This window comes from Halomonas shengliensis (assembly GCF_900104135.1).
Classification (GTDB): domain Bacteria; phylum Pseudomonadota; class Gammaproteobacteria; order Pseudomonadales; family Halomonadaceae; genus Halomonas; species Halomonas shengliensis.
This window is the reverse complement of sequence record NZ_FNIV01000005.1, coordinates 154,630-209,612: the sequence shown is the minus strand read 5'-3', so window position 1 is coordinate 209,612 and position 54,983 is coordinate 154,630. Positions and strand designations below refer to the sequence as shown.

At 70.9% G+C, this 54,983-nt stretch carries 51 protein-coding genes and 1 tRNA gene (2 of these 52 only partly in view); 23 read left to right on the top strand and 29 right to left on the bottom strand.

The window, feature by feature from the left end; genetic code table 11:
- From BLP95_RS09625 to BLP95_RS09595, 7 genes are all read right to left on the bottom strand, one after another.
- Positions 1 to 84, bottom strand: the 5' portion of a protein-coding gene (locus tag BLP95_RS09625; RefSeq protein WP_089678621.1) for a L,D-transpeptidase family protein. The gene continues 531 nt to the left of window position 1, outside the view; 84 of the gene's 615 nt are visible here — the first part of the coding sequence; it begins with the start codon at positions 82 to 84; its stop codon lies beyond the left edge, outside the window.
- A 101-nt stretch (positions 85 to 185) separates the two neighbouring features.
- Entirely contained in the window at positions 186 to 1,430 is a 1,245-nt protein-coding gene (locus tag BLP95_RS09620; protein WP_089678619.1) for a GspE/PulE family protein, read from the bottom strand.
- 127 nt (positions 1,431 to 1,557) lie between these two features.
- A complete protein-coding gene (locus BLP95_RS09615; protein WP_089678617.1) occupies positions 1,558 to 1,989 on the bottom strand; it encodes a hypothetical protein in 432 nt (143 codons plus the stop codon).
- A 9-nt stretch (positions 1,990 to 1,998) separates the two neighbouring features.
- Positions 1,999 to 2,463, bottom strand: coding sequence for a hypothetical protein (locus tag BLP95_RS09610; RefSeq protein ID WP_089678615.1), 465 nt, complete (start codon positions 2,461 to 2,463; stop codon positions 1,999 to 2,001).
- 141 nt (positions 2,464 to 2,604) lie between these two features.
- Positions 2,605 to 3,069 (bottom strand): DUF6586 family protein, encoded by a 465-nt coding sequence (locus BLP95_RS09605; RefSeq protein WP_089678613.1) that lies wholly within the window; start codon positions 3,067 to 3,069, stop codon positions 2,605 to 2,607.
- Positions 3,066 to 5,696, bottom strand: coding sequence for a type I DNA topoisomerase (topA, locus tag BLP95_RS09600; RefSeq protein ID WP_089678612.1), 2,631 nt, complete (start codon positions 5,694 to 5,696; stop codon positions 3,066 to 3,068). The genes BLP95_RS09605 and topA overlap by 4 nt, the downstream gene beginning before the upstream one ends.
- 240 nt (positions 5,697 to 5,936) lie before the next feature.
- Positions 5,937 to 8,522 carry a DUF3141 domain-containing protein gene (locus BLP95_RS09595; RefSeq protein ID WP_089678794.1) on the bottom strand — a complete coding sequence of 862 codons (2,586 nt, stop codon included), beginning with the start codon at positions 8,520 to 8,522 and terminating at the stop codon, positions 5,937 to 5,939.
- Positions 8,523 to 8,799: 277 nt separating this feature from the next.
- Between BLP95_RS09595 and lipA the strand changes: the two genes are divergently transcribed.
- Positions 8,800 to 9,858 (top strand): lipoyl synthase, encoded by a 1,059-nt coding sequence (gene lipA, locus BLP95_RS09590; RefSeq protein WP_089678610.1) that lies wholly within the window; start codon positions 8,800 to 8,802, stop codon positions 9,856 to 9,858.
- Between the two features lie 45 nt (positions 9,859 to 9,903).
- On the opposite strand, the gene lipB is transcribed toward lipA, so the two are convergent.
- The 11 genes from lipB to BLP95_RS09535 form a co-directional block, all read right to left on the bottom strand.
- The gene (lipB, locus tag BLP95_RS09585; protein WP_089678608.1) at positions 9,904 to 10,605 is read right to left on the bottom strand and encodes a lipoyl(octanoyl) transferase LipB; all 702 of its coding nucleotides are present in this window, start codon (positions 10,603 to 10,605) and stop codon (positions 9,904 to 9,906) included.
- On the bottom strand, positions 10,605 to 10,916 hold the full coding sequence (locus tag BLP95_RS09580; RefSeq protein WP_089678605.1) for an HP0495 family protein: 312 nt from the start codon (positions 10,914 to 10,916) through the stop codon (positions 10,605 to 10,607). The genes lipB and BLP95_RS09580 overlap by 1 nt, the downstream gene beginning before the upstream one ends.
- A 156-nt stretch (positions 10,917 to 11,072) precedes the next feature.
- Positions 11,073 to 12,296, bottom strand: a complete 1,224-nt coding sequence (locus BLP95_RS09575; RefSeq protein WP_089678603.1) for a D-alanyl-D-alanine carboxypeptidase family protein — start codon at positions 12,294 to 12,296, stop codon at positions 11,073 to 11,075.
- A 53-nt stretch (positions 12,297 to 12,349) separates the two neighbouring features.
- Complete coding sequence (locus BLP95_RS09570) at positions 12,350 to 13,291, bottom strand: septal ring lytic transglycosylase RlpA family protein (protein ID WP_089678602.1); 942 nt, start codon at positions 13,289 to 13,291, stop codon at positions 12,350 to 12,352.
- Positions 13,288 to 14,382: a lytic murein transglycosylase B gene (gene mltB, locus BLP95_RS09565; RefSeq protein ID WP_089678600.1), complete on the bottom strand. Its 1,095-nt coding sequence runs from the start codon at positions 14,380 to 14,382 to the stop codon at positions 13,288 to 13,290. The genes BLP95_RS09570 and mltB overlap by 4 nt, the downstream gene beginning before the upstream one ends.
- A gap of 36 nt (positions 14,383 to 14,418) precedes the next feature.
- Positions 14,419 to 15,579: a rod shape-determining protein RodA gene (gene rodA / locus BLP95_RS09560; protein WP_089678598.1), complete on the bottom strand. Its 1,161-nt coding sequence runs from the start codon at positions 15,577 to 15,579 to the stop codon at positions 14,419 to 14,421.
- Between the two features lie 3 nt (positions 15,580 to 15,582).
- Complete coding sequence (gene mrdA / locus BLP95_RS09555; RefSeq protein ID WP_089678596.1) at positions 15,583 to 17,490, bottom strand: penicillin-binding protein 2; 1,908 nt, start codon at positions 17,488 to 17,490, stop codon at positions 15,583 to 15,585.
- A 27-nt stretch (positions 17,491 to 17,517) separates the two neighbouring features.
- Positions 17,518 to 17,985: a 23S rRNA (pseudouridine(1915)-N(3))-methyltransferase RlmH gene (gene rlmH, locus BLP95_RS09550; protein ID WP_023007147.1), complete on the bottom strand. Its 468-nt coding sequence runs from the start codon at positions 17,983 to 17,985 to the stop codon at positions 17,518 to 17,520.
- The gene (gene rsfS, locus BLP95_RS09545; RefSeq protein WP_023007148.1) at positions 17,982 to 18,344 is read right to left on the bottom strand and encodes a ribosome silencing factor; all 363 of its coding nucleotides are present in this window, start codon (positions 18,342 to 18,344) and stop codon (positions 17,982 to 17,984) included. The genes rlmH and rsfS overlap by 4 nt, the downstream gene beginning before the upstream one ends.
- A gap of 68 nt (positions 18,345 to 18,412) precedes the next feature.
- Complete coding sequence (gene nadD / locus BLP95_RS09540) at positions 18,413 to 19,087, bottom strand: nicotinate-nucleotide adenylyltransferase (protein ID WP_425402552.1); 675 nt, start codon at positions 19,085 to 19,087, stop codon at positions 18,413 to 18,415.
- The gene (locus BLP95_RS09535; protein ID WP_089678592.1) at positions 19,084 to 20,388 is read right to left on the bottom strand and encodes a glutamate-5-semialdehyde dehydrogenase; all 1,305 of its coding nucleotides are present in this window, start codon (positions 20,386 to 20,388) and stop codon (positions 19,084 to 19,086) included. The genes nadD and BLP95_RS09535 overlap by 4 nt, the downstream gene beginning before the upstream one ends.
- A 100-nt stretch (positions 20,389 to 20,488) precedes the next feature.
- Here BLP95_RS09535 and BLP95_RS16885 point away from each other — a divergent pair, with 100 nt between their 5' ends.
- The 3 genes from BLP95_RS16885 to BLP95_RS09525 are packed head-to-tail and all read left to right on the top strand — an operon-like array spanning position 20,489 to position 23,702.
- Complete coding sequence (locus BLP95_RS16885; protein WP_176760268.1) at positions 20,489 to 21,358, top strand: hypothetical protein; 870 nt, start codon at positions 20,489 to 20,491, stop codon at positions 21,356 to 21,358.
- Entirely contained in the window at positions 21,351 to 22,271 is a 921-nt protein-coding gene (locus tag BLP95_RS09530) for a diguanylate cyclase domain-containing protein (RefSeq protein WP_176760267.1), read from the top strand. Before BLP95_RS16885 ends, BLP95_RS09530 begins: the two co-directional genes overlap by 8 nt.
- A 27-nt stretch (positions 22,272 to 22,298) precedes the next feature.
- Positions 22,299 to 23,702, top strand: coding sequence for a bifunctional DedA family/phosphatase PAP2 family protein (locus tag BLP95_RS09525; RefSeq protein WP_089678587.1), 1,404 nt, complete (start codon positions 22,299 to 22,301; stop codon positions 23,700 to 23,702).
- Positions 23,703 to 23,821: 119 nt separating this feature from the next.
- On the opposite strand, the gene BLP95_RS09520 is transcribed toward BLP95_RS09525, so the two are convergent.
- From BLP95_RS09520 to mpl, 3 genes are all read right to left on the bottom strand, one after another.
- Positions 23,822 to 24,445, bottom strand: a complete 624-nt coding sequence (locus BLP95_RS09520) for a LysE family translocator (RefSeq protein ID WP_089678586.1) — start codon at positions 24,443 to 24,445, stop codon at positions 23,822 to 23,824.
- A 61-nt stretch (positions 24,446 to 24,506) separates the two neighbouring features.
- Complete coding sequence (locus tag BLP95_RS09515; protein WP_089678584.1) at positions 24,507 to 25,127, bottom strand: flavin prenyltransferase UbiX; 621 nt, start codon at positions 25,125 to 25,127, stop codon at positions 24,507 to 24,509.
- A complete protein-coding gene (mpl, locus tag BLP95_RS09510; protein WP_089678582.1) occupies positions 25,120 to 26,511 on the bottom strand; it encodes a UDP-N-acetylmuramate:L-alanyl-gamma-D-glutamyl-meso-diaminopimelate ligase in 1,392 nt (463 codons plus the stop codon). The genes BLP95_RS09515 and mpl overlap by 8 nt, the downstream gene beginning before the upstream one ends.
- 464 nt (positions 26,512 to 26,975) lie before the next feature.
- On the opposite strand from mpl, the gene BLP95_RS09505 reads away from it, so the two are divergent.
- Positions 26,976 to 28,232 carry a 6-phosphofructokinase gene (locus BLP95_RS09505; RefSeq protein ID WP_089678580.1) on the top strand — a complete coding sequence of 419 codons (1,257 nt, stop codon included), beginning with the start codon at positions 26,976 to 26,978 and terminating at the stop codon, positions 28,230 to 28,232.
- Positions 28,233 to 28,301: 69 nt separating this feature from the next.
- Here BLP95_RS09505 and BLP95_RS09500 read toward each other — a convergent pair whose 3' ends face one another.
- Positions 28,302 to 30,032 (bottom strand): bifunctional protein-serine/threonine kinase/phosphatase, encoded by a 1,731-nt coding sequence (locus BLP95_RS09500; protein ID WP_089678576.1) that lies wholly within the window; start codon positions 30,030 to 30,032, stop codon positions 28,302 to 28,304.
- 251 nt (positions 30,033 to 30,283) lie between these two features.
- Here BLP95_RS09500 and ppa point away from each other — a divergent pair, with 251 nt between their 5' ends.
- A complete protein-coding gene (ppa, locus tag BLP95_RS09495) occupies positions 30,284 to 30,814 on the top strand; it encodes an inorganic diphosphatase (RefSeq protein ID WP_023007159.1) in 531 nt (176 codons plus the stop codon).
- A 106-nt stretch (positions 30,815 to 30,920) separates the two neighbouring features.
- On the opposite strand, the gene BLP95_RS09490 is transcribed toward ppa, so the two are convergent.
- Entirely contained in the window at positions 30,921 to 32,174 is a 1,254-nt protein-coding gene (locus tag BLP95_RS09490) for a DUF2333 family protein (protein ID WP_089678574.1), read from the bottom strand.
- Between the two features lie 222 nt (positions 32,175 to 32,396).
- Here BLP95_RS09490 and dsbD point away from each other — a divergent pair, with 222 nt between their 5' ends.
- The 7 genes from dsbD (at position 32,397) to purH (ending at position 40,720) form a co-directional block, all read left to right on the top strand.
- Positions 32,397 to 34,274, top strand: coding sequence for a protein-disulfide reductase DsbD (gene dsbD / locus BLP95_RS09485; RefSeq protein ID WP_089678572.1), 1,878 nt, complete (start codon positions 32,397 to 32,399; stop codon positions 34,272 to 34,274).
- Between the two features lie 244 nt (positions 34,275 to 34,518).
- Entirely contained in the window at positions 34,519 to 34,983 is a 465-nt protein-coding gene (gene accB / locus BLP95_RS09480; protein WP_089678571.1) for an acetyl-CoA carboxylase biotin carboxyl carrier protein, read from the top strand.
- Positions 34,984 to 35,026: 43 nt separating this feature from the next.
- Complete coding sequence (gene accC / locus BLP95_RS09475) at positions 35,027 to 36,370, top strand: acetyl-CoA carboxylase biotin carboxylase subunit (RefSeq protein ID WP_089678569.1); 1,344 nt, start codon at positions 35,027 to 35,029, stop codon at positions 36,368 to 36,370.
- Positions 36,371 to 36,662: 292 nt separating this feature from the next.
- Positions 36,663 to 37,577 (top strand): 50S ribosomal protein L11 methyltransferase, encoded by a 915-nt coding sequence (prmA, locus tag BLP95_RS09470; protein WP_089678567.1) that lies wholly within the window; start codon positions 36,663 to 36,665, stop codon positions 37,575 to 37,577.
- Positions 37,578 to 37,654: 77 nt separating this feature from the next.
- Complete coding sequence (dusB, locus tag BLP95_RS09465) at positions 37,655 to 38,716, top strand: tRNA dihydrouridine synthase DusB (protein ID WP_089678565.1); 1,062 nt, start codon at positions 37,655 to 37,657, stop codon at positions 38,714 to 38,716.
- Entirely contained in the window at positions 38,713 to 39,033 is a 321-nt protein-coding gene (gene fis, locus BLP95_RS09460) for a DNA-binding transcriptional regulator Fis (RefSeq protein WP_089678563.1), read from the top strand. Before dusB ends, fis begins: the two co-directional genes overlap by 4 nt.
- 106 nt (positions 39,034 to 39,139) lie before the next feature.
- Positions 39,140 to 40,720 (top strand): bifunctional phosphoribosylaminoimidazolecarboxamide formyltransferase/IMP cyclohydrolase, encoded by a 1,581-nt coding sequence (gene purH / locus BLP95_RS09455; protein WP_089678560.1) that lies wholly within the window; start codon positions 39,140 to 39,142, stop codon positions 40,718 to 40,720.
- A gap of 198 nt (positions 40,721 to 40,918) precedes the next feature.
- On the opposite strand, the gene BLP95_RS09450 is transcribed toward purH, so the two are convergent.
- The 3 genes from BLP95_RS09450 to folE all read right to left on the bottom strand — a co-directional run bounded on the left by BLP95_RS09450 (position 40,919) and on the right by folE (position 43,508).
- Entirely contained in the window at positions 40,919 to 42,376 is a 1,458-nt protein-coding gene (locus tag BLP95_RS09450) for an NAD-dependent succinate-semialdehyde dehydrogenase (RefSeq protein ID WP_089678558.1), read from the bottom strand.
- A gap of 150 nt (positions 42,377 to 42,526) precedes the next feature.
- A complete protein-coding gene (gene folX / locus BLP95_RS09445) occupies positions 42,527 to 42,928 on the bottom strand; it encodes a dihydroneopterin triphosphate 2'-epimerase (RefSeq protein WP_023007263.1) in 402 nt (133 codons plus the stop codon).
- Positions 42,929 to 42,950: 22 nt separating this feature from the next.
- Positions 42,951 to 43,508, bottom strand: a complete 558-nt coding sequence (gene folE / locus BLP95_RS09440; RefSeq protein ID WP_023007262.1) for a GTP cyclohydrolase I FolE — start codon at positions 43,506 to 43,508, stop codon at positions 42,951 to 42,953.
- A 276-nt stretch (positions 43,509 to 43,784) separates the two neighbouring features.
- Here folE and BLP95_RS09435 point away from each other — a divergent pair, with 276 nt between their 5' ends.
- Entirely contained in the window at positions 43,785 to 44,324 is a 540-nt protein-coding gene (locus tag BLP95_RS09435) for a hypothetical protein (RefSeq protein ID WP_089678557.1), read from the top strand.
- 67 nt (positions 44,325 to 44,391) lie between these two features.
- On the opposite strand, the gene BLP95_RS09430 is transcribed toward BLP95_RS09435, so the two are convergent.
- Both BLP95_RS09430 and BLP95_RS09425 read right to left on the bottom strand, forming a co-directional pair.
- The gene (locus tag BLP95_RS09430; RefSeq protein ID WP_089678555.1) at positions 44,392 to 45,408 is read right to left on the bottom strand and encodes a serine/threonine protein kinase; all 1,017 of its coding nucleotides are present in this window, start codon (positions 45,406 to 45,408) and stop codon (positions 44,392 to 44,394) included.
- Between the two features lie 28 nt (positions 45,409 to 45,436).
- Entirely contained in the window at positions 45,437 to 46,153 is a 717-nt protein-coding gene (locus tag BLP95_RS09425) for a ComFC family protein (protein WP_245678725.1), read from the bottom strand.
- A gap of 82 nt (positions 46,154 to 46,235) precedes the next feature.
- Between BLP95_RS09425 and bioB the strand changes: the two genes are divergently transcribed.
- The 9 genes from bioB (at position 46,236) to dkgB (ending at position 54,255) form a co-directional block, all read left to right on the top strand.
- Positions 46,236 to 47,360: a biotin synthase BioB gene (gene bioB, locus BLP95_RS09420; RefSeq protein WP_089678551.1), complete on the top strand. Its 1,125-nt coding sequence runs from the start codon at positions 46,236 to 46,238 to the stop codon at positions 47,358 to 47,360.
- Positions 47,361 to 47,362: 2 nt separating this feature from the next.
- Positions 47,363 to 48,532 carry an 8-amino-7-oxononanoate synthase gene (bioF, locus tag BLP95_RS09415; RefSeq protein ID WP_089678549.1) on the top strand — a complete coding sequence of 390 codons (1,170 nt, stop codon included), beginning with the start codon at positions 47,363 to 47,365 and terminating at the stop codon, positions 48,530 to 48,532.
- Complete coding sequence (locus tag BLP95_RS09410; RefSeq protein ID WP_089678546.1) at positions 48,529 to 49,263, top strand: alpha/beta fold hydrolase; 735 nt, start codon at positions 48,529 to 48,531, stop codon at positions 49,261 to 49,263. The genes bioF and BLP95_RS09410 overlap by 4 nt, the downstream gene beginning before the upstream one ends.
- On the top strand, positions 49,260 to 50,078 hold the full coding sequence (locus BLP95_RS09405) for a malonyl-ACP O-methyltransferase (protein WP_089678544.1): 819 nt from the start codon (positions 49,260 to 49,262) through the stop codon (positions 50,076 to 50,078). The genes BLP95_RS09410 and BLP95_RS09405 overlap by 4 nt, the downstream gene beginning before the upstream one ends.
- Before the next feature lies 1 nt (position 50,079).
- Positions 50,080 to 50,781, top strand: a complete 702-nt coding sequence (gene bioD / locus BLP95_RS09400; RefSeq protein WP_089678542.1) for a dethiobiotin synthase — start codon at positions 50,080 to 50,082, stop codon at positions 50,779 to 50,781.
- A gap of 43 nt (positions 50,782 to 50,824) precedes the next feature.
- Positions 50,825 to 50,909: transfer RNA gene (locus BLP95_RS09395), tRNA-Leu, on the top strand.
- Positions 50,910 to 51,026: 117 nt separating this feature from the next.
- Positions 51,027 to 52,316, top strand: a complete 1,290-nt coding sequence (gene bioA / locus BLP95_RS09390; protein WP_089678541.1) for an adenosylmethionine--8-amino-7-oxononanoate transaminase — start codon at positions 51,027 to 51,029, stop codon at positions 52,314 to 52,316.
- A 35-nt stretch (positions 52,317 to 52,351) separates the two neighbouring features.
- Positions 52,352 to 53,338, top strand: a complete 987-nt coding sequence (locus BLP95_RS09385; RefSeq protein ID WP_218118532.1) for a hypothetical protein — start codon at positions 52,352 to 52,354, stop codon at positions 53,336 to 53,338.
- A 113-nt stretch (positions 53,339 to 53,451) separates the two neighbouring features.
- Complete coding sequence (gene dkgB, locus BLP95_RS09380) at positions 53,452 to 54,255, top strand: 2,5-didehydrogluconate reductase DkgB (protein ID WP_089678539.1); 804 nt, start codon at positions 53,452 to 53,454, stop codon at positions 54,253 to 54,255.
- A gap of 34 nt (positions 54,256 to 54,289) precedes the next feature.
- Here the strand turns inward: dkgB and BLP95_RS09375 are convergent, their stop codons facing one another.
- Positions 54,290 to 54,983: the 3' portion of a cobyric acid synthase gene (locus BLP95_RS09375; RefSeq protein WP_089678537.1), read on the bottom strand. The gene runs 770 nt beyond the window's last position; only the last 694 of its 1,464 coding nucleotides appear in the window; the start codon falls outside the window, past its right edge; it ends in the stop codon at positions 54,290 to 54,292.

The window sequence follows — 54,983 nt, the reverse complement described above, 5'->3', positions numbered from 1 at the left end:
GGCCCGGGCCGGCCCGACACCCAGCAGTGCCAGCGGCGCGGCCAGGGCCAGGCAGGAGAAGCGGCGGCGGGAGAGGTGTGGCATGGACAGAGGGACTCCTGGCGACGAAGGCGTGGGCGTCGCGGGATCGGCGGCGACGCGACTGATGGCTTTATAGCCTATCCGGCGGGTCCCTGTCAGGCCCCTCAGGCGGGCAGCAGCGCCCCCATGCGAAGCACCTCGCCCAGCGAGGTCACCCCCGCCTCGGCCTTGTCGAGGCCATCCTGCAGCATCAGCGTCTCGCCCCGCGCCACCAGGGCACGCCGCAGTCGGGTCTCGTCGGCTTGGCGCAGGATCAGGCCGTGATCCTCGGCGGTGGGTTGCCACACCTCGAAGACGCCGGTGCGCCCGCGAAAGCCCAGGCCGTCGCAACGCTCGCAGCCAGTGGGCTGCCAGGAGACCTCGGGCAGGGTCACGCCCATGGCATCGAGCCACTCCGCCTCGCGCCTGGGCAGGGGCCGCTGCTCGCGACAGTGGGGGCAGAGCCGCCGCACCAGCCGCTGGGCCACCACCAGCCCCAGGTTGGCGCTGATCTCGGTATCCCCGAGGCCCAGGTGGCGCAGCGAGGAGACCACCCCCACGGCGTCACGGCTGTGCAGGGTGCCCATCAGCGAGCGCCCGCTGCTGGCCACGTTGAGCGCGGCCTGGGCCGAGCCGGCGTCACGGATCTCGCCGATCAGCACGTAGTCCGGGTCGAGGCGCAGCAGCGAGCGGGTGCCCGAAACGAAGTCCAGGCCGGCGTCGGCATCCACCTGGATCTGGTTGATGCCGGGCACCTCGTACTCCACCGGGTCCTCCAGGGTCACCACATGGCTCTCCTCGAGGCGCAGCTGGTTGAGCAGGGTATAGAGGGTGGTGGTCTTGCCGGCGCCGGTGGGACCGGCCACCAGCAGCATGCCGCCGGTCGCATCCATCCAGTGGCGAATGCCACGGGCACCCTGCTCGCCGACCCCCAGCGACAGGGGGTCTCGGAAGGTCTCCGGCGGCGCCAGGAAGCGCACCGCCAGCTTCTCCCCCGCCACCGTGCCCACCGCGGTGACCCTCAGGAAGGTCTCCTCGCGCGCCTCCTCCGGGGGCCAGCTGAAGCTGCCTTCCATGGCCACCTGGGAGGGCACCGGGTTGAGGCGCGCCAGCACCTTGAACTGGTTGACCAGGCGGGCGCCGACCCCGGCATCCACGCGCAGCGCCTCGAGCACCCGACCATCGACGCGCAGCCGGATGCGCAGCCCCTCCTGCAGGGGATCGAGGTGGATATCGGTGGCCCGCGCTCGCAGGGCGTCCTCCAGCAGCGCATGGGCCTCGAGGGTCTCGTCATCGCTCTCCTCGGGGACCTCGAGCAGGCGGGTCAGGCGGCGCAGCAGCTGGCGGTGGGGCGAGGGGGCGTCGGCCATGGGGGATCTCCTGGCGTGGGGGGGGGAGCGCTCCGTGTCAGCATAGGCCCTGGGGGCCCGGACGACGAACCCCCTGGGCCGGGGTTGGCCACAGGGGGTTCGCGGGTTGAGCGGGAAGGCGCTCGAGTCAGTCCTGACGCTCCACGGTGAAGATCGCCTGGAGCTTCTCCTTGCGGCCGTAGAGGTGGACGGTGGTGCGATCGAAGGGGAAGCGCTCCAGGTAGGGGCTGTCGGCGTCCAGGCGCGGCTTGTGGGCGTTGATCAGCGCCGCCTTGAGCCGCTCGCGATTGGCCTTGCCGCAGGGACCGATGGCGTACCACAGGGCCTCGTCCGGCTGCAGGCTGGCCTCCCAGCGGGGGCGGGACTCGTCATGCTGGATGCCATAGCGGGCGCTGCCGCTCTCTCCCACATGCAGCAGCTCCTGCACCTCCATCTCGCCGCTCTCGGGATCCTTGGCGGCGCGGTAGACGCAGTAGATCCCCGGCTCGTCGGTGGCCTCCTTGAGGCCGTCGTCATCCCAGTAGCCCAGCATCTTGGGCGAGAGTATCTGATCGTTCATGGGGGCTCCTCAGTAGTCCTCGAGTCGCTGCATGTCGCGGGCGATGCGCCGCACCTCCGCCTCGTGGCCGCGGGAGAGAGCCTCGAAGAAGGCGCGCTCCTCGCCGCCGGCGGCCCGCTCGGCACGATGGTCATAGAGATCCTGCAGGGTGCGATGGGCCGTCAACGCGGTGGAGAGTACACCCTGCACGCTGGCACAGTCGATGCACTCGGGCAGGCGCTCCAGCACCGGGGGATGGGGGAAGTCGGCGGGATCGTCGAACCAGCTCGACAGCACCTGGCGATGGTCGCTGCCGTCCGCCAGGTAGCCGGTCAGGTCGCTCTCCATCTTGCGCTCGTGCTCGGCCAGGTACTCCAGTGCCATGCGCACCCGCTCGCCGACCTCACCCCTGGCCAGGGACGCATACTGCTCGGCCAGGCGCCTGTGGTAATCGGCCGCCCAGTCGACCAGCTCCTTCACCTGATGAAACCGCATGGTGGCACCTCCTCGTCATGATCCCGGCGACCCGCTGCCGCCTCGGCTCCTTGTCTTCATCCTAGCCAAGGGGCAGCGAGAGCGCTTGACGCATATCAACGAGAGGCGATGCAGGTTAACGCGAGGCGATTCCGGTGGGCCCTACCACTCCTGGCTGGTCTCGCGCAGGGCGGCGATCTCCGCCTTGGCCTCGGCCAGACAGTCGGCCAGCTCGTCGCCGAGCCCGGCCGGGCCGCCCACGGCGATCAGGCCGGCGGCCGCCCCGCTGCGGCGCCGGGCAGCGCCGTCGTCGGAGTGCAGGGCCTCCAGGCGCGCGACCAGCCGCGCCAGCCAGCTGCCCGGCTGGGCGGCCAGCTCGCGCAGGCGGTGCAGCTCGGCGATCTCGGCCCCCTCGGGACCGAGCAGCTCGCGCCAGGCGTGGCCGGGCAGGCGGGCATGCTCGGTCACCTCGCGCAGCAGCGACTCGAGCGCCAGCTCGGTGAGCGCCAGAGCGCCCTCCTCGGCGGCCATGCGCCGCGCCTCGGCGTGCTCGTCATCGCCGGCCGGGGTGGCCAGCAGTAGCTGCGCCTGGTAGAGCAGCTGGTTGGTGCGGGATCTCGGGCTCACTTGCGCTTGTCCTCCACCTGCCAGCGGTTGCCGTCGAAGGTGGCCTTCCAGCCGGTGGCCTTGCCGTCCTCGTCGGTCATCACGAACTGCTCCTTGGCCTTGCGCGAGAAGCGAATCTGGGCCGGGCGGCCATCCGGGTCCTCGCTGGGGGCGTCGAGCAGGTAGCGGTACTTCTCCGGCAGCTCCTCGGCGTGGGCCTTGAGCTCACGGACCAGCGGCGGGCGGGTCTCGCGGTTGCGGGGGAACTTGCTGGCCGCCAGGAACAGGCCGCTGGCGCCGTCGCGCAGCACGTAGTGGTCATCGACCTTCTGGCAGGCCAGCTCGGGCATGTCGATGGGGTCCATCTTGGGCGGCGCCACCTCGCCGTTGCGCAGCAGCTTGCGGGTGTTCTTGCACTCGCTGTTGGTGCAGCCGAAGTACTTGCCGAAGCGTCCGCTCTTGAGCTGCATCTCGCTGCCGCACTTGTCGCACTCGATGGTGGGGCCGTCGTAGCCCTTGATGCGGAAGCGCCCCTGTTCGATCTCGTAGCCGTCGCAGTCGGGGCTGTTGCCGCAGATGTGCAGCTTGCGCGTCTCGTCGATCAGGTAGCTGTCCATGGCGGTGCCGCACTTCGGGCAGCGGTGCTTGGCGCGCAGGGCATCGGTCTCGGCCTCCTCGTCGGCATCGGCGGCCACCGCCTCCTCGCCCGGCAGCAGGTCGATGGTGGTCTTGCAGCGCTCCTTGGGCGGCAGGTTGTAGCCGGAGCAGCCCAGGAAGACCCCGGTGGAGGCGGTGCGGATCTGCATCTTGCGCCCGCAGGAGGGGCAGTCGATGTCGGTGGGCACCGGCTGGTTGGGGCGCATGCCCGCCTCGCTCTCGGCCTCCCGGAGCTCCTTCTCGAACTCGGCGTAGAAGGCGTCGAGCAGCCCGCGCCAGTTGCGCTCGCCCTCGGCCACCTCGTCGAGGCTGTCCTCCATGCGCGCAGTGAAGGAGTAGTCCATCAGGTCGGGGAAGGACTCCTTGAGCCGCTCGGTGACGATGTCGCCGAGCTTCTCGGCGTAGAAGCGCCGGTTCTCCAGCCTGACGTAGCCGCGGTCCTGGATGGTGGAGATGATCGAGGCGTAGGTGGAGGGACGGCCGATGCCGCGCTTCTCCAGCTCCTTGACCAGGCTCGCCTCGGTGTAGCGCGCCGGCGGCTTGGTGAAGTGCTGGCGCGGGTCAAGCGCCTCCAGGGTCATGGGAGTGCCCTCGGCGAGGTCTGGCAGCGACTGGTCCTCCTCCTTGCGTCCCATGGGCTTCATCACCCGAGTGTAGCCGTCGAACTTGAGCACCCGTCCCTTGGCGCGCAGCTCGTAGCCGTCGGCGGCCACCGTCAGGGTGGTGGAGAGGTACTCGGCAGGGGTCATCTGGCAGGCCACGAACTGGCGCCAGATCAGCTCGTAGAGGCGCTCGGCGTCGCGCTCCATGCCGGCCAGGTCGGTGGCCCGCCGGGCGACGTCGGAGGGACGGATCGCCTCGTGGGCCTCCTGGGCGCCCTCCTTGCTGGAGTAGCGGTTGGGCGACTCGGGCAGGTAGCGCGCACCGTACTCATTGCCGATGAAGTCGCGCACGCTCTCCACCGCGTCCTTCGAGAGGTTGGTGGAGTCGGTACGCATATAGGTGATATAGCCCGCCTCGTAGAGGCGCTGGGCCAGGGTCATGGTCTTCTTCACCGAGAAGCCCAGCCGGCCACTGGCGGCCTGCTGCAGGGTCGAGGTGATGAAGGGCGCATTGGGCTTGGAGCGCGTCGGCTTGTCCTCGCGACCGGTGATGGCAAGGCTTGCCTTGCGCAGGCCGGCGATGCGTTCCAGGGTCTCGGCCTCGGAGGTGGGCCGGAAGGCCTGGCCATCCTGGCGCGCCAGTTCGAAGCGCACCGGCTCGCCGGCCTCGGACACCAGGTCGGCGTGGACGTCCCAGAACTCCTCGGGGACGAAGGCGCGGATCTCGCGCTCGCGCTCGACGATCAGGCGCATGGCCACCGACTGCACGCGCCCCGCTGAGAGGCCCCGGGCGATCTTGGCCCACAGCAGCGGCGAGAGCATGAAGCCCACCACCCGGTCGAGGAAGCGCCGCGCCTGCTGGGCCTCCACCCGCGGCATGTTGAGGTTGCCGGGGTCCTTGAAGGCCTCCTGGATGGCGCCCTTGGTGATCTCGTTGAAGACCACGCGTCGATAGCGCCCCTCGTCGCCGCCGATGGTCTCGCGCAGGTGCCAGGCGATTGCCTCCCCCTCGCGGTCAAGGTCGGTGGCGAGATAGACGGCGTCGGCCTTGGCGGCTAGCTTCTTGAGCTCGGCGACCACCTTCTCCTTGCCGGGCAGGATCTCGTAGTTGGCCTGCCAGCCGTGGTCGGGGTCGATGCCCATGCGGCGGATCAGCTGATCGTGGGCCTTGCGCTTCCTGTACTCGGCCTTCTCCTCCGGCGACATCTTGCGGGTCGCCGCGGCCTGGCGGGCACGCTCCTTGGGGTCGGAGGCCGCCTTGCCGGAGCCGCTGGTCGGCAGGTCGCGGATATGGCCCACGCTCGACTTCACGATGAAGTCGTTGCCGAGGTACTTGTTGATCGTCTTCGCCTTGGCCGGCGACTCGACGATGACCAGTGACTTGCCCATAGTGCTCCACTAAGTGTCAGTGACACGGGCCGCGTGGCCGTGCCTGGCGAAATCCTGCCGCCCAGCCCGGGCGCGCGAAAAATGCGCCTACCCTACCCCAGCGTCAGACGTCACGCCAGTGGCACTCGGGTGCCGGCCCTCTGACCGTAGACCGCGCGTACCGAGCCGGCAAGCGCCACCCAAACAGGCGCGCCCCCGTCGCGGGTGGCGACGGGGGCGCGAAAGGCGTCGGGCGTGGGGTCAGCTCTTGCCGCCACCGCCGCCGGGCTTGCGACGCGTGCTGGTGCCTCGGCGCCGGGTGGTGGTGCGCCGGTTCGCCGGCTGGCGCTTGCCTGCGGGGGCGGGCTTGGCGTCGGCCTCGACGGAGGGCGCTGCCGGGTCTTCCTTGCGCGCCTCGGGCGCAGCCGACTCGGCCGCGGCGGGCGCCTCGGGCATGGCGGGCGCCACATCCGCCGGCTCTTCCTGGCGGGTGTCGGCCGCGGCCGGCATCTCTGCGCTCTTTTCGGCCCTGGCGGCAGGCTCGGCCTGGCTGCGAGTCTCCATCAGCCCTTCCAGCTCGCTGTAGGCCTGGCGCTGGGCCTGGGCCTGCTCGCCGATCCACGCCTCCGCCTCGGCGCGGGACTCCGCCTCGATCTGGGGCGCCCGGTCGATGGCGCGCTCGAAGAGGGCGCGCACCCGCGCCAGGCGCTCGGCGGAGTTGTCGGAGAGCTCGCCGCTGGCCGCCAGCACATGCTCGATGTGCTCGAGATGGGCAGCGATCTGCTCGGCGCTCTGCCCCTGGAGCAGCGCCGGCAGCGCCTCGACGGCCGCCTCGCGATCCAGCTTCAGGATGAAGAACTGTTCACGCATCAGGCACTTGAAGTCGGCCAGCGACAGCTGGGGCTCGAGCTCGGCATGGGAGGCGCGCAGGCGCTTGAAGTTGCGCTCGTCGGTGGAGGGAGCACCGCCCAGAACATAGATGAGGGCACGGACCACCGCCTCGTGGCTGCCGCCCTCGGCGAGGCGCGCATGCAGCTCGGCCTGGCGGCGCTCGATGAAGCGGCGATGCTCCGGCTCCGCGCCGGGGCGGCGACGATGCACATGGGCATCGCCCCCCAGGCCGACCAGGGACTGCAGCAGCGGCTGGCCGTAGACATCGAGGAACATCCGCTCGATGGCGCCGTCACGCAGGTCGCGCCAGGCGTTGAGGCTGCGGGTGATCTGGTCCGAGGCGATGGACTCCAGCACCCGGAAGAGGTTGTCCTCGTTCAGCGGGTGACGGTCGGCGCGGACCCGCTCGGCCAGCACCGGAATCGAGGCCATCAGCGGGTTGCGGTCGGAGAGCAGCCGGTAGCCCAGGCGGTTGGGGTGCATGCGGCGCATCCAGTGGGCCGACTCCGGGGTCGCCAGGGCGCGGACCCAGGGCTGCACGAAGAGCCGGTAGAGCCCCAGGTTGATCTCGGAGAGGCGCGCCACGGTGGCGAAGCGGGTGTCGTCCTCGACGCTGTGCTGCACCACCTCGTCGAGCTCGTCGACGCCGCGCGGGGTGAACTCCAGCAGGTAGTCGCGCTCCACCGGCTCGCCATCATGCTCGTCGGCCCGCGACACCGTGGTCTCGTAGAGGCCCGGCGGCAGGACGTCGATGTAGTCCATGTTGGCGGTGAACTCGGTGTGCTCCTTGCGGGAGACGCTGCCCGAGACGAAGATCCCCAGATGGCCGGTGGAGTCATGCACGCAGTAGACGATGGTCTGCTCGTTGGCGACGATGTCGTCGCTGCCCTCGTAGAGGTCGCGCACCCAGCCCAGCGCCTGGGGCGGCGGGGTGATGTCGTCCCCCCAGGAGCAGAACACCACCACCGGCGAGCGCACGTTGCGCAGGTCGATGCGCCGCCCGTCGGAAGTCACCATCTGGGCGGTGGAGAGGCGGTTGCCCACGAAGAGGTTGTCGACGATGTACTGGATCTCGTCGCCGCCGAGCACCACATGGCCGCCCCACCAGCGCTCGAACTCCAGATAGCGCTCCGCCTCGGTATCGACCTGGGAGTAGAGCCGGTACTGCTTGGTCCAGTAGGTGTTGGCCGGGTTAAGGTTCTCGAAGTTCTGCACCAGCCAGGCGCCGTCGAAGGTACCGTCGCCCAGGTCGCTGAACAGCGAGGTCATCCAGCTGCCGCCGGTCAGGCCGCCGGTATAGCGCATCGGCGCCTCGCCGCGCACCCCGGCCCAGTAGGAGAGCGGCGCCCCGGCAATCAGGATCGGGCCGAACAGGTCGGGCTCCAGCGAGGCAGCCATCATCACCTGCCAGCCGGCCTGGCAGTTGCCCACCACCATGGGCTTCTCGGAGAGCTCGGCGTGGCGCTCGTTGACGTGGCGCAGGAAGGCGATCTCGGCCTCCACCACGTCCTCGACCTGCTGGCCGGGCACCGGGTAGGGCAGGAAACCGATGAAGTAGCAGGGGTGGCCGGCGCGCAGGGCGACGCCGATCTCGCTGTCGGGCTTGAAGCCGCCGATGCCGGGGCCGTGACCGGCCCGCGGATCGACCACCACGAAGGGGCGCATCTGCAGGTCGGTCTCCATGCCCTCGGGGGGCAGGATGCGCAGCAGCTCGTAGTTGACCGGGCGCGGCAGGTCACGACCATCCATCAGCACCTCGGCGTCGAAGCCGAGAACGCTGGGCTTGGTCTGCTCGATATGCTCCAGGTACTGGTTGCCGCGGCGGCGCATCACGTCCAGGTAGAGTACGCTGCGCTCCATGGCGTCGAGCCAGTAGCGGCCCGCGGCACGCCCGAAGCCGAAGGGGTCGACCAGGGCGAGCGCGTCGGCCGACGGGGTCGGCATCGGAAGGGTCATCATGGTGACCTCCTGCATTGGCGGTCAGGGGAAAGGGACGCCGGTCGTCTCGCCGGCATTTGCTGCAATGCAATATAGCGCAATTCGGCGACGACGACGAGCCCCGCGAACGCTGACCCGGCCCCCTTGACTCGCACCGCGCCCCCGTCCCGGGCGATGCCTCGTCGCCGCGCCTGTGGTAGATTGTGGGGCGTTCCCAGACATCCACAGCGCCAAGGCGCCGCGGCCCGGGCCGTTACCGGGGCCCGCCGACGCCGAGCGGAGGGGCTCACACCCAATGAGCGACAGTACCCCGAAAACCACCATCGCCAGCGGCAAGAAGTTTCGCACCGAGCACGGCTTCGCCGCCATCAAGGATGGCATCAAGCAGCGGCCCCAGCAGGACGAGGGCGGCGGCGTCTCCGGCCGCAAGCCCAAGTGGCTGCGCGCCCAGATCCCCGGCGGCGAGCGCTTCGAGGCCGTCAAGCGCAACGTCAGCGAGCATCGCCTGAGCACCGTCTGCGCCGAGTCGCACTGCCCCAACATGGGCGAGTGCTGGAGCAACGGCACCGCCACCATCATGCTGATGGGCTCGGTCTGCACCCGCGCCTGCCGCTTCTGCGCCGTGGACACCGGCAACCCCGGCGGCTGGCTGGATGCCGAGGAGCCCGCCAACACCGCCAAGTCGGTGGAGCTGATGGGGCTGCGCTACGTGGTGCTGACCTCGGTGGACCGCGACGACCTCGACGACGGCGGCGCCGCCCACTACGCCGACTGCATCCGCGCCATCAAGGCCAACACCCCGGAGGTCGTGGTCGAGGCGCTGACGCCGGACTTCGACGGCGTGCACACCGCCATCGAGCGGGTGGTCGACTCTGGCCTCGAGGTGTTCGCGCAGAACGTCGAGACCGTGGAGCGACTCACCCGCCGGGTGCGCGACCCCCGCGCCGGCTACCGCAAGACCCTCGACGTGCTGGCCCATGCCAAGACCCACAACCCCAAGGTGCTGACCAAGACCAGCCTGATGCTGGGCCTGGGCGAGAGCGACGAGGAGATCCTGGCCACCTTCGACGACCTGCGCGCCATCGGCGTCGATATCGTCACCCTGGGCCAGTACCTGCGCCCCACCCGCAATCACCTGCCGGTGGAGCGCTGGGTGAGCCCCGAGGAGTTCGACCGCTATCGCCGCCTGGGGCTGGAGAAGGGCTTCATGGAGGTGGCCGCCGGGCCGCTGGTGCGCTCGAGCTATCGCGCCGACCGGGTCTTCGAGAAGAACAACCTTGGGCTGGCCGCCCCCGCCGAGGTGCCGGGCCAGGCCCCCGACCCCAACCGCATCGATGCCATTAACGTGGGATAAGGCGGCAAGCGGCAAGCGGCAGAATCATCTCACCGAGACACTGAGCTACAAGGGGTTTCCTTGTAGCTTGTGGCTGGAAGCTAGAGTCCTGCCCAACTCCCGCGCCAGGCATTCGGCCAGGCGCTCTCCCACGCGCTCCACGCCGGGACAGTCGTCGACCAGGTCGGCGAGGCGCGTCATCGCCATGCCCGCGTAGCCACAGGGATTGATGCGCTGGAAGGGCGAGAGGTCGCCGTCGACATTGAGCGCCACGCCGTGGAAGCTGCCGCCGCGGCGTATCCTGAGACCCAGCGAGGCGATCTTGGCCTCTCCTCCCTCGGCCAGTGCCACATAGACCCCTGGCGCATCGGGGCGTGCCCGCGCCGTCACCCCGTGCTCGGCGAGCAGGGCGATCACCGCATTCTCCAGCGCACTGACCAGCTGGCGCACGCCGAGGCCGGCGCGGCGCACGTCGATCAGCGGATAGAGCACCACCTGCCCGGGGCCGTGGTAGGTCACCTGGCCACCGCGGTCGGTCTGCACCACCGGGATATCGCCGGGCATCAGCAGGTGCTCCGGCTTGCCTGCCTGCCCCTGGGTGAAGACCGGGTCGTGCTCGACCAGCCAGAACTGGTCGGGGGTATCGGCATCACGGCGGTCGGTGAGCTCGCGCATCGCCTGCCAGACGGGCTGGTAGGGGCGCCGCCCGAGGCGATGCAGCTCGATGGCACGCTGCTCGGTCTCACGCCGGGGAGTGGCCTGGTCCATCACACCACCATATGCACGCGGCCGGTGGCCTTGAGCTCGACGAACAACGCCTGCAGCTGCGCCTCGCCGGTGGCATGGATGGAGATGCGCACCGACTGGAAGCGGCCGTTGCGGCTATCCACCACCTGCATGCGCGAGGCGTCGAACTCGGGGTCGTGGCGGGTGACGATCTGGCACACCACCGCGGCGAAGTCCTCGGCGGCGTCACCCACCACCTTGAGCGGGTAGCGGCAGGGGAAGGTGATCTTGGGCGGCTTGCCCGAGGCCGGGCGACTGGGGCGACGCAGGTCGCGAAGCGACTTGTCGTTCATGCGGATTCCGGGTCGTCGTGAATAGGCCAACTATTTTACTCGACCGCCGGAGGAGTGACCAATGCAGGACGGCGCGGCCAGGGCTCTAACACCGCCCCAGACGCGAGGAGCAGGTCCTCGGGCCTGCTCCTTGCGCGTCGACTGGCGATGCGGTGGCTAGCCCAGCCAGTCGCCGATCAGGTTGCTGAAGAAGCGTTGCACCTGATCGATCAGCTTCTTGAAAAAGCCGCCCTCCTCGATCGCCTCCAGGGCGACCAGCGGCTGCTCGCCGACCACCTCCTCGCCCAGGCGCACCTCCAGGGTGCCGACCCGCTGGCCCTGGCTGACCGGCGCCTCGATGTCCTGCTGGACCTCAAGGGCGGCGGTGAGCTCCTGGTTGCGGGACCGCGGCACCGTCATCACCACGTCGCGATCGACGCCGACGCGCAGCTGGTTGCTTTGCCCGCCCCAGATCCGGGGGGTATCCAGCACCGAGCCGCGGTCGTAGAGCTTGAGGGTCTCGAAGTAGCGGAAGCCGTAGCTGAGCAGCTTCTGGGTCTCCTGGGCGCGGGCCTCCTCGGAGCTGGTGCCCATCACCACCGAGATCAGGCGCATCTCGTCGCGCTTGGCCGAGGCCACCAGGCAGTAACCCGCCGCCTCGGTGTGGCCGGTCTTGAGGCCATCCACGCTGGGGTCGCGCCACAGCAGGCGGTTGCGGTTGGGCTGACGGATATCGGCGTAGGTGAAGTACTTCTCGGCGTAGATCCGGTAGTGCTCGGGGTAATCCTGGATGATATGGCGCGAGAGCAGCGCCAGGTCACGGGCCGAGGAGTAGTGATCCTCGGCCGGCAGCCCGGTGGCGTTGCGGAAGCTGGTGTTGGTCAGCCCCAGGCGGTCGGCGTGCTGGTTCATCAGGTCGGCGAAGGGCGCCTCGCCGCCGGCCAGGTGCTCGGCCACGGCGACGCTGGCGTCGTTGCCCGACTGGATGATGATGCCGTAGAGCAGGTCACGGATGGAGACGCGCTCCCCCACCTCGATGAACATCTTGGAGCCGCCGGTGCGCCAGGCGTTCTCGCTCACCGGGATGGTGTCATCCATGGCGATGTTGCCGCGATCGAGCTCGCGCTCCACCAGGTAGGCGGTCATCAGCTTGGTCAGGCTGGCCGGCGGCAGCCGCTCGTCGGCGTTATGCTCGGCCAGCACCCGTCCGCTGTCGGCATCCATCAGGATCCACGAGCTCGCCGCCAGCTGCGGCGGCGAGGGGATCAGGACCTGCGGCTGGGGCGCCGGGTCCGGGGTCGGGCCCTCCTGGGCCAGGGCGGGAAGCGTCAGCAGCAGCGCCAGGCAGGCCAGCAGCACCGGCAGCAGGCGGCGACAGGACGGGAAACACAGTGCTTTCATGGGGCGACTCTCGACAGGACGTTCTGGAAACGGAGAAGAAGGAACGAGGCCGGTCACTCGGCCTCCTTGACGATGAAGCTCTCGCGGAAGCCGGCACGGCGCAGGGCCTCCTGCACCGGGGCGACAGCGTCCCCCGACGCCAGGGGGCCCACCTGGACCCGGTGGGTACCGGCCGCCTGGGTGACACGCACCGGCCGGGAAAGCTCGTTCTCCAGGCGGACGCGCAGGGCCCGGGCGCTCTCGGCGGAGCCCAGCGCCGCCACCTGCAGGTAGCGCGGGGCCTGCTGCGGGGCAGAGGGCGAGGCGGCCGCGCGAGAGGGTGTGGCGGGCTGCGCGTCGACCGGTGCGGCCGCCGGCGCCGACGGGCGGGGCGCGGCGGCGCCCTGCCCGCCGCCGTTCTCGGCCAGCCAGCGGTCGACGTCGATCGCCTCGACCCGCACCCGGCCGGTGCCGGCGTCGAGGAAACCCAGGCGGGCCGCGGCGGCATAGGAGAGGTCGATCTCGCGCTCGCTGTGGAAGGGGCCACGGTCGTTTACCCGCACGATCACCGAGCGGCCGTTGTCGAGGCTGGTGACCCGGGCGAAGGTCGGCAGCGGCAGCGAGCGGTGGGCCGCCGACATCTTGTACATGTCGTAGATCTCGCCGTTGGAGGTGGCGTAGCCGTGGAACTTCTCGCCGTACCAGGAGGCCGTGCCCTGCCTGACGTAGCCGCTGGCGTCGGGCAGCACGTGATAGGTCTTGCCCCATACCTCGTAGCTGGCGCGGTTGCCGCCGCGGGAGCGCGGCTCGTGGCGGGGCACCGCGTCGGGCACCCGGCTGACATCGGGCGGCTCCTCGGGGTAGGCGTCGCCGGACATGGCGTAGCGCCCGCCGGACGTGGCGATAACCGCCTGGCCGGGGTCGGAGGGCGCGGCCCCCCCACCGCCGGCGCAGCCGGCCAGGGTCGCCAGCAGCAGGATCGCGGACCAGCGCAGGCTCATGGGCGCGACTCTCATGGGCGCGTCTCCTCGTCGCCGTCGGCATCTACCGCCTCGAGCCAGTGGGCCTCGAGCTCGCGCGCCGCGGCGATCGCCTCGGCCAGCTCGATCACCGCCATGGCATAGAGGTGGCTGTGGTTGTAGCGGGTGATCACGTAGAAGTTGTGCTCGCCGAGCCGATAGCGCCAGTTGCCCTCGCCCTCCTCCACCGCCACCGGCAGCAGGCGATGGGCGTCGTCGATCGCCTCGGGCACCGCGATCCCGGCATCGCGCAGCGCGCCGGCCGGGGTCGCCGGCGGCCGGGCCGCGCGGTTGAAGTCGATGCCCGCCGGCGGGGTGGACGGCCCCTCGGCCGCGCGGACGATGGGCTCCCCCGCGCGCCAGCCATGCTCGGCGAAGTAGTTGGCCACGCTGCCGATGGCGTCCACCGGGTTGCTCCACAGATCGCGCAGGCCGTCGTCGTCGAAGTCCACGGCGTAGGCGCGATAGCTGGTGGGGATGAACTGCGGGTAGCCCATGGCCCCGGCGTAGGAGCCGAGCGGCTCGTCGGCGGGCACCTCCTGCTCGTGGGCGATCTCCAGGAAGGCGCCCAGCTCGCGGCGGAAGAAGTCACCACGGCGCGGATGGTGGAAGGCCAGGGTCGCCAGGGAGTCGAGCACCCGGTGACGGCCGGTGATCTGCCCGTAGCGGGTCTCCACCCCGAGGATGGCGGCGATGATCGCCTCCGGCACGCCGTGCTCGGCCTCGGCGCGGGCGAAGGCGTCGGCATGGGTGGCGAGGAAGGCGACCCCGGCATGGATGCGCTCGGCATCGAGGAAGATGGCGCGGTACTCGTCCCAGCGCAGGCGACGTTCGGCGGCGCCGGACATGGCGTCGAGCACCTCCTGGCGGTAGCGTGCCTGGCCCAGCGCCTCATCGAGCCAGGCGCGGTCGAGGCCCTGCGACGCGAGCTCCCCGGCCAGCGCCCGGGCGCCGGCGTGGCGCTCGGGGGCGAACTCCTGGGCGGCCAGCGGCGACGCGGCCAGCAGCCCGACACACGCCACTGCGGCCAGGCGCCCCTTCGTTCCCTGCGGGCGCCCTTTCCTTCCCTGAATGCATGACGGCGTCATGTGAGGCCTCCTCCTGTCGGCACCCGCCCCGCGGCACTACCTCGGCAGCAGGCGGCGGTGGGCGTGAATGGCCATGAGAATACCGAAACCGGCCATCAAGGTCACGCTGGAGGTACCGCCGTAGCTGACCAGCGGCAGCGGCACGCCGACCACCGGCAGGATGCCGCTGACCATGCCGACGTTGACGAAGACGTAGATGAAGAAGGTCAGGATCAGGCTGCCCGCCAGCAGCCGGCCGAAGGTCTCCTGGGCCTCGGCGGCGAGCCACAGACCGCGGCAGACGATCAGCAGGTAGAGCACCAGGAAGGCGAGCATCCCCACCAGGCCGAACTCCTCGCCGAGCACCGCCACGATGAAGTCGGTATGGCGCTCGGGGAGGAACTCCAGCTGCGACTGGGTGCCCTCGAGCCAGCCCTTGCCCAGCACACCGCCGCTGCCGATGGCGGTGGTGGACTGGATGATGTTCCAGCCGGCGCCGAGGGGGTCGCTGTCGGGGTCGAGGAAGGTCAGCACGCGACGCCGCTGGTAGTCGTGCATGTTCATCCACAACAGCGGCAGCGCCGACGCCGCCAGGGCGGCCAATACGGCGATGATGCGCCAGGCGATCCCCGCCAGCAGCACCACGAACACCGCCGAGGCCGCCACCAGCAGCGAGGTACCGAGGTCCGGCTGCCGGGCGATCAGCACCACCGGCACCCCGATGATCAGCGCGCAGACCGCCAGGTCCCGCAGCCGCGGCGGCAGCTCCCGACGGCTCAGGTAGGCCGCCACCATCAGCGGCATGGCGAGCTTCATCAGCTCCGAGGGCTGGAAGCGGATGACCCCGGGGATCACCAGCCAGCGCTGGGCGCCCATACCCATGTCGCCCACCAGCTCCACCGCCACCAGCATGATCACCCCCAGCAGGTAGGCGGGCAGCGCCCAGCGCATCATCGTCGCCGGGGAGAAGCGGGCGATCACCGCCATCACCGCCAGGGCCACGCCGAAGCGGATCCCCTGGGCGGTCACCACTTCGAGGCGCTGGCCGCTGGCGCTGTACATCACCACCAGTCCGGCCCCCATCAGCAGCAGCAGCATCCCCAGCAGCCAGGGGTCCAGGTGCAGCCGCTCCCACAGGCCACGGCGGCGGCGCATGCCGCTGACCGGGGCCTTGACCGGTCGCGGCCGCCAGGGGCGGGTGAGATCGCTCAGCGCCATGGGTCAGTTCCCCGCCACGCGGCCATCGTCTTCCTCCAGTTCCTCACGCAGGGACTCCACGTCGGGTTCCTCCTCGTCCAGCAGCCAGGCATCGGTCATCGCCCGGGCCAGGTGGGCGGCGTGGGTGCTGCCTCCGCCGGCATTCTCGACGATCACCGCCACGGCGATCTGCGGCGCCTCGATGGGCGCGAAGGCCATGAACAGCGCATGGTCGCGCAGGCGCTCGGCGAGCTCCTCGGCGTTGTACTTCTCATCCTGCCCCAGGGAGAAGACCTGGGCAGTGCCCGACTTGCCTCCCATGCGGTACTCGAGCCCCACGCCGGTGCGCCGTGCGGTCCCCTCATGGCCGGAGATCACCTTCTCCATGCCGGAGAAGACCCGATCCCACCACCCCTCGTTGGCCAGGGTGATGTCCTCCGGGGTCTCCGGCAGCGCCGTGGGCACGGGGTCGTCGCCCAGCCCCTTGGCCAGGCGCGGCTTGACCCAGTCGCCGCGGTTGGCCAGCACCGCGGTGGCGGTGGCCAGCTGCAGCGGGGTGATCTGCCAGTAGCCCTGGCCGATCCCCACCGAGAGGGTCTCGCCGGGGTACCAGGGCTGGTTGAAGCGACCGCGCTTCCAGTCCCGGGAGGGCATCAGGGCGTCGCTCTCGCCGAAGACGTCGTGGGCCACCCGGGTGCCGAAGCCGAAGTCGGTCATGTTCGCATGGATGCGATCGATGCCCAGGTCGTGGGCCAGGGTGTAGTAGTAGGTGTTGTTGGACACCGCGATGGAGCGCTCCATGTCGACCCGCCCATGGCCCCAGCGCAGCCAGTTGCGATAGCGCCGGCTGTCGTTGGGCAGCTGGTAGTAGCCGGGGTCGTAGATGGTAGTGTCGGGGGTGATCACCCCCTCCTTGAGGCCGGCCAGCGCCAGGAACGGCTTGATGGTGGAGCCGGGAGGATAGTGGCCGCGGATCGCCCGGTTGTAGAGCGGCAGGTCGAGGTCCTCCTGCAGCCCGCGGTAGGAGGCCACGTCGATGCCGGTGACGAACTGGTTGCTGTCGAAGCCCGGCGCCGAGACCAGCGCCAGGATCTCGCCGCTGGCAGGCTCGATGGCGACGATGGCGCCGCGACGCCCGTCGAGGAGCTCGAAGGCGAGGCGCTGCAGCTCCTTGTCCAGGGTCAGGGTCAGGTCCTTGCCGGGCACCGGGTCGGTGCGCCCCAGCTCGCGGAGCACCCGGCCCCGGGCGTTGGTCTCCACCTTGCGCAGCCCCGCCTCGCCGTGCAGCTCGCTTTCGTAGAAGCGCTCCACCCCGGTCTTGCCGATGAAGTGGGTACCGGCATAGCGGCCGGGGTCCAGGCGCTCGAGCTCCTCGGCGTTGATGCGCCCCACGTAGCCCAGGGCATGGGCCATCATCTCGGCGTCGGGGTAGTAGCGCAGCAGCTGGGCCTCCACCTCGACCCCGGGCAGCAGGTGGCGATTGACCGCCAGCCGGGCGATCTGGCGCTCGTCCAGGTCGCTCATCAGCAGTGCCGGCTGGAAGGGGCGCTGGCGCTGGCGCGAGCGCACCCGAAAGGCCTCCGCCTCCTCCGGGGAGAGGGCGAGGATCTCCACCAGCCGGTCGAGGGTGGCGTCGAGATCCTCGACCCGCTCGCGCACCAGGGTGAGGTTGTAGGTGGGGCGGTTCTCGGCCAGCAGCACGCCGTTGCGGTCGTAGATCAGCCCGCGGGTGGGGGGCAGCGGCTCGACCCGCACCCGGTTCTTCTCGGAGCGGGTGATGAAGACCTCGTGCTTCACCACCTGCAGGTAGGCCAGGCGGCCCATCAGCAGGCCGGTGAGGCCGACCACCAGCACCGCCGCCAGCAGGGCCCGTGCGCGGAAGATGCGCAGCTCCTGCTCGGGGCTCTTGAGGGTGTGACGAGACTTGCGCATCGGGCTCCCGCTCCGGCGTGAGACGACTCAGCGGTGGTAGGGGTGGCCGACCATCAGGGTCCAGGCACGATAGAGCTGCTCGGCCAGCAGGATGCGCACCAGCGGATGCGGCAGGGTCAGCGGCGACAGCGACCAGCGCTGGTCGGCGGCGGCGGAGAGCTCGGGGGCCAGGCCATCGGGCCCGCCCACCAGCAGAGCGACATCGCGCCCTCCCATGCGCCACGCCTCGGCCTGCTCGGCCAGCTGCTCGGTGCTCCAGGCCTTGCCGCCCACCTCCAGCGCCACCAGGTGCTCATCGCCGCGCAGGCGGGCCCGCAGGCGCTCCGCCTCGGTGGCGATGGCGCGTGCGGTGTCGGCGTTCTTGCCGCGCTGCCCCGGGGCGATCTCCTCCACCGTCAGGGCAAAGTCCCGGGGCAGCCGCTTGCGGTAGGTCTCGACGCCCTCCTCGACCCAGGCCGGCATGCGGGTGCCCACCGCCAGCAGGCGGACCCTCATGCCCCGGAGAGCTCGCCGTCGCGCTCCAGGTCGCTGGGCAGGTCCGCCCACAGCCGCTCCAGGTCATAGAGCTGGCGCGTCTCGGGCAGCATGACGTGGACCACCACGTCGCCCAGGTCCACCAGCACCCAGTCGGCACCGGCCTCGCCCTCCACGCCGCGTGGCTGCAGGCCCTGTTCCTTGGCCCGCTCCACCACGCGCTGCGCCAGCGCCGCCACGTGACGGCTGGAGGTACCGCTGGCGATGATCATCAGGTCGGTCACGCTGGTCAGCCGCGAGACGTCGAGCTGGACGATGTCCTTGGCCTTGAGTTCTTCCAGCGCGTCCACCGCCAGAGTCTTGAGTGCGTCGATGTGCATAGGGTCTTCTGTCAGGCTGTCGTTGAACGGACATTGTAACGCCTTGACCGCCGGCTGGCAGGCGGCGTTCAGTGCGCGCGGGGCGTCCGATAGAGGTCATGGCTCAGGATATGGCGCTCCACCGCCTCGGGCAGCAGGTAGCGCACGCTGCGGCCCTCGCCCAGGCGCCGGCGCAGCGCGGTGGCCGAGATCGCCATGCGAGTCGGCAGCGCCAGGCGCAGCAGGCCCCCGGCGGGGCGCGCCATCAGCGCCTCGGCATCCACGCACTCGCGCCCGGCGATCAGCTCGCCAAGCGCCGCGGGCAGCGGCGCCTCGAAGTCGGGGCGGTCGACCACCACCAGATTGGCCAGCGCGAAGAGCCGCTCGGGGGCGTGCCACTCGGCCAGGCGCAGGAAGGCGTCGTGGCCCAGCGCCATCACCAGGCGCGCCGACTCGCCCAGCTCTTCGCGCAGCGAGGCCAGGGTATCGGCGCTGAACGAGGGGCCCTCGCGGGCGAGCTCGCGGTCGTCGGCCACCAGCCCCGGGGTATCGCCGATCCCCAGGCGCAGTAGTTCGAGGCGGGTTTCCGGCGCCACCCGGGGCTCCCCGCGCAGCGGCGGGGCCTTGGCGGGGATCAGGTGGACGCGGTCGAGGGCCAGCGCCTCGCGCAGCTCCACGGCGCTGCGCAGGTGGCCCAGGTGGATCGGGTCGAAGGTGCCGCCGAGCATGGCGACCCGCGCGGGGGCAGCCTCCCGCCGGGTCACCGACGCACCTGACCGTCGCCGAACACCACGTACTTGCGGGTGGTCAGGCCCTCCAGGCCCACCGGCCCGCGGGCATGCAGCTTGTCGGTGGAGATGCCGATCTCCGCCCCCAGGCCATACTCGAAACCATCGGCGAAGCGGGTGGAGGCGTTGACCATCACCGAGCTGGAATCCACCTCGGCCAGGAAGCGCCGCGCCAGGCTCCAGGACTCGGTGACGATGGCATCGGTATGCTGGGAGCCGTAGCGCTCGATATGGGCCATGGCTGCCTCGATGCCATCCACCACACGGATCGCCAGCACCGGCGCCAGGTACTCGGCGTGCCAGTCGGCCTCCTCGGCGGCCAGCGCCTCGGGCACCAGCGCCCGGGTACGCTCGCAGCCGCGCAGCTCGACCCCCTTGTCGGCGTAGGCGGCAGCCAGCCTCGGCAGCAGCGACGCGGCCAGGGGGGCATCCACCAGCAGCGTCTCCATGGTGTTGCAGGTGCCGTAGCGATGGGTCTTGGCGTTGACCGCGATCGCCAGCGCCTTTTCCGGGTCGGCGGTGGCGTCCAGGTAGACGTGGCATACGCCGTCGAGATGCTTGATCACCGGCACCCTCGCCTCACGGGTGATGCGCTCGATCAGCGACTTGCCCCCGCGCGGGATGATCACGTCGACGAACTCGGGCATGGCGATCAGCCGGCCCACGGCGGCGCGGTCGGTGGTGGCCACCACCTGCACGCTCCCCGCCGGCAGGCCGGCGGCGGCCAGCCCCCGGGCGATGCAGGCGGCGATGGCGGCGTTGGAGTCGCGGGCCTCGCTGCCGCCGCGCAGGATGGCGGCGTTGCCCGACTTCAGGCACAGGCTGGCCGCCTCCAGGGTGACGTTGGGGCGCGACTCGTAGATGATGCCGATCACCCCAAGGGGGACGCGCATCTGCCCCACCTGGATGCCGCTGGGGCGGGCGCGCAGGCCGTCGATCTCGCCCACAGGATCGGGCAGGGCCGCCACCTGGGAGAGCCCCTCGAGCATGGCGTCGATACGGGCGTCGTCCAGCGCCAGGCGGTCGAGCAGGGCGGCGTCGAGGCCGCCGGCCCGCCCGCGCTCGAGGTCACGGGCATTGGCGGCCAGCACCTCGCCCCGCGCCGCCTCGAGGGCCTCGGCCATGGCCAGCAGGGCAGCGTTCTTGGCGCCGGTGGGGGTGCGGCGCAGGGTCGTGGCGGCCTCGCGGGCCGCCTGGCCCAGCCGGGTCATGTAGGCATCGATATCGTGGATCGCCGCGGCGCCGGTGGCGCCATCGCTCGGGACTTGAGCTGTCATGCCGGAAGGTGTCTCCTGTGGGCGTGGCCAGGACGCCCCGGAACGGCGCTATACTCACGCCGCCGGGCACGCTACGCAAAGGGAGTCATAGTAAGCCACCATGCAGAGCAAGTACAAAGTCGGCCTGCTGCGCGCCAACCTGCTGCTGGCGGGGGTGTTTCCGGCGCTGATGGTGCCCGGAGCGAGGGACCTCTCCGAGGCGCTGCTGCTGGGCCTGGCCGCGGCCTGGCTCGGCATCACCGCCCTGCTGGTGGAGTTCAGCCACCGCCGCCCGCCCCTGGTGCCCTGGCAGCTGCTGCCCAGCCTGTTGCTGGCCGCCCTGCTATGGAGCGCCGGCGACCGCTACCCGTTCTGGCTGTGGGCCTGGGCGGCCCTGGTGATGCTGCCCCAGCCCGCCTGGATGGCGGCCCTCAACGTGCTGCTCGCCGCCGGCTCCTGGGCCTGGCTGGCACGCCTGCTGCCCCCCGAGCAGGCGCTCGCCGCGGGGCTGACCCTCGCCCTGCTGCTGGCGCTGGGGCTCAACCGTGCCCGCTGGCGGCCGGCGCCCCACGGCCAGGCCCGGGCCCGGGTCAGCCTGGTGCCGGGGCTTCGCCTCTGGCCCCGGGCCCGCCTGGCCGACGACCTGGCCCGCGAGCGCGGCCGCGCCCAGCGGGATGGCACCCATGCCGAGCTGCTGCTGCTGCGCACCCGCCGACGCCACCTGTGGGCCGTGGCCCGCCGGCTGTGCGAGATGACGCGGCGCTTCGAGCACTGCTATCGCCTCGATGGTCGCACCCTGGCGGCCCTGCTGGTGTGTCGCGACGCCGAGCAGGCAGACCAACGACGCGCGGCCCTGCTGGCGGAGCTGGCGCCCTTCGAACGCGCCCGGGCCACGCCCCTGGCACGCTTCGGCAGCCTGGCCGAGGCGACTCGCGAGCTGGAACGGCAGCCACCCCTCGCCCGGGCCACGGAGGCGCGCGACGATGCCTGACACACCGCGACGGCTGGCCGTGCTCTACGCGCTGGGCGCCCTGCTGCTGCTGGGCCAGGCGCTGTGGTACTACCTGGTGGCCGACTACGGCCGCATCCTGCTGCCGGCGCTGCTCGCCCCGCTGCTGCTGATCGCCGCCCTGATGCGCCTCGGCCAGCAGGAGACCGCCCGGCTCTCCGCCTACCTGGCGCTGGTGTGCGGCTACCTGCTGATCGCCACCTCGCTGCCCGGAGAGGGGGCGCTGCCGACGCTGTGGCTGGGGCTGCCGGCGCTGCTGACCCTGCTGCTGCTGCCGCTGGGCCCGGCCACCCTGCTCAACCTCAGCCTGGCGCCGGTGTGGCTGCTGCTGGCCGACGGCGCCCTCTCCCCGGGGCTCGTGGTGGCCTACCTGGCGCTGGTGGGTGCCGGCGGCCTCGCCCCCTGGGGCATGCGCCACCACCAGGCCCTGCTCGCCGCCACGGATCCACGCGATGACGAGTGCCCCGCGCTCAAGCCGCTGCCGCTGCTCGAGCGACTGGAGAGTGAGGTGGAGCGCGCCGAGCTGCTCGACCAGCGCCTCGCCGTGGTGGTACTGCACCTGCCCCAGCTGGAGATGGCCGGCGAGCAGTTCGGCACCGCCGCGCGGCGCGCCCTGCTGGAGACCCTGTGCGCCACGGTGGCCGAGCAGAGCCGTGACCAGGACCGCCTCGGCCGGCCCGAACCCGCCACCTTCTGGCTGGTGCTGCCCGGCACCGGCGAGAGCGGCGCGCTGCTGGTGCGCCAGCGCATCGAGGCGGCCGCCACCACACGGCGGCTGCCCGAGATCGGCCACCTGGAGGTGCGCGGCGCCACCTGCCTGCACACCCCCGGGCACACCTTCTCGGCGCTGCGCCAGCGCCTGGAAACCACCGGCCGGCGCCTCGCCGATGGCTGATCCTCGACCCACCGGCGGAGCCCCGGCATGACCCTGGTCCAGCTGCTGCAGCAGCTCACCCCCACCCCCGCGCTCCTGCTGCTGATCATCGCCGGCATCGCTATGCTCGAGTCGCTGGCGCTGGTCGGCGTGCTGGTCCCGGGGGTGCTGCTGATCACCGCCGCCGCCTCCATGGCCGGGCATCAGGAGCTCGCCCTGCCGGCGACCCTGGCCGCCGCCTTCCTCGGCGCCGTGGCGGGCGACGGGGCGAGCTTCCTGCTGGGCTATACCCAGCACGAACGGGTCACCCGGCGCTGGCCGCTGTCGCAACACCCGGAGTTCCTCGCCCGGGGCGCACGCTTCTTCCGTCGCTACGGGGTGCTGTCGGTGTTCCTGGGCCGCTTCGTGGGGCCGGTACGCCCCATCGTGCCCTTGATCGCCGGCATGCTGCGCATGTCGCCGCGCACCTTCACCTGGGCCAACCTCGCCTCGGCGGCGCTGTGGGCGCCCGCCTACGTGCTGCCGGGCTACCTGCTGGGGCGCACCTGGGAGCGGCTGATCGACGCACCGCCGGCGCTGCAGCAGCTGGTGGCACTGCTGGCGGTGATGCTGCTGGGGCTGGCGGTGACCTTCTCCTGGCTGCGCCACCACGCCGGGCGGGGCGGACGGGGCTACCGTTTGATCGCCGGCCTGGCCCGGCGCCATCCGCTGCTGCGCAACCTCTGGCTGCGCCAGAGCGCCGACGGCGAGGTGCCCCTGGCCAGCCTGCTGCTGCTGGTGCTCGCCCTGGGCGGCGTGTCGGGCTGGACCCTGCTGGTGATGCACCAGGAAGGGCACGGCCCGCTGGCGGTCGACCTGCGCGTCCAGGCGCTGTTCGCCTGGCTGACTAGCCCGGGCCTCGCCCTGCTCGGCGAGGGGCTGGCGCGGGCCGGCGACCTCGCCGGGGTCATCGCCCTGTGCCTGCCCTGGGGCGCCTGGCTACTGTGGCGACGCCGCCTGGATGCCTTCGCCCATGTGGCCGGGGGCCTGGTGGGCATCGCGCTGCTCAACACCCTGGGCAAGGCCCTCTTCGTGCGTCCCCGCCCCGAGGCGCCCGCCCACCTGGCGGACTCCTTCTCCTATCCCAGCGCCCACGCCTCCAGCGCGGTGGTGCTGTTCGGCCTGGCCGCCGCCTTCGCCGCCCGCGAGCTGGCCCCGGCCTGGCGCCACTGGGTCTACTGGGGTGCCATCCTGGCCGCCACCCTGATGGCGCTATCGCGCCTGGTGCTGGGGGTACACTGGTTCAGCGACCTGGTCGGCGGGGCCCAGCTGGGGCTGGTGGTCTGCGCCCTGGTGCGGCTGACCTGGCAGGCACGCCCCCGGGCGCCCCTGGCGCCCTGCCCCTGGCCCTGGCTCACCGCCGCCTCGCTGGCGCTGGCGGCGGCGCGGATCGCCTGGCTGCCGCCGGTATAAGGGGCAAGGGGCAAGGGGCAAGGGGCAAGGGGCAAGGGGCAAGGGGCAAGGGGCAAGGCAGGATCCGGCTTCTTACGCCGAATCATACGTGTACCTTGCGCCGCGAGGCGTGCCGCTGCCTACCCCAACGCCAGCCAGAGGCCGACGCCGACCATCAGGGTCCCGGCGATGCGGTTGAGCAGGCGCACGCTACCGCCACGCGCCAGCAGGCGGCGCAGCCGGCTGCCGCCGGTGGCGTAGAGCATCAGGCAGCAGAACTCGATGGTGAGGATCAGCGCCACCAGCACCGCCAGCTGGCCGGCCAGCGGACGTCCGGCGTCGAGGAAAGGCGGCAGCAGCGCGACGAAGAAGGCCCACCCCTTGGGGTTGGCCACCGCGGTCACCAGGCCCTGCACGGCGAGCTGCAGGCGCCCTGCGGGGGCCACGGCGAGTCCCTCCTCGGGGATCGCCATGCGCCCCCGCGAGCGCCACATCATGACGCCCAGGTAGGCCAGGTAGGCCCCGCCCAGCCACTTGAACAGGGCGAACAGCTCCGGCTGGCGCAGCATCAGCGCCGCCACCCCCGCCCCGGCCGCGGCGGCCACCAGCCCCACGCCGACCAGCTCGCCGGCCATCATCCACAGGCTGCGCCTCACCCCCTGGGTCATGCCCAGCACCATGGCCAGGGTCATGCACATGCCGGGGGTCAGGGAGACCAGGAAGAAGGTCGGCACGAAGACCGAGAGCAGCGACAGGCTGGGCATACCGGATCCTTGGTGGGCGATCTATGGGCGTCCAGGGTGGCAGCGGGAGATGACGACTCGCCTACGGCGCCTCTCCCCAGCGCGGCATCAGGCGGTGCTCGATGCCGAGCTGGTTGAGGATGCGCGCGACGATGAAGTCGACCAGGTCGTCGATCGACGCGGGCTGGTGATAGAAGCCCGGGGCGGCGGGAAGGATCACCGCGCCCAGGCGACTCAGGGTCAGCATGTGCTCGAGGTGAATCGCCGAGAGCGGCGTCTCCCGGGGCACCAGGATCAGCCGGCGGCGCTCCTTCAGGGCCACATCGGCGGCGCGCTCGATCAGGTTATTGCTGGCGCCCGTGGCCACCGCCGAGAGGGTGCCGGTGGAACAGGGGCAGATCACCATGGCCGAGGGGGCACCGGAGCCCGAGGCCACCGGCGCCATCCAGTCCTCCCTGGCGAAGCAGCGGATCTGGCCGGGTGCCGCCCCGCTGCGTTCGGCGAGCGCCTCGGCCAGGCGGGCGGGCCGCGCGGGCAGCTCGGCGCCGGTCTCGGTGGCAATCACCAGGTGGGCGGCCTTGGAGACCATCACCCACACCTCGTGGCCGGCGGCCACCAGCGCCTCGATCAGGCGCAGGCCGTACTGGGCGCCGGAGGCGCCGGTGAGCGCCACCGTCACCGGCGGGGAAAAGGCCTCAGCCATGGGCCACCTCCAGGGCGGCCAGCAGCCGGTCGTGGATGCCGCCGAAGCCGCCGTTGGACATCACCACGATGCGGTCATAGGGCCGCGCTTCTGCCACCAGCGCCGCCACCAGGGCGTCGAGGTCGCGCTCCTCGCGGGCGGGTACCGGGCTCGCCGCCACCACCGCCTCGAGCGGCCAGTCGAGGCCCTCGGGGCGGTACCAGAAGGCGGCATCGGCATCGGCCACGCTCTGCGCCAGGCGCTCGCGCAGGGCCCCCAGGCGCATGGTGTTGGAGCGCGGCTCGATCACCGCCAGCAGGCGGCCACGGGCGGTGGCGGCACGCAGCCCAGCCAGGGTGGCGGCGATGGCGGTGGGATGGTGGGCGAAGTCATCGATCACCTGGATGCCGGCCACCTCGCCGCGCAGCTCCTGGCGGCGCCGCGGCGTCTCGAAGCGGGCCAGTGCCGCCGCGGCGCGGGACAGGTCCACCCCGCAGGCATGGGCCGCGGCCAGGGCCGCCAGGGCGTTGCGGGCGTTGTAGGCCCCGGTCAGCGGCCAGTCCACCACGGCGTCCTCGTCGACGGCCCCGGCGCCCTCCCCCTGCTGGTGGATCACCCGGAAGCGCGAGGCATCCTCGCGCTCGAGCTCGACCCGCCAGGGGCTCTCGGCCGCCTCACCGAAGCGCACCACCGGCGTCCAGGCGCCCATCGCCAGCACCCGGTCCAGGGCCGGCTCGTGGTCGGCCACCAGCAGCCGCCCCTTGCCCGGCACGGTGCGCACCAGGTGGTGGAACTGCCGCTCGATGGCCGCCAGGTCGGTGAAGATGTCCGCGTGGTCGAACTCCAGGTTGCCCAGCACGGCGATCTCGGGGCGGTAGTGGACGAACTTGGAGCGCTTGTCGAAGAAGGCGGTGTCGTACTCGTCGGCCTCCACCACGAAGGGGGCGTCATGGGCGCCGAGGCGTGCCGAGATGCCGAAGTTGCGCGGCACCCCGCCGATCAGGAAGCCCGGCGAAAGGCCGGCGGACTCCAGCAGCCAGGCGACGAGGCTTGCCGTGGAGGTCTTGCCGTGGGTGCCGGCCACGGCGATCACCCGGCGCCCGGGCAACACGTGCTCGGCCAGCCACTGGGGGCCGGAGACGTAGGGCAGGCCGGCATCGAGCACCGTCTCCACCTCGGCGTTGCCGCGCGACAGCGCATTGCCGATCACCACCAGGTCGGGGCGCGGCGCCAGGTTGGCGGGCGAGTAGCCCTCCATCAGGGCGATGCCGGCCTCCTCCAGCTGGGTACTCATGGGCGGGTAGACTCCCGCATCCGACCCGCTGACGGTGTGGCCCAGCTCCCGGGCCAGCAGCGCCAGGCTGCCCATGAAGGTGCCGCAGATACCGAGGATATGAAGGTGCATGGGGACTCGCTCCAGCATGGGTCCGATGGCCGCATGGCGCGGCTCGAGGAGTGGCGAGCCTAGCATGGCGCCACCGCGGCGCTCCAGCCGATGACCGCGCTCCCGCGGGCCATCGCAGTTAGTCGTGGGGCGATAGCGAAAGGCGCCGGGGGCAGGTCGTAGAGGGGGTCCTATGCCAGGGGTGAGGAGCATGCCTCCGAACGGGTTGGCCATGGATGGCCAGCACCGGACCTTCAAGCGGAGCGGGACGCGAGAGCGCAGAAGGGCATCGGTAGCACCCAGGGAGGGGTTTACAGCGCCCCCTCGAAGGCCTGTCGCCGGGAAAGCCTTGAGCGGTGCATCCATCACAATAGCCGTGGTCCCAGGGCCGCGCAGATGCAGCCCATGGCGCTTTCGTCTAGAATCCCACGACTTTCGTCCACCACCTCCCCCCCGACAGCAGCGACCAGGAGCAGGATAGCCCCATGGCCCATAACGCCTTCTATGCCCAGTCCGGCGGCGTCACCGCCGTGATCAACGCCAGCGCCTGCGGCGTGATCGAGGCCTGCCGCCGCCACCCCGATCGCATCGGCAAGGTCTACGCCGGCCACAACGGCATCATCGGCGCCCTGACCGAGGAGCTGATCGACGTCAGCCAGGAGTCCGACGAGACCATCGCCGCCCTGCGCCACACCCCGGGCGGCGCCTTCGGCTCCTGCCGCTACAAGCTCAAGGACATCGAGACCCACCGCGCCCAGTACGAGCGGCTGATCGAGGTCTTCAAGGCCCACGACATTCGCTACTTCTTCTACAACGGCGGCGGCGACAGCGCCGATACCTGCCTCAAGGTCTCCCAGCTCTCCGAGAAGCTCGGCTACCCGCTGACCGCCATCCACGTGCCCAAGACCGTGGACAACGACCTGCCGATCACCGACAACTCGCCGGGCTTCGGCAGCGTGGCCAAGTACATCGCCACCTCCACTTTGGAGGCCTCGCTGGACATCGCCTCCATGTGCGCCACCTCCACCAAGGTGTTCGTGCTCGAGGTGATGGGCCGCCATGCCGGCTGGATCGCCGCCGCCGGGGCGCTGGCCGGCCAGGGCGAGGGCGAGCCGCCCCACCTGGTGATCTTCCCCGAGGTCGCCTTCGACCGCGAGGCGGTCATGGCACGGGTCGACGAGGCGGTCCGGAAGCACGGCTACTGCGTGATCGTGGTCTCCGAGGGGGCGCGCTACGAGGACGGCACCTTCCTCGCCGACTCCGGCAACACCGACGCCTTCGGCCACCGCCAGCTGGGTGGCGTGGCGCCGACCCTGGCCGGCATGGTCAAGCAGGACCTGGGCTACAAGTACCACTGGGCGGTGGCCGACTACCTGCAGCGTGCCGCCCGCCACCTGGCCTCCAAGACCGACGTGGAGCAGGCCTACGCGGTGGGCGAGAAGGCGGTGGAGCTGGCCATCGAGGGACGCAACGCCATGATGCCGGCGATCAAGCGGGTCTCCGACGCCCCCTACGCCTGGCGCATCGAGGCCGCCCCGCTGGCCGAGATCGCCAATCGCGAGAAGTTCATGCCCCGCGATTACATCCGCGAGGACGGCTTCGGCATCACCGAGGCGTGCCGCCAGTACCTCTCGCCGCTGATCCAGGGCGAGGACTTCCCGCCCTTCGACAACGGCCTGCCCCGCGTGGCGAAGCTCGTCAAGCACCGAGTCGAGCGCAAGCTGCCGGAGTTCAAGCTCTAAGCCCCATAGGGACAAGGTTCAAGGAACAAGGGGCAACCTCTCCTTGCTCCTTGAACCTGGCCGAAGGCCTTACCGCAGCAACCAGGAAAGCACCAGCAGCAGCAGCAGGATCGCCGCGATGCCCTGCCAGAAGTGGCCGCGGTCGCGGAACACCCGCGGCGAGGCGGCGCGTCCCTCGCCGCCGGGGCGCGCCAGCGGCTGGCGCAGCTCGCGCAGGAACTCCGACAGGCGCCGGTAGCGCAGCGCGCGCTGGGGATCCAGCGCCCGGCGCAGCGCCTCGTCCAGCGCCTGGGGCACCTCGGGGTTGCGCTGGCGGGCGCTGCGGTAGACCAGCTGCTCGAGATCGGTATGCCGCAGCAGCCGGTTGGGCGGCAGCGCATAGGGTAACTCGCCGGTCAGCAGCCAGTAGACCGTGGAGGCGTAGGAGTACTGGTCGCTGCGCCGGCCGATCTCGTCGTCCAGGGCATACTCCGGGGCGCTGTGCTCGGTCAGGCCGACCTGGCGGGCCAGCTCCCGGGCATCCTTGAGCCCGCCCCCGTCGCGCATGCGGCAGGCGCTGAAGTCGGTGAGCACCACCTGGCCATGAGGGTCGATCAGCACGTTGCCGGGATGGATCTGCTGGTGCAGCAACTCGCGGTGGTGCAGCGCCTGCACCGCCTTGCCCAGCTGGTTGGCGATATCCAGGCGCTGGGCCAGGCTCGCCTGGGGATGGCGCCGGGCCCACTCCGCCAGGGTCTCCCCCTCGACGTAGGCCATCAGGTAGTAGAGGTAGCGCCGCGGCCGGGAGGGCTCCATCACCCGCGCCACGAAGGGCGACTTGACCCGCTCCACCACCCACTGCTGGAGCAGGAAGTGCTCGAGGTAGGCGTTGCGGTGGGAGAGCTCCGGACTCGGCGCCTTCATCACCATCTCCCTCTCGCTGCGCACGTCGCGCACCCGGTAGACCCGCGACTGGGCGGTGCGCGACAGCACCGCCTGCACCTCCAGGCCGTCCAGCCGATCCCCCGGCGAGAGCTCCGGCGGGATCGGCAGCTCGCCGTAGACCTTGGCCGGATGGTCGGAGGGCGCGTCGGGCAGCTCATCCACCCGCAGCAGCTGGAAGCAGAAGGGCTCGGCGCCGTAACCGCGGGACTGGGCCCGCTCCACCGCCGCCGCGGCCAGGCGATCGCAGGCGGCGTGGAGGTCGCTGGCGTCCTGGCGGATCAGCTGCACGTATTCCGAGGGCATCAGGGTGCCGAGCACCGCCCGGGTGGTGAACAGGAACAGGTCGCCCTGCTTGAGCGGGAAGCGGGCATAGTCGATGTCGATGCTGTTATCCATGCCCAGCGCCCGGGAGGGGTAGCGGTAGCCGCCGAGGTCGTTGACGTGGTCGCGGGTCAGCTGCTCGAACTCGGCGCCTCGCAGGCGAAACACCAGGGTATCGCCCATATGGAAGAGGTGGCCCTCGGTGCCACGCAGCACCAGCGCCGAGAGCGAGGTGACGAAGCCCCCCTCGGCGGCCTGGCGACTCTGGCTGTAGGCCCAGGCATTGAGGGCCCGCAGCACCCGGGTGGCGGAGGTCTTGACGTCCCAGTGGTCGGGGGTGGAATAGTAGTCGGCCAGGAAGCCGCGCACGGCCAGGTCGCCGGCCTGCTTGGCCAGGGCGTTGCGCGCCGTGGCATCGCTGATCAGCGCGCAGGCGCCCTTGGCATGGAACTGTGCCCCCTCGGGCAGGCGCACCGACATGGAGCTGCGATGGCGCCGGCGATCCGGCGCCACGAAGGCCTGGCCAAAACTCAATGACAGCTGCGCGGTTGCCACTCGTCCCTCCTTGCCCGATGGTTGCCTCCCCGGGGCCCGACCCCGTGGCGGCGCCCATCATACACGGGAGCGCAGCGCGGCGGTGCCCCTCCGAAGGTGCCGCCCAGCTCCAACGCGATGGCCCGGGCGACGGCGGCACCTAGGTCGAATTGGTATTCGTCCGGGCGGGCCCGTATAATTTCGCGGATTTTTCCAGTGCGACTGCCCAGGCCATTCGCCAACCGCCATTTGCACCTACCAAGGAAGCGACGATGAACTTCGACAACATCCCCGCCGGCAAGGACCTTCCCAACGATCTCTACGTGGCGATCGAGATCCCGGCCAACCACGCGCCGGTGAAGTACGAGATCGACAAGGACATGGGCGCCCTGCTGGTCGACCGCTTCATGGCCACCCCGATGTTCTACCCGGCCAACTACGGCTTCATCCCCCACACCCTGGCCGATGACGGCGACCCCCTGGACGCCCTGGTGGTGACCCCCTACCCGGTCCAGCCGGGCAGCGTGATCCGTGCCCGTCCGGTGGGCATCCTCAACATGACCGACGAGGCCGGCGAGGACGCCAAGCTGGTCTGTGTGCCCCACGCCAAGCTCTCCAGCCTCTACGACGACGTCCAGGAGGTCACCGACCTGCCCGAGCTGCTGCGTCAGCAGATCGCCCACTTCTTCGAGAACTACAAGGATCTCGAGAAGGGCAAGTGGGTCAAGGTGGAATCCTGGGAAGGCGTCGAGGCCGCCCGCAAGGCGATCGAGAAGGCCGCCGCCGCCTACCACAAGGCCTGATACCCGGCCTGGCCGAGGCCGGCACCGAGCGGGCCGCCCCTGGGGGCGGCCCGTTGTCGTTGGTGGCCCCATCGCTGGCGGCACCCTCGGCGGTGGAGAGACGACCTCACTCCTCGGCCGCCTGCTCCTGCTCGTCTGAGGGTGACGCCTCGGCGTCGCCGGTACCCTCGGTCGATGCGTCGGTGCCGGCCCCTGCGGCCGTGGCGTCCTTGGCGGCCACCTCTTCGCCGCCGGTGGCCCCCTCGGCAGCGGTGGACGCCCCATCCTGGGCGTGCGCCTCGCCCGCGGGCGTCACCTCGATCACCTCGGGCTCGCTGGCCGGGGCCGCACCGGGCTCAGCGGCCGTCGCCGGCAGCGCCGCGCTCGCCACCAGCGCCTCGCGGATCTCCTCGACCAGCTCCCGGGAACGGCTGACGTGCAGCGCCATCACCAGCGCATGGTTGGCGAAGGGCCCGAAGCCCGAACCGCTCATCACCAGCGGGCTCCACAGCCGGCGCTGGGTCATGGCCAGCTCGGCACGCAGCCGCTCCCAGCGCTCGACGACGCCGGCCTTGGCCAGGGCGTCGGCCTGGTCGCGCTGCACCCCCTCGAGCATCTGCACCAGCGCCCAGCCGGTGCCGCGCGCCTCGAAGAAGACGTTGTCGACCCGATACCAGGGGGTGCCGGCGGGCAGCGCCTCGGTGTCGATGGCCAGCTCCCGCAGCAGCTGGTGAGACCCGGCACCGGAGGCGAGGCGCAGGCCAAGGTCGTCGAGCCGCGCCCCCACATCGGCCAGCCAGCGCGGCAGCCCCGCCCCGGGGGTGAAGCCCTCGGTCTGCATGCCGCTCATCATCGACAGCTGGCGATCCAGGGCGGCTACCGCCTCGCCCAGGTGCGTCTCGGTGGCGGGCCGGTACCAGTCGAGGCCGTCGCCGGCCAGGCCGCGGATCGCCGTTTCCAGCTCCCCGGCCTCCCCGGGATGCATCGAGGGCAGCGCCCGCGCCAGGTCCTGGGCCTGCCGCAGCACGCCGCGCTCCCAGCTGGGCATGTTGTCGAGCCACAGCCCGGGCGGCAGCCGGTCGTTACGCAGGTAGCCGCCGGGCTTGGCGTAGAGGGTCTCGACGATGGAGGCCAGGGTGGCCACCGTCACCGCGCCACGGGCGGCGGGTTCGGCGCCGGCATCGCCGCGGCGTTCCATGGGCAACCGCTCCACGCTGTGCACCGCCGGGGTGCGGCTCCACCAGGCCCCGAGGGCCAGGGTCACCACCACATACAGCAGCAGCAGGCCCAGCAGTGGCTTCCAGATCCAGCCGTAATCGGGGCGCTCCAGCGCCTCGACCCTCTTGCGACGCCTGGCGTCGCCCTTGCGTGTCCAAGCCATGGTCAGATTCCTTTTCGATGCGAGACCGGGCGGTTGCGACAACGTGGCGCACCCTGGCAGGCGGCCGGCGCTGAAGGGGCGCCCATCCGTAGGGTATCCTAGCACCCGAGCCGCCCGTGCGGTGAGCGCCTGCGGGGCCGGAACCCGACCGGCCCCGCGGGGTCTGAACGCCAGCGGCGACGCCAGTCGCCATGCCAACGCCAACCAAGGACAGGATGCCCCGTGAACGTTGTACGACACCTCGCCCTCGCCCTGCTGCTTGTGCTGCCGCTGGCCGCCCAGGCCCAGTGGTTCGGTGGCGACGATGACAAGGAGTTCCTGCCGGTACTCGAGGCCTTCCAGCCCAGCGCCTGGCACGACGGCGACACCCTCTACGTCGGTGTCGAGGCCGAAGAGGGCTACTACCTCTACCGCCACCGGTTCGAGGTCGCCTCCGAGGTCGCCCTGGGCGAGCCGGAGCTCCCCGAGGGCCGCTTCACCAGCGACGAGTTCCTCGGCGACGTCTACACCTTCCGGGAGCGTGTGGTCTTCGAGGTGCCGCTCGCGGAGGCGCATCGCGGTGGACTGCCGCTGACCCTGACCTTCCAGGGCTGTGCCGATGCCGGGCTATGCTATCCCCCGGAGCGGGTCGAGATGACGGCCGCCCAGCAGCAGGCGCCGCCCGCCTTCGCCGACTGGCAACCCGAGCAGGCGTCGGCCGAGGATGGCAAGAGCAGAGGTGACGCCCGGCCGGCCGAGACCGCCGCTGCCGCCGGCGCCCCGGCCCCGCGCAGCGAGGACGGCCGCTTCCAGGCACTGGTGGCCGAGGCGAGCCTGCCGCTGGCACTGGGGCTCTTCTTCCTGGCCGGCCTGGGGCTCACCTTCACCCCCTGCGTGCTGCCGATGGTGCCGATCCTCTCCTCGATCATCGTCGGCCAGAACCCCAGCCGGCCGCGCGCCTTCGTGCTCTCGGCCAGCTACGTGCTGGGCATGGGGCTCACCTATGCCGCGGCCGGCGTGCTGATGGGCCTGTTCGGTGCCGGCCTCAACCTCCAGGCGCGACTGCAGTCGGCGCCGGTGCTGATCACCTTCGCTCTGCTCTTCACCCTCTTCGCCCTGGCCATGTTCGGCGCCTTCGAGATGCGCCTGTCGCCGCGCCTCGCCACGCGCATCGACGCCTGGCAGGCGCGCGCCCAGCGCAGCGGCCCCGCGGGACTGGCGCTGGCCGGTGCGCTCTCGGTGCTGGTGGTCTCGCCCTGCGTCTCCGCCCCGCTGGCCGGCGCCCTGGTGTTCATCTCCTCCACCGGCGACGCCGTGATGGGGGGCGCCGCCCTGCTCGCCCTGGGCCTCGGCATGGGCGTGCCACTCCTGCTGGTAGGCACCTTCGGCACCACCCTGCTGCCGCGCACCGGCGGCTGGATGAATGGGGTCAAGGTGGCCTTCGGCATCCTGCTGCTGGGCGTGGCGATCTGGCTGGTGGAGCGCCTGCTGCCTGCCAGCGCGGTGCTGCTGCTGTGGGCGGCCCTGGCGGTGGGCGCCGCCCTGGCGCTGGGCGCCATGTCCACCAACCTCCCCCAGGGGTGGCCGCGGGCACGCCAGGCACTGGGCCTGCTGCTGCTGGCCTGGGGCCTGGCGCTGGTGCTGGGCGCCGCCGGCGGGGCCAGCGACCCGCTACGCCCGCTGGCCCCGCTCACGGTCGCGAACGGCGGCGGTTCCCCAGGCGGCCAGCCGACCCAAGCGGTGACCACCGTGGCCGAGCTCGGCGAGCTGCGCCAGGCGCTCGCCGCCCTGCCCGAGGAGCGGGTCGCCTTCGTCCACTTCACCGCCGACTGGTGCATCTCCTGCAAGCAGCTCGAACGCCAGGTCTATCCCGACCCGCGGGTGGCGGAGCCGCTGGCCGCCTTCGCCCGCATCAACGTCGATGTCACCGACACCGACGCCACCTCTCGCGAGTTGCTCGACCGCTTCGAGCTGTTCGGCCCCCCCAGCCTGCTGTTCTTCCAGGGCGGCGAGGAGATTCGCGAGGCGCGCATCCTCGGCGAACCCGATGCCGAGGCGCTGGCCCGCCACCTCAACGGCATGCTCGACTGGCTCGAGGCACGCCCCGCCGAACGCGCCTGAGGCGCCTGAGGCGCCTGAGGCGCCTGCGAGGACGCCGTTCACGCCCCTCGGCGGGGGCGTGAACGGCGTTTTCGTCTACGCTGGACATACCCACGGTTTTTCGGCAAACTCCGCCGACACCCCTTTTCAAGGCCTTTAGAGGCGGAAGAGTCGTCATCTTGCCGCGATCTAATAGAAGTTGGCCATGGTTGACAGCGCCGGGCCAACGGCCATCCACCGCATCCAACCGATCGGGACGAACGTCATGGATATCCGCAAGGTCAAGAAGCTGATCGAGCTGCTGGAAGAGTCGAACATCAGCGAAATCGAGATCCAGGAGGGGGAGGAGTCGGTCCGCATCAGCCGCCACCCCAACGGCGTCAACTGGCAGGCCCCCATGCCCCAGGGCTATGCCGCCCCGGCCCAGCACAGTGCCCCCGCCGCCCCGGCACCCGCCGAGGCCGCGGAGCCGGCCGCCGAGGGCCCCAGCTTCCAGGGCCAGGCCATCAACTCGCCCATGGTGGGTACCTTCTACCGCTCGCCGGCGCCGGGCGCCAAGCCCTTCATCGAGGTGGGTTCCAGCGTCAAGAAGGGCGAGACGGTGTGCATCGTCGAGGCCATGAAGATGATGAACCAGATCGAGGCCGACCGCGACGGCGTGATCGAGGCGATCCTGGTCGAGGACGGCGAGCCGGTGGAGTTCGACCAGCCGCTGGTCGTCATCGCCTGAGCCACGCCTCCCTCCTCATTCACCCGACACTGGCGGATCCATCATGCTGGACAAGGTACTCATCGCCAATCGCGGCGAGATCGCCCTGCGCATCCTGCGCGCCTGCAAGGAGCTGGACATCAGGACGGTGGCGGTCCACTCCAAGGCCGACCGTGAGCTGATGCACGTGCGCCTGGCCGACGAGGCCGTGTGCATCGGCCCGGCCCCCTCGGCCCAGTCCTACCTCAACATCCCGGCGCTGATCAGCGCCGCCGAGGTCACCGACACCAGCGCCATCCACCCCGGCTACGGCTTCCTCTCGGAGAACGCCAACTTCGCCGAGCAGGTCGAACGCTCCGGCTTCACCTTCATCGGCCCCAGGGCCGAGACCATTCGCCTGATGGGCGACAAGGTCAGCGCCATCGAGGCGATGAAGAAGGCCGGCGTGCCCACGGTGCCGGGTTCCGACGGCCCGCTGCCCGAGGATGACGAGGCCCAGATCCTCGCCACCGCCCGGCGCATCGGCTACCCGGTGATCATCAAGGCCGCCGCCGGCGGCGGCGGGCGCGGCATGCGCGTGGTGCACACCGAGGCGCACCTGCTCTCCGCGGTGAACGTGACCCGTACCGAGGCCCACTCGGCCTTCGGCGACGGCACCGTCTACATGGAGAAGTTCCTCGAGAAGCCGCGCCACGTCGAGGTCCAGGTGCTGGCCGACGGTCAGGGCAACGCCATCCACCTCTATGACCGCGACTGCTCGCTGCAGCGCCGCCACCAGAAGGTGATCGAGGAGGCCCCTGCGCCGATGCTCGATCCCGAGGCGCGTGCCGAGGTGCTCGAGGCGTGCCGCGAGGCGTGCATCACCATCGGCTACCGTGGCGCCGGCACCTTCGAGTTCCTCTACGAGGACGGCCAGTTCTTCTTCATCGAGATGAACACCCGGGTCCAGGTGGAGCATCCGGTCACCGAGATGGTCACCGGCGTGGACATCGTCAAGGAGCAGCTGCGCATCGCCTCCGGCCTGCCGCTCTCGATCCGCCAGGAGGACGTCGCCGTCTCCGGCCATGCCTTCGAGTGCCGCATCAACGCCGAGGATCCGCGCACCTTCATGCCCTCCCCGGGCAAGGTGAGCCTCTACCACCCGCCGGGTGGCCTGGGCGTGCGCATGGACTCCCACGTCTACACCGGCTACACGGTGCCGCCCCACTACGACTCGCTGATCGGCAAGCTGATCACCTGGGGCGCCGACCGCCAGACCGCGCTGACCCGCATGCGCATCGCCCTGGACGAGCTGCTGGTGGAGGGCATCAAGACCAACACCGACCTGCACAAGGACCTGGTGCGCGACGGCTACTTCCAGCAGGGTGGGGTCAATATCCACTACCTGGAGAAGAAGCTGGGGCTGTAGCCTCGAGGCAGGCGGCATAGCGCCCGAGCGCCTCTCCAGGGCTAGCCGCGAGGGGCGCCGGGGACAGGCTTGAAAGGGTCCTATTCCAAGGATGGAATCGGTAGCGCCCAGGGACGGGTTCACAGCGCCCCTGCACAAGCCTGTCACCGGGTCAGTCCCGAGCCTCCTGCACGCTCGACCAGGACCTCCAGGCCTGAACCCGGCGCCCCTCGCCACCGCGCCACGCCATCATTCCGGGCCGCAGCGTCACGCCATGCGGCCTGTTCACTCCTGAACCACCACGGAAGCGCCCATGCCCTGGCTGCAACTCAAGGCCCGTATCGCCCCGGAACAGGCCGAGTCCCTCGAGGAGCTGCTGCTCGCCGAGGGCGCCACCGCCATCACCCTCCAGGACGCCCACGACGACCCGGTGTTCGAGCCCGAACGCGGCAGCACCCCCCTGTGGCACGAGACCGTGCTCACCGGCCTCTATGACGACCTCGAGGGGGTCGACGCCATGCTCGAGCGGGTGCGCCAGGCCTGGGCCGCCGAGCAGCCCGAGGAGCCCTGCCCCGAGATCGAGGTGGAGCTGCTCGCCGACCGCGACTGGGAACGCGAGTGGATGGAGGACTTCCAGCCGCTGCAGATGGGCCAGCGGCTGTGGATCGTACCCAGCTGGCACGCGCCGCCGGAGCCCGGCGCGGTCAACCTGCACCTCGACCCGGGGCTCGCCTTCGGCACCGGCACCCACCCCACCACCGCGCTGTGCCTGGCGTGGCTCGATGGCCTGGCGATGAGCGAGGCCCTCGACGGCCAGGCGGTCCTCGATATCGGCACCGGCTCCGGGATACTGGCCATCGCCGCCCTCAGGCTCGGCGCGGCGCGGGCGGTGGGCACCGACATCGACCCCCAGGCGCTCACCGCGAGCCGCGACAACGCCGAGCGCAACGAGGTGGCCGAGGCGGACCTGCGGCTCTGCTACCCGGAACAGCTCGACGATGCCGAGACCTTCCCCATCGTGGTCGCCAACATCCTCGCCGGCCCCCTCGTGGAGCTGGCGCCGATGATCGCCGGCCACGTGGCCCCTGGCGGACGCCTGGCGCTCTCCGGCATCCTCGAGGCCCAGGCCGAAACGGTGCTCGAGGCCTACCGCGAGCAGGGGCTGGTGATGGACGAGCCGGCATGTCGCGAGGGCTGGGTGCGCCTCACCGGTCGCCGTCCCGGCTGAACCGGTCCCGGCTGGCCACTTCACCCGACCTCCTCGGGGGCGTATGATATGCCCCCTTTCCGCCAACGCCCCGAGCCATGTCCGAGACCCAGCCGCCACCGCCGCGCATCGGCCGCCACTCCCTTGCCAACCGGGTGATCCTGGCGCCCATGGCCGGCGTTACCGACCGCCCCTTCCGGCAGCTCTGCCGCCGCCTGGGCGCCGGCCTGGTGGTGGGCGAGATGGTCACCGCCGACCCCAGCCTGTGGCACACCCGCAAGTCCCGCCTGCGCATGGACCATCGCGGCGAACCGGGCCCGCGCAGCGTGCAGATCGCCGGCGGCGATGCCGCCATGCTTGCCGAGGCCGCCCGGCTCAACGCCGAGATGGGTGCCGAGATCATCGACATCAACATGGGCTGCCCGGCCAAGAAGGTATGCAACAAGGCCGCCGGCTCCGCGCTGCTGCGCGACGAGGCGCTGGTCGCCGAGATCCTCGAGGCGGTGGTGGCCGCGGTGGAGGTGCCGGTGACGCTCAAGATCCGCACCGGCTGGTGCGCCGACAGCAACAACGGTGTGCGCGTGGCGCGCCTCGCCGAGCAGGCCGGCATCCAGGCCCTGGCGGTCCACGGCCGCCATCGCCAGCAGCGCTACACCGGCCACGCCGAGTACGACACCATCGCCGCCATCAAGGCCGCGGTGGGGATACCGGTGTTCGCCAACGGCGATATCGACTCGCCGCACAAGGCCGCCGCCGTCCTCGACTATACTGGGGCGGATGCGGTGATGGTCGGCCGCGGCGCCCAGGGCAACCCCTGGATCTTCCGCGAGATCGACCACTACCTGCGCCACGGCGAGACGCTGGCGCCGCCGAGCGACGACGAGCGCACCGGGGTGCTGCGCGACCACCTCGACGCCCTGCACGCCTTCTACGGCGAGCACATGGGCGTGCGGATCGCCCGCAAGCATGTCGGCTGGTACCTGGCCGGCGACGCCCGCCTCGACGAGGCGCGGCGCGGCGAGCTCAAGGGGCGCTTCAACCGCCTCGAGAGTCGCCACGAACAGCACCGTTTCATCGACGATCTCTTCGGTCATGCCCGCCCGTCGGCCGCTGCGCCGCGCGAGCCGGGTGCGACCTCGAAAGGAACACGAGCCGCATGACCAGCCACGCCCTACCCTCCGACCCAGCGCTTACCCAAGGCCGCCCGCTCGACACCGACGCGCCTGACCTCGCCGCGCCCCAGGGGGGCCAGCAGCCTCTGCGCGAGGCGGTCGACCTCGCCATGCGCCGCTACTTCGCCCACCTCGACGGTGGCGACGTCACCGGCCTCTACGCCATGGTCATGGCCGAGGTCGAGGCGCCGCTGCTGGCCGCGGTGCTCGACCACACCCAGGGCAACCAGACCCGCGCCGCCGAGATGCTCGGCCTCAATCGCGGCACCCTGCGCAAGAAACTCAAGCAGTATGACCTGATCTGACCCCGTTTCGGCGAGGGGAGCCCAGAGGCTCCCTTCCGCGTGTCGCCCCAGGGTCGACACGGCCTCGTCCCCGCCCCGTTCCTTCATGCCAGCAGAGAGTGACCCCATGGCCCAAGCCTCCCCCACCCCGGTTCGCCGCGCGCTGATCAGCGTCTCCGACAAGACCGGCATCGTCGACTTCGCCCGCGGGCTCGCCGAGCACGGCGTCGAGCTGCTCTCCACCGGCGGCACCTTCCGCCTGCTCCAGGAGAACGGCATCGCGGTCACCGAGGTCTCCGAGCACACCGGCTTCCCCGAGATCATGGATGGCCGGGTCAAGACCCTGCACCCGAAGATCCACGGTGGCATCCTGGGTCGCCGCGGCCAGGACGACGCGGTGATGGCCGAGCACGACATCGCGCCCATCGACATGGTGGTGGTCAACCTCTACCCCTTTGCCCAGACGGTGGCCAGGCCCGACTGCACCCTGGAAGACGCCATCGAGAACATCGATATCGGCGGCCCCACCATGGTGCGTGCCTGCGCCAAGAACCACGCCCACACCACCATCGTGGTGGATGCAGGCGACTATGCCCGGGTGCTGGGCGAGATCGCCGCCCAGGACGGCGCGGTGAGTGACGCCACCCGCTTCGACCTGGCGGTCAAGGCCTTCGAGCACACCGCCGGCTACGATGCCGCCATCGCCGACTACCTCGGCCAGCGCGTCCCCGGCGGCGAGGATGGCTTCCCGCGCACCTACAACCTGCAGTTCATCAAGAAGCAGGCCATGCGCTACGGCGAGAACCCCCACCAGAACGCCGCCTTCTACGTCGAGGCCGACGCCAGCGAGCCCAGCGTGGCCACCGCCGAGCAGCGCAACGGCAAGGCGCTCTCCTTCAACAACGTCGCCGACACCGATGCCGCCTTCGAGTGCGTCAAGGCCTTCACCGAGACCGCCTGCGTCATCGTCAAGCACGCCAACCCCTGCGGCGTGGCGGTCGGCAGCACCCCCCTCGAAGCCTACGACAAGGCCTTCGCCACCGACCCCACCAGCGCCTTCGGCGGCATCATCGCCTTCAACGTGCCGCTGGACGCCGAGACCGCCCGCGCCATCATCGACCGCCAGTTCGTGGAGGTGATCATCGCCCCCGGAATCGAGGAGCAGGCCGCGGCGATCGTTGCCGAGAAGCAGAACGTGCGCCTGCTCGACGTCGGTGCCCACTGGCCTGGCAAGCGCGAGCACGCCCACGACTTCAAGCGCGTCACCGGCGGGCTGCTGGTCCAGGACCGCGACCTAGGCATGGTGGGTCGCGACGAGCTCACCGTGGTCACCGAACGGGTGCCCACCGAGCAGGAGCTGCGCGACCTGGCCTTCGCCTGGAAGGTGGCCAAATACGTCAAGTCCAACGCCATCGTCTACGCCAAGGATGGCCAGACCATCGGCGTGGGTGCCGGCCAGATGAGCCGCGTCTATTCGGCGAAGATCGCCGGCATCAAGGCCGCCGACGAGGGCCTCTCGGTGCCCGGCTCGGTGATGGCCAGTGACGCCTTCTTCCCGTTCCGCGACGGCATCGACGCCGCCGCCGCCGCCGGCATCGCCGCGGTGATCCAGCCCGGCGGCTCCATGCGCGACCAGGAGGTGATCGACGCCGCCAACGAGGCGGGCATCGCCATGGTCTTCACCGGGATGCGCCACTTCCGCCACTGAAGCGCCTGCGGCGAGGAGCGTGGAGCGTGGAGCAAGGAGCAAGGAATGCCAGTGCCGACGCTTCTTGCCGTCATCCGATCTGTCGACGCTCCTCGATAAAAAACCCACTCGACCGTCCGGTCGAGTGGGTTTTTTCGTGGGCGGGATTGCGGCCCGTCGACGAGCCGCTTGTTCCTTGCCCCTTGGGCCTTGTCGCTCTTACCCGAGATCGATGCAGAGGTACTTGGTCTCCAGAAACTCCTCCAGCCCCTGGTGGCCACCCTCGCGGCCGAGGCCGGACTCCTTGACCCCGCCGAAGGGCGCGGCGGCGTTGGAGATCAGCCCGGTGTTGATGCCCACCATGCCGTACTCCAGGGCGTCGGCGACGCGCCACACGCGACCCAGGTCGCGGGAGTAGAAGTAGGCGGCGAGGCCGTATTCGGTGTCGTTGGCCATCTGCACCGCGCTCTCCTCGTCGTCGAAGGGGAAGACCGCGGCCAGCGGGCCGAAGGTCTCCTCCCGGGCAACCTTCATCTGGTCGGTGGCGAAGCTGATCAGGGTCGGCGAGAAGAAGTTGCCGCCCAGCGGGTGCGGGTGGCCACCCAGCAGCAGCTCGGCGCCGTGGTTGACGGCGTCCTGGACGTGCTCGCTGACCTTGGAGACGGCGTTCTCGTCGATCAGCGGGCCGATGTTGATGCCCGCCTGGGTGCCATCGCCCACCTTGAGCTCGCTGTTCATGGCCACGGCGAGCTTCTCGCAGAAGGCGTTGACCACGCTGGACTGCACCAGGAAGCGGTTGGTACACACGCAGGTCTGGCCGGCGTTGCGGAACTTGGCCGCCATTGCCCCCTCCACCGCGGCGTCCAGGTCGGCGTCCTCGAAGACGATGAAGGGCGCATTGCCGCCGAGCTCCAGGGAGATCTTCTGGATGTGCTGGGAGGCGTTGGCCATCAGCTCGCGCCCCACCTCGGTGGAGCCGGTGAAGGTGATCTTGCGCACCAGCGGCGACTCGGTCATGGCCGCGGCGATCTCGCTGGCCCGGCCCGGCACCACGTTGAACACCCCGCGCGGCACGCCGGCACGCTCGGCCAGCAGCGCCAGGGCGGTGGCCGAGAAGGGGGTCTGGCTGGCCGGCTTGCAGACGATGGTGCAGCCGGCGGCCAGCGCCGCCCCGGCCTTGCGGGTGATCATCGCCGCGGGGAAGTTCCAGGGAGTGATGGAGCCGACCACGCCCACCGGCTGCTTGGTCACCACGATGCGCTGGTTGGCCTTGGCGGCAGGGATGGTCTCGCCGTAGACGCGGCGCGCCTCCTCGGCGAACCAGCGCAGGAAGCTCGCCGCATAGGCGATCTCGCCGGCGGCCTCCTTGAGCGGCTTGCCCTGCTCGAAGGTCATGATCATCGCCAGGTCGTCCTGGTGCTCGAGCATCAGGTCGTGCCACTTCATCAGGATGTCGGCACGCTCCTGGGCGGTCAGCGCTCGCCAGGCCGGCAGGGCCGCGTGGGCGGCCTCGATGGCGCGCTCGGTCTCGGCGCGCCCCAGGCGCGGCACGTCGCCCATGGGCTCGCCGGTGGCCGGGTTGACCACCTTGATCTGCTCGCCGCTATCGGCGGCCACCCAGCTGCCGTCGATATAGGCGAAGGGACAGTAGAGCTGCGTTTCCTTGAGGGCTTCCATCTCGGTCTCCTGCCGCGACGCGGCGATCGGGTCGGTTTGCCCTCATGCTAAGCGCAAAGCGCGTGCCACTCCAACCGTCTTTGCGCCCGCCTGCATCAACGCGCCGACAATCCCGTTCGAGACATCGCGAGCCGTGAAGCGGGGACGGCGTCAGCGTGGCTGGCGGCTCTCGGAGAGGGTGATGGAGACGGAGTCGGCGAAGCGCAGGGCGTGGGGCTTGTCGATCTCGACCTGGGCGGTGAGCACCTGCTCGTGGGCCATGATCAGGTCAAGCACCTCGCGGGTCATGCGCTCGAGCAGCAGGAAGCGGTTCTCCTCGACGTGGGCGATCACCTGCTTGGTGATGGTGCGGTAGTTCAGCGCCTGCTCGATATGGTTGAAGGCCACCGCCTTGTCGGCGCGGTAGCGAATCACCGCATTGATCACCACATCCTGGCGATTCTTGATCTCCTCCTCCTTGATGCCAATATAGGTGCGCAGGCGGAGGTTCTTGATGCGGATGGTCGCCAGGTCATGGTCGAAGTGCTGGTCGTCGATGGCGTGCAGCGGCATGGGCCGGCTCTCCCTGGAGGATTCAGCGTCCGTGGATGAGGGTCAGGAACTCCTGACGGGTCGAGATGTTGTCGCGGAAGGCGCCGAGCATCACCGAGGAGGTCATGCTGGAGTTCTGCTTCTCGACCCCGCGCATCATCATGCACAGGTGCTGGGCCTCGATCACCACCGCCACGCCGCGTGCCTGGGTGACCTCCTGCACCGCCTCGGCGATCTGGCGGGTCAGGTTCTCCTGGATCTGCATGCGCCGCGCATACATGTCGACGATGCGCGCGAACTTGGAGAGCCCCAGCACCTTGCCGCTGGGCAGGTAGGCGATATGGCACTTGCCGATGAAGGGCAGCAGGTGATGCTCGCACATGGAGTAGAGCTCGATATCCTTGACCAGCACCATCTCGTCGGTCTCGGACTCGAACACGGCGCCATTGACGATCTCCTCCAGCGACTGCAGGTAGCCACGGTTGAGAAACTGCATCGCCTTGGCGGCGCGCTTGGGAGTGTCCAGAAGCCCTTCCCGCCCGGGATCCTCTCCCACGGCGCGAATGATCTGTCGGTAGTGGTTGGCGAGCTCTTCGGTCATCGGGGGTACCCGTCAGGTGGATCCGTTCTCGGGAAGGCGCCTCAGGGAGGGAGACGCCATCAATATACAAAAGATATACAGGAATCTATTTTTGTACAATCTTTTCGACTCACACTCGGACAGTCTACCAGCCCGGGCGATGGGGCTCCCCCTCGCGGCGGCCTCGCGTCGGTCGCGACATCCTGCCGCACCCGCCAAAGGCCGATGAGGCAGGCCACGTGGCTGTGGTACCATACAGGCCTTCATGCTGCGCAGATCATCCCCCGAGAGCCCGACATGACCAAGATCTCCCTGCTGCTGGGCGCCCTGCTGGCCCCCACCCTGGCCTTCGCCACTTCCCTGGAACTGCCCGCCGACGCCCGCCTCGAGATGCAGGTGATCGAGCCGCTGGTGCTCGATGCCGACACCCCCGAGCGCGACGACGTCCTGCTGCGCCCGGTCGCCGATGGCAGCGGCAGCCATCAGGTGCCGGACTACTGCGTGATGGTGGGCGATGCACGCCTGGATGGAGACCGCATCCGCCTGACCACCGACAGCGTCACCTGCATCGACGCCGAGGCGGGCGACAGCCACATCTACAGCGGCGAGATCTCCGCCGCCGCCTACGGCAGCGATGGCGACTTCGGCATCGACGCCTGCCAGGACGGCCGCTGCGAGCTCTCCCCGGAACACGGCTTCGAGCTGCAGCTGGCCAGCGACCTGGCCATCGAGGAGCAGGCGAACCCCTCCGAGCAGATCAACATCGAGCGTCGCCAGGCCAACGGCGAGGGCGTGGCCAACCCCATCCCCGCCGAGCAGCCCGACCCCGACCAGTGATCGCAACAGCGGCTCTGCATGATCCAGACGCACCCCCCGGGGTGCGTCTGGCGTTTGGGGCGACCACTCAGGCCAGCCAGCGCGGCGAATGCTCCAACGCCTGGCGCTGCTGCTCCAGGGTACGGAGGTGCCCCTCCCAGTAACCGGCATCGGCCAGCCAAGGAAAGGCCGCCGGGAAGGCCGGGTCCTCCCAGCGCGCCACCAGCCAGGCGCTGTGCCGCAGCAGGCGAAGGGTGCGCAGCGGCTCGGCCAGGGCCAGTTCGCCACGATCGAACTCGCGGTGCTGCTCGTACCCCTCGATCACCTCGGAGAGCTGCATATGGCGCTCCTCCGGCGCCTGGGCGGTGATCAGCATCCACAGGTCCTGCACCGCGGGCGCCATCAGGCAGTCGTCGAAGTCCACCAGGGCGAAGGCCTCGTCGCGCCCCAGGATGTTGCCGATATGGCAGTCGCCATGGACCCGGATCGCCTTGTGTGGCGGCCAGCGATACTCGGCGAGCCCCTCGTGCAGGGCCGCGGTGATGCGCTCGTAGGCCTGGCGCTGGCGGCGATCCAGCCAGGGCCCGGCGAGCACTCGCTCGCGGGCCTCCACCACCATGGCGTCGAGGTCCATCGCCCCGCGCTGGCGAAAGGTGCCCCGCTCCCCCACCGCATGCACGGCACCGATCAGCTCCCCCAGGGCGAAGAGGTGGGCAGGGTTCTCCAGCTCCGGCGCCTGCCCCGGGCACTGGGGGAAGAGCGCCAGGCGGAAGCCCTCGGCGTGGTGCAGGCTTGCCCCCGTCGCATCGCGCCAGGGTGCGGCCACCGCCACGCCCTCAGCCGCCAGCTCGGCGAGAAAGTCGTGCTCCTCCTGGATCTGGGCGTCCGTCCAGCGCTCGGGGCGATAGAACTTGACCACCCAGCGCCGCCGCTCGTCGTCATGCACCAGGTAGACCCGGTTCTCGTAGCTGTTCAGGGCGAAGGGCTCGCCGGGCAGCCAGAAGCCCAGCGACTCGATGGCCGCCACCACCCGGGCGGGCGAGAGGGTCGCGAAGGGGTGGGACGGCTCGGAGTGGGTGTCTCGGGAGTGCAGGGATTCGTCCATGTCGCGGCCTCCGGGGAAAGCCCCCACTCTACCAGGCTTCCGGCGCCGACGGCGTCCGCGGCGTGCGCGCCACGGCCCAGGCTTCGACCTCCTCGGCGCCCGCCGCCTGACAGGCCTGGGCCAGTGCCTCCAGGGTCGCCCCGGTGGTCATGACGTCGTCGATCACCGCCACCCGGGGCGGCAGCCGCCCGGACACACGGAAGGCGTGACGCAGGTTGGCTCGGCGCTCGCGGCGGTCGAGGCCGCGCTGGCTCGGGGTATCGCGGCGCCGCTCGGCATCGAGACAGGGTACCCCCAGGCGGCGCCCCAGGCGCCTGGCCAGCCAACCGGCCTGGTCGAAGCCCCTCTCCCGGGCGCGTCGCGGATGCAGCGGCACCGCCACCAGCGCCTGAGGCCAGGCATGGACCTCCGCCACCAGGGCGCCCTCCAGCAGCGCCAGCAGCACCGCCCCGGCCCGCGGCGAGGCCTCGAACTTGAAGCGCCGCACCAGCCAGGCCACCTCGTCGACGTAGCGAAGCGGCACCCGCGCCCTGACGAAGGCCGGCGGCGTGCGCAGGCAGCGTCCGCAGCGCTGCCCGCTGAGGGCAAGGGGAAGGGGTTCAGCACACCCGGGACAGGCGGGCAGGTTCCAGGGCAGCGCCGCGAAGCAGGCATGGCACCAGGGAGCACCCCGCTCGCTGGGGGCGAGGCAGAAGGCACAGCGCCCGGGCAGGGCCCGGCGCAGCGCCTTGTCAACTTCAATCACCAGTCGGGTTGACAATGCCGCGCCCGGCCGTAAGCTATCCGTCAACTTACCCCATGACACCAAGTTGACCATAGGCACCCCCATGCCCACCGCCGTGCTGCCCTCCGATACCCAGACCCTAGCCGCCGCCGATGCCCTGCGCCACGACTGGACCCTCGAGGAGATCCAGGCGCTCTTCGCCCTGCCCTTCAACGATCTGCTGTTCCAGGCCCAGCGGGTGCATCGCGCCCACTTCGACCCCAACGCCGTGCAGGTCTCCACCCTGCTCTCCATCAAGACCGGCGCCTGCCCGGAGGACTGCAAGTACTGCCCGCAGTCCGGCCACTACAACACTGGCCTCGGCAGGGAGAAGCTGCTGGAGGTCGAGAAGGTGGTGGAACAGGCCCGGGCGGCCAGGGACGCCGGCGCCAGCCGCTTCTGCATGGGCGCGGCCTGGAAGAGCCCGCGTGAGCGCGACCTCGAGGTGGTGCTGGAGATGGTCCGCCGCGTCAAGGCGCTGGGGCTCGAGACCTGCATGACGCTCGGCATGGTCGACGGCGACCAGGCCGGACGCCTGGCCGCGGCGGGCCTCGACTACTACAACCACAACCTCGACACCTCACCGGAGTACTACGGCGAGATCATCACCACCCGCAGCTACGCCGACCGCCTGGCGACCCTGGGCCATGTCCGCGAGGCGGGCATGAAGGTGTGCGCCGGGGGGATACTGGGCATGGGCGAGGCGCCTCGCGACCGCGCCGCCCTGCTCCAGCAGCTGGCGCGTCTCGAGCCGCACCCCGAGTCGGTGCCCATCAACATGCTGGTCAAGGTGCCCGGCACGCCGCTGGAGGACGTCGAGGACCTGGACCCCATCGCGTTCATCCGCGCCATCGCCGTCGCGCGGATCCTGATGCCGAAGAGCCACGTGCGCCTCTCCGCCGGCCGCGAGCAGATGGATGATGCCACCCAGGCACTGGCCTTCCTGGCCGGGGCCAACTCGATCTTCTATGGCGACCAGCTGCTGACCACCGCCAACCCCCAGGCGGAACGCGACCGGGCGCTGTTCGAGCGGCTAGGGCTTCATCCGGAGCATCGCGAGACCTGCACGGATGACGCCGGCATGCAGGCCAGGGTGGAACAGGCGCTCGAGGCCGACCTGGCCGCCCAGGGGGCGCGGGAGCAGGCCTCCCTGGCCGACGCCCTCGCCGTCGATGCCAGCGGGCGCTGAGGATGGCGGCCCACTGGCCATCCCGGCTCGCCGAGCGCGCCCGTGCGCGCCACGCCCTGGGGCGCTGGCGGCATCGCCGCACCGCCACGCCGGGCGCCGCCCCCCTGGACTTCGCCGGCAATGACTACCTGGGCCTGGCCCGGGACCCGCGGCTGGCCGAGGCCATGGCCTGGGGTGCCCGGTGCTTCGGCGCGGGCGCCCGGGCCTCGCATCTGGTCAACGGCCACCTGGAGGTCCACGAGGCGCTGGAAGAACGCCTGGCCGCGCTCACGGGGCGCCCCCGGGCGCTGCTCTTCTCCACCGGCTACATGGCCAACCTGGGCACCCTGCAGGCGCTCAGCGACGGCGAGACCCGGATCTTCCAGGACCGCCTCAACCACGCCTCGCTGCTGGACGGCGCCAGGCTCGCCGGCGCCGCTTCACGGCGCTTCCACCATGCTGATCTCGCCGACCTCGAGCGGCTGCTGGCCCGCGCGCCTGCCGAGGCCCCCCGGCTGGTGGTCAGCGACGGGGTCTTCAGCATGGACGGCGACGTCGCCGATATCCCTGGACTTGCCGAGGCGGCGCGCCGTCATGGCGCCTGGCTGATGGTCGACGATGCCCACGGCCTGGGGGTGCTCGGCGACAATGGCGACGGCTGCGTGGGGCGCGCCCATGGCGTCGACGCGGTGCCGGTGCTGGTGGGCACCCTGGGCAAGGCGTTGGGCACCGCCGGCGCCTTCGTGGCGGGTAGCGAGGCGTTGATCGAGCACCTGATCCAGTTCGCCCGCCCCTACGTCTACACCACCGCCCAGCCACCGGGGGTGGCGGCGGCGACCCTCACGGCCCTGGAGCTGCTCGCCGCCGAGCCGGAGCGCCGCGAGCGACTTCACGCGCTGATCGCCCGCTTCCGTCGCGAGGCGGCGATCCTGGGCCTGCCGCTGGCGGACAGCACCACACCGATCCAGCCGCTGCTGCTCGGTGACGATGCCCGGGCGATGGCCTGGGCCGAACGGCTCGCCGGCCGCGGTCTCGCCGTGGGCGCCATCCGCCCGCCCACCGTGCCCTTTGGCCAGGCGCGGCTGCGCATCACCCTCTCCGCCGCCCACACCGACGCCGATCTGGACGCCCTGCTGGAGGGCCTCGCGGCCTGCCGGGCCCATGACACAGAGCCGCGGGAGAGCGCCCCATGACGACCCTGGTGCTGCTCTCCGGGTGGGGCATCGACACCGGCATCTGGCAGCCGCTTGCCGACCACTGGCCGAGGGAGATCACGGTCACCACCCCGGACTGGCCCGGATATGGCGGCCGTTCCCCGCTGGCGATAGACGGCAACCGGGAGGCGCTGGCGGCGGCCATGGCCGATGTCCTGCCGCCCGACGCCATCTGGGTGGGCTGGTCGCTGGGCGGGCTGCTGGCCGCCGCCCTGCTGGCGCACCTGCCGCCACCCCGCGGCCTGGTTCAGCTCGGCATCGGCGAGCGCTTCTGCCACCCGGAGGGCGTCTCGACGCAAGCGCTGGCCGCCTTCCGCCGCGCCTTCGCCCGCGACCCAGGCGCCACCCTGGCCCACTTCCGCCGCTGGCAGCTCGGCGGCGAGCCGGACCCTCGCGGCGCCCATCGCCACCTGCAGGCGCTGGTCGATGACGACGTCGAGGCCGTCACCCTGGCCACGGGCCTCGGCTGGCTCGCCGAGCTCGACGTCACCCGGCCCCTGGCCGAAGCCCCCTGCCCGGTCCGTCGCCTCGTCGGGCGCCGCGACCCGCTGCTGGCCCCGGTGACGATCGCCGGCGCCGACCGCGTGCTGGAGGGCACCGGCCACTGCCCCATGCTCACGCGCCCCGCCGCCCTGGCCGAGGCCCTGGTCGTCCTGTCCCATGACATGACGGCCTCGCGGCAGTCATCTGCCGGGGAGGTGACGGGATGACCGCCGCCACCGCCCTGGCCCCAGCCCCAGCCACAGCCCAAGCCCAGGCGCCATCGACCGACTGGCAACGCCGCGTCGCCCGCGCCTTCTCCCGCGCCGCGCCCCGCTACGATCGCCTCGCCGTGGCCCAGCACGCCATGGGCGAGACCCTGTGGGCGCGGCTACCGGCCCATGCAGACGCCACCCTCGACTTGGGCTGCGGCCCGGGGCACTGGAGCGCCCGGCTGGCCGACCGCTTCGGCGAGGGTGGCGCGGTCACCGGCCTCGACCTGGCCCCGGGCATGCTGGAGGAGGCGCGCCGGCGCCACGGCGAGCGCATCCGCTGGCTGTGCGCCGACGCCGCCGCCCTGCCGCTGCCCGACGGCCGCCTGGACCTGGTGTTCTCCAACCTGGCCCTGCAGTGGTGCCCGGACCTCGAGTCGGTACTGGCCGAGCTGCATCGCGTGCTGCGCCCCGGCGGGCGGGCGCTGATCAACACCCTGGCCCCCGGCACCCTGGCGGAGGTGGCCGCGGCCTGGTCACGCCCCGGTCGGCCCGCCGCCCTGCTGGGCTTCCGGGATGCCGCTCGCCACGCCGAAGAGGCGCATCACGCCGGCTTCTCCCGCGTCGAGGTCGAGGCCCATACGCAACGCTTCCACTACCCCGATCTGGCCGCGGTGATGGCCTCCATCAAGGGCGTGGGCGCCCAGGCCGCCAGGGGCAAGGGCCTCACCCGCGCCGACCTGGCCCGCGCCACACGCCGCTATGAGGCCCTGCGCGAACCCGAGGGGCTTCCCGTGACCTACCGCCTGCTGACCCTGGAGCTGGAACGCTGAGATGCCCGCCTACTTCGTGACCGGTACCGACACCGATGCCGGCAAGACCCTGGTGGCCAGCGGCCTGCTGGCCCTGGCCCGTCGCCACGGCCTGACCACCCTTGGCCTCAAGCCTGTCGCTTCGGGCAGCGAGGCGACCCGAGCGGGCCTGCGCAACGCCGACGCCCTGGCGCTGCAGGCGCAGTGCCGACCGGCGGTGACGTATGAGGCGGTCAACCCCGCCGCCTTCGCCCCGGCTATCGCCCCGCACCTGGCGGCGCGGCGGGCGGGAACGGAGGTCAGCCTCACCGAGCTGACACCCTGGGCCAGGGAGTTGCTGGCCGCCCGGCGTGACCTGACCCTGGTGGAGGGCGCCGGCGGCTGGCGAGTGCCGCTGAACGACCGCGAGGACCTCACCGGCCTGGCCGTCAGGCTCGATCTGCCGGTCCTCCTGGTGGTAGGGCTGCGCCTGGGCTGCATCAGCCATGCACGGCTCACCAGTGAGGCGATCCGCGCGGATGGGCTGCGCCTGGCGGGCTGGGTCGGTAGCCTGGTGGACCCGGCATTCGCCGCCGACGAGGCGCTCTATCGCGACAACCTGGCGACCCTCGCGGCTGCGCTGCCCGCGCCCTGCCTGGGCGTGATTCCCAGGTTGCCCGCGGGCACCCCGGCCGCCATGGCCGAGGCCGCCGCCGACCACCTGGAGCTGCCCGATGCCGATTGACTTGCCAGGGGGCGTCCGTACAATACCCAACCTGCCTGCCCGTGCGGATGTGGTGGAATTGGTAGACACGCCAGATTTAGGTTCTGGTGCCTTCGGGCGTGGGAGTTCAAGTCTCCCCATCCGCACCACTCGCTTCACCACAAGCGCCCTCTTCTTGACGCGACCCAGTGCGCCCCGTCATCTCGACCGAGATCGGCGACGTCTTCGCGTGCCCGTCGTTTACTCCTCGCTCTCCGGAGGCCTCGATGCGTGATGCTACCCACGCCAGCGCCGCCAGCCCGGTCTGGCACCCCTATGCCCATCTCAAGACCCAGCGCCCGGCGCCCAAGGTGGTCGGCGGCGAGGGGCCGCGCTTCACCCTGGAAGGCGGCGAGACGCTGCTCGACGCCACCTGCTCCTGGTGGTGCATGATCCACGGCTACCGCCATCCCCGGCTGGTACGCGCCATCCAGCGCCAGGCCGATACCCTCTGCCATGTGATGCTCGGCGGCCTGACCCACGATCCCGCCGACCGCCTGGCCCGGGAGCTGGTGCGCATCACGCCGCCGGGACTCAACCATGTCTTCTTCTCCGACAGCGGCTCGGTGGGCATGGAGGTGGCCATGAAGATGGCGGTGCAATACCAGCAACTGCGCGGCAGGCCCGGCAAGCACCGCATGCTGTCGCTGATGAAGGCCTACCACGGAGACACCGCCGGCTGCATGGCGGTGTGCGACCCCGAGGAGGGCATGCACTCGCTGTTCGCCGGCTACCTGCCACGCCACCATTTCGCCCCGGCTCCCACCGCGCCCTTCGACGCCAAGCCCGAGGTGGTGGAGGCGGACCTCGCCGCCCTGCGCGGGGTGCTGGAGCGCCACCACCACCAGATCGCCGCGCTGCTGATGGAGCCACTGCTGCAGGCCGCCGGCGGGCTCAACATGACCTCGCCCCACTACCTCGCGGGCGCCCGCGAGCTGTGCGACGAGTTCGACGTGCTGCTGGTGTTCGATGAGGTGGCCACCGGCTTCGGCCGCACCGGGCGGATGTTCGCCGCCGACCATGCCGATATCACCCCGGACATCATGGTGCTCTCCAAGGGGCTCACCGGTGGCTACCTCGGCCATGCGGCGACGCTCGCCACCGATCGGGTGCATGACGCCTTCGTGGGCGACTCCCCGGAGCACGCCTTCATGCATGGGCCCACCTTCATGGGCAACCCGCTGGCCTGCGCCGTGGCCCTGGAGAGCCTAGCGGTGTTCGAGGAGGAGGACTACCTCGGCAGGATCGCCGAACTGAACACGGTACTGCGCCATGAGCTGCTCGACGAAGAGCGCCTTATCGCTCACCCGGCGGTGACGGATGTGCGGGTGCTGGGCGCCACCGCGGTGATCGAGGCCCGCCGGGCGGAAGACCTCGCCGGGGTGGCGGACTGGGCCCGCGAGCAGGGGGTCTGGCTACGCCCCATCGGCCGCTGGCTCTACACCATGCCCGCCTATGTCACTTCGGCACAGGAGATGCGCCAGATTACCGAGGTCATGAAGGACTGGTTCCGATAGACTCCGAGCAAAGGAACCGACGCGAGAGCCACGACATGAAGAAGGCGCTGATCGCCCTGACGGCCTGCCTCAGCCTGGCCGCCCATGCCGACACCCCGATGACCGAGGACGACAGCGACCTGCCAGAGTGGGCGGTGAAGCGCATCGGCCCCTTCCACGCCACCATGACCGACTGGGTGGACACCACCTCGCGAAGTATCGATGGCTTCTTCGGCACCACCGACGCCCTCACCGTGGACTCGGACTCCTACCTGCGCCTGAGCCAGGAGTTCGCCTGGAAGGAGGGCGAGGCGTTCGACCAGGACTTCGGCGCCCGCTTCCGCCTCGACCTGCCCACCACCGAGGAGCGCCTGCGCCTGATCATCGAGAGCGAACCCGACGAGACCCGCGGCACCCTCGGCGAGCAGGAGTCGGCACTGACCGACGACCGCGTCGACAGCATCGGGGACGTGCTGGTGGGGCTGCGCACCATGGGAGAAGGCGACCGCACCCGGGAGTGGAACACCGAGCTCGGCGGCGGCGTGAAGTTGCGCCTGCCGCTGGAAACCTACGCCCGCATCACCTCCGAGCGGCTCTGGACGCTGGACGACGGCCCCTGGCAGCTGCACAGCGACAACCGCTTCTCCTGGTTCAACGACGACGGCTACTCGGCGCGCACCCGCTGGGACCTGGGCCGCCCGGTGGACGAGAAGCGCCACCTGCGCTTCATCAGCAACGTGCAGTGGCGCGAGACGGAAGACACCCTGGAGTTCAGCCAGGCCGCCGAGCTCAACCAGCGCATCAACAACCGCAGCGTGCTGCGCTACTCCGCCGTGGTGCTGGGCGAGAGCCTCTCCCACACCACCATCGAGGACAGCTACCTGCAGCTGCGCTTCCGCCGCGACATCCACAAGGGCTTCACCTTCCTCGACGTCGCCCCGGCCCTGCACTTCCCCCGCGAGGCCGACCGCGATCCGCGCTGGGCGCTTACCCTGCGCGTGGAGATGTACTTCCGCCGCTTCATCGACCGGGTCACGCTCTAAGGCGACTCGACGTGAGCGGGTGGCACGGCCTTGAAGGGTCGGCCGCCTGCCCCAAGGTGGGTAGGCAAGGGCTCGCCGCGGCGGGCCCACCATCCATCGACAAGGAGTCGCCCATGACGCGCATTCCCAATCCCGGATTCGGTACCTTCCGCCTGAAGGACGAGGTCCTCAAGGAGAGCGTGAAGAGCGCCCTGGCAGCGGGCTACCGCCACATCGACACCGCCCAGATGTACGGTAACGAGGCCGAGGTGGGCGAGGCGATCCGCGAAAGCGCGGTGCCCCGCGAGGAGATCTTCCTCACCACCAAGGTGTGGCACGACCGGCTGCGCCCCGGCGACCTGGAGGCCAGCGTCGACGAGAGCCTGGATCGGCTCGGCACCTCCTACGTGGACCTGCTGCTGATCCATTGGCCCTCCCCCGACGGCGAGGTGCAGATGGACGACTACCTCAACGCCCTCAAGGCGGTGCAGGACGCCGGCAAGGCGACGCACATCGGCGTCTCCAACTTCACCCGCGCCCATATCGACCAGGCGATCGGCATCCTCGGCGAGGGGACGCTGCTCACCAACCAGGTGGAGGTGCATCCCTACCTGCAGAACCGCGAGCTGGTGGCGCACTGCCAGGCGCGCGGCATCCAGGTCACCGCCTACATGCCGCTGGCGGTGGGCAAGGTGATGCAGGACGAGACCCTCAAGGCGATCGCCGCCGATCACGACGCCAACCCGGCCCAGATCGCCCTGGCCTGGATCCAGGCTCGCGGCCTGGTGACCATTCCGTCCTCCACCAGTGCCGGACATATCCAGAGCAACCTGGCGGCCTTCGACATCACCCTGAGCGACGAGGAGATGGCCCGCATCGCCGAGCTCGACCGCGGCGAGCGCATCGCCGACCCCGACTTCGCGCCGGCCTGGGACTGAGTAGATGGCGCCAGGCGGTCGCCAGGAGCAAGGCTCAGGCCTCGAGCCGTTCCATCACACGGGCCATATCCAGCCGGGCCTCCAGGGTATCGGCTAACCGGTCGAGCTCGGCCTGGCGGTGAGCGGCATAATCGACCACTGGCCCGACGCTGGGGTGGCCGCAGCGCGCCAGCAGCGCCGTATAGGCCTCGGCACGGTCGAACAGGCCATGCAGATAGGTCCCCATGACCTGGCCATCGGCGCTGACCGCGCCGTCCGGGCGCTCTCCTTCGGGGGCGTCGAGCGAGACCAGCGGTCGCGCCAGCGCCGCGCCCTCGCTGACCCCGTTGTGGATCTCGTAGCCGCCGACCGGCACGCCCTCCGGCAGCAGGCGCCCCTTCACGTTACGCAGCTGCTTGCCGGCCACCATACGGGTCGCCATCTCGATCAGCCCCAGCCCGGGCGTCGAGCCGGCCGCCCCCTCCAGGCCCTCAGGGTCGTGGATCCAGTCGCCCAGCATCTGGAATCCCCCACAGATCCCCAGCAGCTTGCCGCCATAACGGAGATGGCGGCGGATAGCCACCTCCCAGCCCTGGCTGCGCAGCCAGGCGAGATCCGTACGGGTGCTCTTGCTGCCTGGCAGGATGATCAGATCGGCCGGGGGGATGGCCTGGTTGGGCCCCACGAAGGTGAGTGACACCCGGGGGTGCAGACGCAGGGGGTCGAAGTCGTTGTGGTTACTGATGCGC

What these genes read in the sequence shown, in the direction of transcription:
- bioA (WP_089678541.1), top strand. Translation starts at nt 51,027, where the DNA reads ATGCGTGATGCTACCCACGCCAGCGCCGCCAGCCCGGTCTGGCACCCC.
- BLP95_RS09595 (WP_089678794.1), bottom strand. Translation starts at nt 8,522, where the DNA reads ATGACCCTTCCGATGCCGACCCCGTCGGCCGACGCGCTCGCCCTGGTC.
- topA (WP_089678612.1), bottom strand. Translation starts at nt 5,696, where the DNA reads ATGGGCAAGTCACTGGTCATCGTCGAGTCGCCGGCCAAGGCGAAGACG.
- mpl (WP_089678582.1), bottom strand. Translation starts at nt 26,511, where the DNA reads ATGCACCTTCATATCCTCGGTATCTGCGGCACCTTCATGGGCAGCCTG.
- BLP95_RS09490 (WP_089678574.1), bottom strand. Translation starts at nt 32,174, where the DNA reads ATGGCTTGGACACGCAAGGGCGACGCCAGGCGTCGCAAGAGGGTCGAG.
- BLP95_RS09570 (WP_089678602.1), bottom strand. Translation starts at nt 13,291, where the DNA reads ATGAGAGTCGCGCCCATGAGCCTGCGCTGGTCCGCGATCCTGCTGCTG.
- accC (WP_089678569.1), top strand. Translation starts at nt 35,027, where the DNA reads ATGCTGGACAAGGTACTCATCGCCAATCGCGGCGAGATCGCCCTGCGC.
- bioF (WP_089678549.1), top strand. Translation starts at nt 47,363, where the DNA reads ATGGCGGCCCACTGGCCATCCCGGCTCGCCGAGCGCGCCCGTGCGCGC.
- BLP95_RS09580 (WP_089678605.1), bottom strand. Translation starts at nt 10,916, where the DNA reads ATGAACGACAAGTCGCTTCGCGACCTGCGTCGCCCCAGTCGCCCGGCC.
- lipB (WP_089678608.1), bottom strand. Translation starts at nt 10,605, where the DNA reads ATGGACCAGGCCACTCCCCGGCGTGAGACCGAGCAGCGTGCCATCGAG.
- BLP95_RS09515 (WP_089678584.1), bottom strand. Translation starts at nt 25,127, where the DNA reads ATGGCTGAGGCCTTTTCCCCGCCGGTGACGGTGGCGCTCACCGGCGCC.
- BLP95_RS09610 (WP_089678615.1), bottom strand. Translation starts at nt 2,463, where the DNA reads ATGCGGTTTCATCAGGTGAAGGAGCTGGTCGACTGGGCGGCCGATTAC.
- folX (WP_023007263.1), bottom strand. Translation starts at nt 42,928, where the DNA reads ATGCCGCTGCACGCCATCGACGACCAGCACTTCGACCATGACCTGGCG.
- rodA (WP_089678598.1), bottom strand. Translation starts at nt 15,579, where the DNA reads ATGGCGCTGAGCGATCTCACCCGCCCCTGGCGGCCGCGACCGGTCAAG.
- BLP95_RS09430 (WP_089678555.1), bottom strand. Translation starts at nt 45,408, where the DNA reads ATGGACGAATCCCTGCACTCCCGAGACACCCACTCCGAGCCGTCCCAC.
- lipA (WP_089678610.1), top strand. Translation starts at nt 8,800, where the DNA reads ATGAGCGACAGTACCCCGAAAACCACCATCGCCAGCGGCAAGAAGTTT.
- folE (WP_023007262.1), bottom strand. Translation starts at nt 43,508, where the DNA reads ATGACCGAAGAGCTCGCCAACCACTACCGACAGATCATTCGCGCCGTG.
- accB (WP_089678571.1), top strand. Translation starts at nt 34,519, where the DNA reads ATGGATATCCGCAAGGTCAAGAAGCTGATCGAGCTGCTGGAAGAGTCG.
- prmA (WP_089678567.1), top strand. Translation starts at nt 36,663, where the DNA reads ATGCCCTGGCTGCAACTCAAGGCCCGTATCGCCCCGGAACAGGCCGAG.
- BLP95_RS09620 (WP_089678619.1), bottom strand. Translation starts at nt 1,430, where the DNA reads ATGGCCGACGCCCCCTCGCCCCACCGCCAGCTGCTGCGCCGCCTGACC.
- BLP95_RS09450 (WP_089678558.1), bottom strand. Translation starts at nt 42,376, where the DNA reads ATGGAAGCCCTCAAGGAAACGCAGCTCTACTGTCCCTTCGCCTATATC.
- rsfS (WP_023007148.1), bottom strand. Translation starts at nt 18,344, where the DNA reads ATGCACATCGACGCACTCAAGACTCTGGCGGTGGACGCGCTGGAAGAA.
- BLP95_RS09525 (WP_089678587.1), top strand. Translation starts at nt 22,299, where the DNA reads ATGACCCTGGTCCAGCTGCTGCAGCAGCTCACCCCCACCCCCGCGCTC.
- BLP95_RS09615 (WP_089678617.1), bottom strand. Translation starts at nt 1,989, where the DNA reads ATGAACGATCAGATACTCTCGCCCAAGATGCTGGGCTACTGGGATGAC.
- mrdA (WP_089678596.1), bottom strand. Translation starts at nt 17,490, where the DNA reads ATGCGCAAGTCTCGTCACACCCTCAAGAGCCCCGAGCAGGAGCTGCGC.
- fis (WP_089678563.1), top strand. Translation starts at nt 38,713, where the DNA reads ATGACCAGCCACGCCCTACCCTCCGACCCAGCGCTTACCCAAGGCCGC.
- purH (WP_089678560.1), top strand. Translation starts at nt 39,140, where the DNA reads ATGGCCCAAGCCTCCCCCACCCCGGTTCGCCGCGCGCTGATCAGCGTC.
- BLP95_RS09520 (WP_089678586.1), bottom strand. Translation starts at nt 24,445, where the DNA reads ATGCCCAGCCTGTCGCTGCTCTCGGTCTTCGTGCCGACCTTCTTCCTG.
- BLP95_RS09385 (WP_218118532.1), top strand. Translation starts at nt 52,352, where the DNA reads ATGAAGAAGGCGCTGATCGCCCTGACGGCCTGCCTCAGCCTGGCCGCC.
- BLP95_RS09530 (WP_176760267.1), top strand. Translation starts at nt 21,351, where the DNA reads ATGCCTGACACACCGCGACGGCTGGCCGTGCTCTACGCGCTGGGCGCC.
- dusB (WP_089678565.1), top strand. Translation starts at nt 37,655, where the DNA reads ATGTCCGAGACCCAGCCGCCACCGCCGCGCATCGGCCGCCACTCCCTT.
- dkgB (WP_089678539.1), top strand. Translation starts at nt 53,452, where the DNA reads ATGACGCGCATTCCCAATCCCGGATTCGGTACCTTCCGCCTGAAGGAC.
- rlmH (WP_023007147.1), bottom strand. Translation starts at nt 17,985, where the DNA reads ATGAGGGTCCGCCTGCTGGCGGTGGGCACCCGCATGCCGGCCTGGGTC.
- BLP95_RS09575 (WP_089678603.1), bottom strand. Translation starts at nt 12,296, where the DNA reads ATGAAAGCACTGTGTTTCCCGTCCTGTCGCCGCCTGCTGCCGGTGCTG.
- bioD (WP_089678542.1), top strand. Translation starts at nt 50,080, where the DNA reads ATGCCCGCCTACTTCGTGACCGGTACCGACACCGATGCCGGCAAGACC.
- BLP95_RS09405 (WP_089678544.1), top strand. Translation starts at nt 49,260, where the DNA reads ATGACCGCCGCCACCGCCCTGGCCCCAGCCCCAGCCACAGCCCAAGCC.
- BLP95_RS09410 (WP_089678546.1), top strand. Translation starts at nt 48,529, where the DNA reads ATGACGACCCTGGTGCTGCTCTCCGGGTGGGGCATCGACACCGGCATC.
- mltB (WP_089678600.1), bottom strand. Translation starts at nt 14,382, where the DNA reads ATGACGCCGTCATGCATTCAGGGAAGGAAAGGGCGCCCGCAGGGAACG.
- bioB (WP_089678551.1), top strand. Translation starts at nt 46,236, where the DNA reads ATGCCCACCGCCGTGCTGCCCTCCGATACCCAGACCCTAGCCGCCGCC.
- BLP95_RS09435 (WP_089678557.1), top strand. Translation starts at nt 43,785, where the DNA reads ATGACCAAGATCTCCCTGCTGCTGGGCGCCCTGCTGGCCCCCACCCTG.
- BLP95_RS16885 (WP_176760268.1), top strand. Translation starts at nt 20,489, where the DNA reads ATGCAGAGCAAGTACAAAGTCGGCCTGCTGCGCGCCAACCTGCTGCTG.
- BLP95_RS09535 (WP_089678592.1), bottom strand. Translation starts at nt 20,388, where the DNA reads ATGACAGCTCAAGTCCCGAGCGATGGCGCCACCGGCGCCGCGGCGATC.
- BLP95_RS09505 (WP_089678580.1), top strand. Translation starts at nt 26,976, where the DNA reads ATGGCCCATAACGCCTTCTATGCCCAGTCCGGCGGCGTCACCGCCGTG.
- ppa (WP_023007159.1), top strand. Translation starts at nt 30,284, where the DNA reads ATGAACTTCGACAACATCCCCGCCGGCAAGGACCTTCCCAACGATCTC.